Source organism: uncultured Gilvimarinus sp., from assembly GCF_963975215.1.
Taxonomy (GTDB): Bacteria; Pseudomonadota; Gammaproteobacteria; order Pseudomonadales; family Cellvibrionaceae; genus Gilvimarinus.
The window spans coordinates 57,672-103,973 of sequence record NZ_CAXBFW010000011.1; the positions used below are offsets into that span (position 1 = coordinate 57,672).

The 46,302-nt window shown below is 55.2% G+C and carries 33 protein-coding genes (1 of these 33 cut by a window edge); 13 read left to right on the forward strand and 20 right to left on the reverse strand.

Annotation, left to right across the window (positions count from 1 at the left end; genetic code table 11):
* From AAC019_RS09435 to AAC019_RS09445, 3 genes are all read right to left on the reverse strand, one after another.
* A protein-coding gene (locus AAC019_RS09435) for a glycosyl hydrolase family 18 protein (protein WP_339898527.1) crosses the window boundary here: on the reverse strand, nucleotides 1–741 show its beginning. It extends 921 nt beyond the left edge of the window; only the first 741 of its 1,662 coding nucleotides appear in the window; the start codon lies at nucleotides 739–741; its stop codon lies beyond the left edge, outside the window.
* A gap of 356 nt (nucleotides 742–1,097) precedes the next feature.
* The gene (locus tag AAC019_RS09440; protein WP_339898528.1) at nucleotides 1,098–4,712 is read right to left on the reverse strand and encodes a di-heme oxidoredictase family protein; all 3,615 of its coding nucleotides are present in this window, start codon (nucleotides 4,710–4,712) and stop codon (nucleotides 1,098–1,100) included.
* An 816-nt stretch (nucleotides 4,713–5,528) separates the two neighbouring features.
* Nucleotides 5,529–5,939 carry a hypothetical protein gene (locus AAC019_RS09445; RefSeq protein ID WP_339898529.1) on the reverse strand — a complete coding sequence of 137 codons (411 nt, stop codon included), beginning with the start codon at nucleotides 5,937–5,939 and terminating at the stop codon, nucleotides 5,529–5,531.
* On the opposite strand from AAC019_RS09445, the gene AAC019_RS09450 reads away from it, so the two are divergent.
* The 7 genes from AAC019_RS09450 (at nucleotide 5,938) to AAC019_RS09480 (ending at nucleotide 21,728) form a co-directional block, all read left to right on the forward strand.
* The gene (locus tag AAC019_RS09450; protein ID WP_339898530.1) at nucleotides 5,938–10,701 is read left to right on the forward strand and encodes a family 16 glycosylhydrolase; all 4,764 of its coding nucleotides are present in this window, start codon (nucleotides 5,938–5,940) and stop codon (nucleotides 10,699–10,701) included. The two genes, AAC019_RS09445 and AAC019_RS09450, sit on opposite strands and share 2 nt — an antisense overlap.
* Before the next feature lie 450 nt (nucleotides 10,702–11,151).
* Nucleotides 11,152–12,477, forward strand: a complete 1,326-nt coding sequence (locus AAC019_RS09455) for a 6-phosphofructokinase (RefSeq protein WP_339898531.1) — start codon at nucleotides 11,152–11,154, stop codon at nucleotides 12,475–12,477.
* Nucleotides 12,478–12,731: 254 nt separating this feature from the next.
* Complete coding sequence (locus tag AAC019_RS09460) at nucleotides 12,732–13,781, forward strand: class I fructose-bisphosphate aldolase (RefSeq protein ID WP_339898533.1); 1,050 nt, start codon at nucleotides 12,732–12,734, stop codon at nucleotides 13,779–13,781.
* A gap of 279 nt (nucleotides 13,782–14,060) precedes the next feature.
* Nucleotides 14,061–17,033 (forward strand): TonB-dependent receptor, encoded by a 2,973-nt coding sequence (locus tag AAC019_RS09465; protein WP_339898535.1) that lies wholly within the window; start codon nucleotides 14,061–14,063, stop codon nucleotides 17,031–17,033.
* A gap of 72 nt (nucleotides 17,034–17,105) precedes the next feature.
* On the forward strand, nucleotides 17,106–19,277 hold the full coding sequence (locus AAC019_RS09470; protein ID WP_339898536.1) for a hypothetical protein: 2,172 nt from the start codon (nucleotides 17,106–17,108) through the stop codon (nucleotides 19,275–19,277).
* 86 nt (nucleotides 19,278–19,363) lie between these two features.
* Nucleotides 19,364–20,518 carry a pectate lyase gene (locus AAC019_RS09475; RefSeq protein ID WP_339898538.1) on the forward strand — a complete coding sequence of 385 codons (1,155 nt, stop codon included), beginning with the start codon at nucleotides 19,364–19,366 and terminating at the stop codon, nucleotides 20,516–20,518.
* Nucleotides 20,519–21,161: 643 nt separating this feature from the next.
* Entirely contained in the window at nucleotides 21,162–21,728 is a 567-nt protein-coding gene (locus tag AAC019_RS09480; protein ID WP_339898539.1) for a porin family protein, read from the forward strand.
* Nucleotides 21,729–21,809: 81 nt separating this feature from the next.
* Here AAC019_RS09480 and AAC019_RS09485 read toward each other — a convergent pair whose 3' ends face one another.
* Nucleotides 21,810–22,316, reverse strand: coding sequence for a YgjV family protein (locus tag AAC019_RS09485; RefSeq protein WP_339898540.1), 507 nt, complete (start codon nucleotides 22,314–22,316; stop codon nucleotides 21,810–21,812).
* A gap of 75 nt (nucleotides 22,317–22,391) precedes the next feature.
* Nucleotides 22,392–23,330, reverse strand: a complete 939-nt coding sequence (locus AAC019_RS09490; RefSeq protein WP_339898541.1) for an HPP family protein — start codon at nucleotides 23,328–23,330, stop codon at nucleotides 22,392–22,394.
* A 244-nt stretch (nucleotides 23,331–23,574) separates the two neighbouring features.
* Here AAC019_RS09490 and AAC019_RS09495 point away from each other — a divergent pair, with 244 nt between their 5' ends.
* The 3 genes from AAC019_RS09495 (at nucleotide 23,575) to mgrA (ending at nucleotide 27,065) form a co-directional block, all read left to right on the forward strand.
* On the forward strand, nucleotides 23,575–24,828 hold the full coding sequence (locus tag AAC019_RS09495; RefSeq protein WP_339898542.1) for a hypothetical protein: 1,254 nt from the start codon (nucleotides 23,575–23,577) through the stop codon (nucleotides 24,826–24,828).
* 170 nt (nucleotides 24,829–24,998) lie between these two features.
* A complete protein-coding gene (gene cysK / locus AAC019_RS09500; RefSeq protein ID WP_339898543.1) occupies nucleotides 24,999–25,916 on the forward strand; it encodes a cysteine synthase A in 918 nt (305 codons plus the stop codon).
* A gap of 135 nt (nucleotides 25,917–26,051) precedes the next feature.
* Nucleotides 26,052–27,065 carry an L-glyceraldehyde 3-phosphate reductase gene (gene mgrA / locus AAC019_RS09505; protein WP_339898545.1) on the forward strand — a complete coding sequence of 338 codons (1,014 nt, stop codon included), beginning with the start codon at nucleotides 26,052–26,054 and terminating at the stop codon, nucleotides 27,063–27,065.
* A gap of 69 nt (nucleotides 27,066–27,134) precedes the next feature.
* Here mgrA and AAC019_RS09510 read toward each other — a convergent pair whose 3' ends face one another.
* Entirely contained in the window at nucleotides 27,135–29,075 is a 1,941-nt protein-coding gene (locus tag AAC019_RS09510; protein ID WP_339898546.1) for a hypothetical protein, read from the reverse strand.
* A 173-nt stretch (nucleotides 29,076–29,248) separates the two neighbouring features.
* Between AAC019_RS09510 and AAC019_RS09515 the strand changes: the two genes are divergently transcribed.
* Nucleotides 29,249–30,418, forward strand: a complete 1,170-nt coding sequence (locus tag AAC019_RS09515) for a glycoside hydrolase family 88 protein (protein WP_339898547.1) — start codon at nucleotides 29,249–29,251, stop codon at nucleotides 30,416–30,418.
* 40 nt (nucleotides 30,419–30,458) lie between these two features.
* Here the strand turns inward: AAC019_RS09515 and AAC019_RS09520 are convergent, their stop codons facing one another.
* From AAC019_RS09520 to AAC019_RS09555, 8 genes are all read right to left on the reverse strand, one after another.
* Complete coding sequence (locus AAC019_RS09520) at nucleotides 30,459–30,680, reverse strand: hypothetical protein (RefSeq protein ID WP_339898548.1); 222 nt, start codon at nucleotides 30,678–30,680, stop codon at nucleotides 30,459–30,461.
* Nucleotides 30,681–30,738: 58 nt separating this feature from the next.
* Nucleotides 30,739–31,362, reverse strand: coding sequence for an urease accessory protein UreG (gene ureG / locus AAC019_RS09525; RefSeq protein ID WP_339898571.1), 624 nt, complete (start codon nucleotides 31,360–31,362; stop codon nucleotides 30,739–30,741).
* A gap of 149 nt (nucleotides 31,363–31,511) precedes the next feature.
* Nucleotides 31,512–32,180 carry an urease accessory UreF family protein gene (locus AAC019_RS09530; RefSeq protein ID WP_339898550.1) on the reverse strand — a complete coding sequence of 223 codons (669 nt, stop codon included), beginning with the start codon at nucleotides 32,178–32,180 and terminating at the stop codon, nucleotides 31,512–31,514.
* Nucleotides 32,180–32,692 (reverse strand): urease accessory protein UreE, encoded by a 513-nt coding sequence (ureE, locus tag AAC019_RS09535; RefSeq protein WP_339898551.1) that lies wholly within the window; start codon nucleotides 32,690–32,692, stop codon nucleotides 32,180–32,182. The genes AAC019_RS09530 and ureE overlap by 1 nt, the downstream gene beginning before the upstream one ends.
* Nucleotides 32,693–32,702: 10 nt before the next feature.
* Entirely contained in the window at nucleotides 32,703–34,406 is a 1,704-nt protein-coding gene (gene ureC / locus AAC019_RS09540; RefSeq protein ID WP_339898552.1) for an urease subunit alpha, read from the reverse strand.
* Nucleotide 34,407: 1 nt separating this feature from the next.
* Nucleotides 34,408–34,713 carry an urease subunit beta gene (locus AAC019_RS09545; RefSeq protein ID WP_339898553.1) on the reverse strand — a complete coding sequence of 102 codons (306 nt, stop codon included), beginning with the start codon at nucleotides 34,711–34,713 and terminating at the stop codon, nucleotides 34,408–34,410.
* A gap of 8 nt (nucleotides 34,714–34,721) precedes the next feature.
* Nucleotides 34,722–35,024 carry an urease subunit gamma gene (gene ureA / locus AAC019_RS09550; RefSeq protein WP_041522751.1) on the reverse strand — a complete coding sequence of 101 codons (303 nt, stop codon included), beginning with the start codon at nucleotides 35,022–35,024 and terminating at the stop codon, nucleotides 34,722–34,724.
* Between the two features lie 78 nt (nucleotides 35,025–35,102).
* Nucleotides 35,103–36,026, reverse strand: coding sequence for an urease accessory protein UreD (locus AAC019_RS09555; protein ID WP_339898555.1), 924 nt, complete (start codon nucleotides 36,024–36,026; stop codon nucleotides 35,103–35,105).
* A 443-nt stretch (nucleotides 36,027–36,469) separates the two neighbouring features.
* Here AAC019_RS09555 and ppnN point away from each other — a divergent pair, with 443 nt between their 5' ends.
* Together ppnN and AAC019_RS09565 are read left to right on the forward strand one after the other, a co-directional pair.
* Complete coding sequence (gene ppnN / locus AAC019_RS09560; protein ID WP_339898557.1) at nucleotides 36,470–37,900, forward strand: nucleotide 5'-monophosphate nucleosidase PpnN; 1,431 nt, start codon at nucleotides 36,470–36,472, stop codon at nucleotides 37,898–37,900.
* 744 nt (nucleotides 37,901–38,644) lie between these two features.
* A complete protein-coding gene (locus AAC019_RS09565; RefSeq protein ID WP_339898559.1) occupies nucleotides 38,645–39,742 on the forward strand; it encodes a DUF481 domain-containing protein in 1,098 nt (365 codons plus the stop codon).
* Between the two features lie 61 nt (nucleotides 39,743–39,803).
* On the opposite strand, the gene AAC019_RS09570 is transcribed toward AAC019_RS09565, so the two are convergent.
* The 6 genes from AAC019_RS09570 to AAC019_RS09595 all read right to left on the reverse strand — a co-directional run bounded on the left by AAC019_RS09570 (nucleotide 39,804) and on the right by AAC019_RS09595 (nucleotide 46,188).
* Entirely contained in the window at nucleotides 39,804–41,144 is a 1,341-nt protein-coding gene (locus AAC019_RS09570) for a DUF2130 domain-containing protein (protein WP_339898561.1), read from the reverse strand.
* Between the two features lie 313 nt (nucleotides 41,145–41,457).
* On the reverse strand, nucleotides 41,458–42,963 hold the full coding sequence (locus AAC019_RS09575; RefSeq protein ID WP_339898563.1) for a sulfite reductase flavoprotein subunit alpha: 1,506 nt from the start codon (nucleotides 42,961–42,963) through the stop codon (nucleotides 41,458–41,460).
* 6 nt (nucleotides 42,964–42,969) lie between these two features.
* Nucleotides 42,970–43,791: a DUF4198 domain-containing protein gene (locus AAC019_RS09580; protein ID WP_339898564.1), complete on the reverse strand. Its 822-nt coding sequence runs from the start codon at nucleotides 43,789–43,791 to the stop codon at nucleotides 42,970–42,972.
* Nucleotides 43,792–43,808: 17 nt separating this feature from the next.
* Complete coding sequence (locus tag AAC019_RS09585; RefSeq protein ID WP_339898565.1) at nucleotides 43,809–44,315, reverse strand: DUF2271 domain-containing protein; 507 nt, start codon at nucleotides 44,313–44,315, stop codon at nucleotides 43,809–43,811.
* Nucleotides 44,316–44,340: 25 nt separating this feature from the next.
* Nucleotides 44,341–45,027, reverse strand: a complete 687-nt coding sequence (locus tag AAC019_RS09590) for a PepSY-associated TM helix domain-containing protein (protein WP_339898567.1) — start codon at nucleotides 45,025–45,027, stop codon at nucleotides 44,341–44,343.
* A gap of 315 nt (nucleotides 45,028–45,342) precedes the next feature.
* On the reverse strand, nucleotides 45,343–46,188 hold the full coding sequence (locus AAC019_RS09595; RefSeq protein WP_339898569.1) for an MOSC N-terminal beta barrel domain-containing protein: 846 nt from the start codon (nucleotides 46,186–46,188) through the stop codon (nucleotides 45,343–45,345).
* Nucleotides 46,189–46,302 lie beyond the last annotated feature (114 nt).

Here is a 46,302-nt window from a genome sequence, read left to right on the forward strand (position 1 = left end):
CGATACATCGGCAATGGGAATCACCCCGGAGCCGTTATCAAAGTTGTGCCAGTAACCGGAAATAATACGGTCGCTATTGCCCGCCGAACTGCTGGATGAGCTACTGGATGACGAGCTATTGGAGGAGCTAGAACTGCTTGAGGATGAACCAACATCACAGCTACCCGCCAACTGCCACGCATCCTGCCAATGAGCACCGGTGCCGGGCGCATAGGCCCACGCGGCATCAGATGAACACCAACCGGCTATTGTACAGCGGTATTCATTGCCCGCATTTTGCACTAACTGATTGACACTGTAGGTGGTGCCGGCCACGTACTGGGGCGAAGCGCAATCACCCGAGGCGGAACTGGACGAGCTGCTCACACTGGATGAACTGCTTGAACTTACCGAACTTAAGCTACTGGAGCTTGAGCTGCTTGAACTCGTCGAGCTTGAGCTGCCATCACACGCGCCCTGAGACGCCCACACATCCCACTGCCCGGAGTGGGTTAACGGATCGTCACCTTGCGTCCACCACTTTGCTTTAAACAAAGTCGCATCGCGCACCGCTGTTACATCGGCGGTATAAACAGAGCCAGCACTCCAGCTGGTCACATTGCTGCAATCGGCCGCGTGGGTTTGGGCCGGCAACAAAAAGGCGCTAAGCGCCGTGCCAACGAGCGTCCACTCCCGCAATCGAATAACCGCGGATAGATTTCTTTTAATATGAGCTGTTTTTTTAGTGTGTATAAACTGCATAGGTCATGCTCCAAAAAACGTTAATGGATGCATGTAAGTAATATCTATCAGGCTGCAGAGAATCTCTGCTGTCCCGTCCTTGGATTATTATTAAAATAACGTAAGCGACTCACATACTACGGGCATGGCCGCCATTTTATAAATATGATTAAGAAGTGCTCGCGCCGTTTTTATATAAAATGAACTTATAAGTGCTCAACCCTATGGGGTGTCATCACCGCGCAAGCGTAAGCGCTATAGGCATTGCAAACCAACCCCAAAACTTACCAAAAAAAAGCCCGGACAATCTATTTATCCGGGCTTTTCCAGTTTAAACGCTGGGTGCTCAATCACCCAGCTCTTGCGGATTTACGCCATTACAGCGAGCGCAAAAACGCTAACAGGTCGTTCTTTTGATTTTGTGAAAGTGACTCATAGGTTTGCTTAGAGGCTTCACCTTCACCACCGTGCCAGCGAATCGCCTCATCGATTGTGCGAGCACGGCCATCGTGCAAGTAGCTGTGTACAGGTGTACAGACTTGCTGACCCTGAGGAGCATTGGTGGTACCGCCAGTCACACAGGCGGCCAGACCCAGGCCCCAAAGAGGCGTGGTACGCCACTCGCTTCCGGTCGCGTCACCCTCGCCAAGATTATCGGCAAGGCCCGGACCCATATCGTGCAACAACAAGTCGGTGTAAGGCTGAATCGCCTGACTGCGCAGCTCTGCCAGTGGATGGAACTGGCTGGTCTGGTAAGACGGCGTATGACAATCGGCGCAGCCGATCGAGTCAAAGATGTTTTCACCATTGATCACAGCCGGGTCATTGTAATCACGCTGCGCACGTACACCCAAGAGTGAAACATACTTAACCACGTCATCCACATGCGAGTCGGCAAGTTCAGAGCCAGATGGCCCGCAGTTTGACTGCGCACTGCCACAATCCGGATTGGGGAATAGTGACGTCATCACGCCCATATCCGTATTAAAGGCGCCGGCGACTTGGTCTTTCACACTGACTTTAGCGGCCTTCCAACCAAAGCGGCCCAGACGTGTTTCACCGGTCGCAGGATCGGCAACCCGGTTAGCGCGGCCTGAGATACCGTCGCCGTTGGCGTCGTTAGGGTCTTCCTGCGCCAGTACATCCGACTCAGAAATCGCCTCAAGCAAGCCCATCCCCACCAGCTGCGGTGCAATACGGGCCGAGAATGTCTCGGGCGTTACACCGCTAAACTGGAAGTTAGGTGAGCGCAAACCGTTTTGCTCAGTCCAGGATGAAATGGACACCTGACCTTCACTGCCAGCACCACCGTTAGCTTCCGGCTGTAACACACGACCTAACTGCGGGTGCGGGTTACCGTTAACATCGCCCACTTTGAATACCCACTTGTCCAGATGCTCGCCCACCGGGTTCGCCGCGGCGCGACCATTGCGCTCGTGGCAACCGGTACAGCTTGAGTTGACAAACAGCGGACCAGAGCGGCCGATGGCCGGGCCAAAGGCGGGATTATCGATTGGGTTTTCATCGTGCAAACCATCGACAAACGAGCTGTGCAGCACCCGACGCCCCAACATAAACGGTTGCGCATTATCGTAACCAATGTTGGTAGCCATCTGTAAAAACAGATTGTCTGGCTCGTTCGAACTCATGGCGTGAACGGTGGTGTGACCACCTAACCAAGCCTTCTCGGGAATCTTAACCGAGTCCTTAATACCACCGGCAGGCGTTGCGCCGCCCACTTCCCAAGGCACTAAGCCCTCGCCCACGATGTACAAGTAGGTCGAACCATAGTAAGCCGATCGGCCGTTGGGTACGCTGTGATCGAGAAACTGACTCAGCTCAAACTCCATCTTATCGCCGATCTGAATCGCACGACCTTCACGACAGTTAAAGCTGCGCTCTTTGTAGTAGTGCGTGTCGTCAATCACCTCCATCGTGCCGTTATCGCAGAACTCAGCAACGGTGCCCACACCGCGATAGAACCAGCGGTTCTCGGCTTCGGTATCGTTAAGCTTAAACTGTGTAACCACATTCATCCGGATAGTGTCACCGCCTTTCGCCACGTAATCGACAATCTCGATGGCCGCCGTGCGATCCTCCCAGTAGTGGCTAAGATAGTGCTCGTACGCCTGAAAGTGATCTTCTTTGGCGTGACGATCGCGGCCGCGATCAGAAAAGCGCGTCACCAAAGCGTCGCCTCGATCAAACTGAATCACCGGCTCCAGTGCTGTGCCACTATTATACAAAGGCACTACCGGACCGCCCGGAGGCGTACTTGAGCTACTGGAAGAGCTGCTTGAATTTGAGCTTGAGCTGCTGGAACTGGAAGAGCTGCTCGAGCTAGACGACGAATTATTCGAGCCGCCTACGGTATAGTCGCGCCACGCTAGGCTCTGACCGGCACCGTTGGTAATCACCGTAAAGCTCACACTTACCACATCGCCACTGTTTAGCCCGGCGATATCATAGGTCCACTCACCGTTGGCCTCATTCATACGCACGTTGTTCTGTGCACTGCCGTTAACGGTGTAGTGAACGTCTACGGTATCACCGCCACTGACGGTGGCGCGCAAAGTTTGGCCATTAACCAATTCCAGACAGCCATTGTCGCAGTTGCCACTGGCGCTGGACGAGCTAGACGAGACCGAGCTGGAACTAGAACTTGCGCTCGGCTCCAGGTGAATCCAATCGAGGTTCATACCCGCGGCATTCACATCTAAACGTACGGTGTAGTTGCCCGCTTGCGCCACTGAAATAGCGCCCGGGGCTTGCTCTTGCCACGCTTGCCAACCACCGGTAGCCGGTACACTGCCACTGACGGCACCGCCGGCCAGCGATACACTGTAAGCACCGCCTCCTGTGTCAGACGCTACCCGGGTGCTAATGTCGTAGGTGCCAGCGGCCAGGCTGACGTTGTACTCAAGCCATTCACCCGGCTCCATCCAGCCAACGTTATAACCGGCGCCATTGGCTTCGATATCAACGTCATCGCTGCGGTACGCAGTGCCGTTGTTACCGGCCGAGGTATCAAAATAAGCGTCGTAATCTTCGGCCTCAAGGCGTACTGGTTTCGCACTGGCACCACCGCCTGCCGCCACACCAAACAATTCAAACTCCGACAACTGTAAAATCGAGCCCGAGTTATTGGTCATATCTAAGCGATAAAAGCGGTACGCCGTGCTGTTACTAAAACTAAAGTCACGGGTCTGGTAACGGTTGGGGAAGTCTTCATTAATGCGTGCATCAATGGCCGTCCAGTTGTTACCGTCGTTTGAACCCTGCAAAGTCCAGCTCGCTGGGTCACGCTCTGGGCTGTCATTGGCCGAGCTGATAGAGTAGCGGGTAACGACGTAAGAGTCCGCCACCTCGTACTGCAGCCATGCCGAATTGTTAAAGGTGAGGTACTTGGTATTTACATTATTATCCACCGCGTCGCCATGGCCCTCGCCGGCTGGCGAATCGGCGTGTTGCGAGCTGATGGTACCGCCGAGATTGGTCAGCTCCACTTCGCTGCCCTGTGAGGCCGGTGCGCCGTAAACTTCCATCTCCCATATAGAGTAGCCCCAGTTGTTACCAGCACTGCGGCTAATGCCGTGCATCCGCACATAGCGGTAGTTACCCGAGACAGGGACGGTATCGGTACGATCACCGAAGGTACCGCCCGAGCGGGTGGCGATGGTCGACCAGTTGTTGCCGTCGTTAGAGCCCTGAATTTCGTATTCGGCAGCGTTGGCCGCCTCCCAGTAAATAATCACTTCAGACAGCGCGAAGCTATCGCCCAGATCCAGGGTCAGTGACGATGGATCAACTTGTGCGGTAGAAGCCCAACGGGTATTACCGTCGCCGTCGATTGCCGCACTGGCGGGCAAATCCTGAGTTGTGGCGTTTGCAGTTGCCGAGCCAGATAGGTTGCTTACCTGAGCGTAGGCGCCGCTGCTGGCGGCTATGACCAGTGCCGCGAGGGCACCTCGAGAAAACGTTTTGGCTATCATGTAGCGCTCCTCATTATTAGCATTGTGTGAGGTTTGAGTAAATGTATCGCTGCACGGCTTCCATCGTCGATAATCAGTCCGACGCTCCTGTCGGTCGTTCAATCGATCTGCTGCAGTGCTGGAGCTGGGCGGCTCTCTAAGCGCAATACTCAGAGTCATGCATAGTTCCAGTGCTTGCACTGTATTCCTGCCCCATCAAGGTGTCTTCCCACTAACCACCCAACACCAATGTGACAAGTCACTCTTTCCCACATTTGGCCACAATAAATCGAGACCATCGCTCACAGCCCTTTAGTAGCAAGGGGTTTGGGTTTATGGGCAACTTTTTAAAAATGTGAAGTAAGTTTATTTTTAGTGCGAAAAGCTGTTTGGGAAAATGCGCCAACATTCAACTTAAGATGCCATAACCGGGTTAACCTCGACGCTTTAGCTCGCCCTCATGCGCCAATCATGAGCAGTGTAAAACGGTGCAGCCGCACCACCCTGCAGCCACACTACCGCGACTGCCTCAAACTAGTGCAACCAGTACCCCAACAAAGGCGATTCCGTCTCGCACAGCCCCTCGAAAAAGCTAATGAGGGGCTATAAGCGCGTCACTGTTTGTCTAGATTTAGAGTGACACAGGTCACGTTCACAGGCCCGAAAAAGTGGGACGACGCGCCGCCAACGCGCGCTACATGATAGGCCTGTCGACAAACCTACTCCGGCTTTATCGCCGGACAAGGGTATGCGCCATAACGATAAGAAATGCAGTAACAAGTCCTGACGAATGCGCCAGTTTATTGCGCCGGGCACATCAGCCGCGCGGAATAACCCTTAATAAAAAGTGATATAAAACGAGGCCATCATGATAAAAAACCTATACCTTCTCCCAACGGTGAGCGTTATGGCGCTTACCCTAAGCGCCTGCGGTGGCGGCTCTGGCGGAGGCGACACAAACACCTCCTCCAGCGTTGCCAGCTCGGTGAGCTCTTCTGTGTCGTCAGAAAACCCACCACCGTCAAGCTCATCCAGCTCAGAAGACAATTCAAGCGAATCCAGCTCGTCTGAGACTTCCAGCTCGATCAGCTCAAGCGAGTCGTCGCAAAGCTCGAGCGAGGCCAGCACTAGCTCCAGCAGCAGCGCTAACTCCTCTGTGTCAAGCTCTTCTAGTGTCGGCAACTCAAGCACACCCGCCTCAAGCGCCTCCTCGAGCTCAAGCTCAGCGGCCAGCGGCGACTGGACCATGGTGTGGAGCGATGAGTTTGAAGGCAGCAGCATCGACAGCAGCAAGTGGTCACACGAGGTTAACTGCTGGGGCGGTGGCAACAATGAACAACAGTGTTACACCGACCGCGCTGACAACAGCTACGTACAAGACGGCAAGCTGTTTATTGTCGCCCGCCAGGAGACTTTTAGTGGCCCGGCGGTAAATAACGAGGATCCGGGCTACAACCCCGCCGACACCTCGGCCACCATGCCCTACACCTCGGCCCGCTTGCGCACCCGCAATAAAGCCGAGTGGACCTATGGCCGCATGGAGATTAACGCCAAGTTGCCGCAAGGCGACGGCTTGTGGCCCGCCATCTGGATGCTGCCGACCGATTCGGCGTACGGCGGCTGGCCACTCAGTGGCGAGATCGACATTATGGAAGCCGTTAACCCCAATGCCGGTGGCGGCAATGAAACCCACGGCACTCTGCATTACGGTCAGGCGTGGCCCAACAATATAAACACCGGTAGCGCTTACACACCGCCTGCCAACGTATGGGAAGAGTTCCACACCTACGCCGTCGAGTGGGAGCAAGGCGAGATTCGCTGGTACGTCGACGACGTGCACTTTGCCACCCAAACCCAGGACGATTGGTTTACCTATTACTGGGGCGGCCAGGAGCAAGGCTTCCAGCTGGGCGCCGACGATGCACCATTCGATCAAAACTTTCATATGCTGCTGAACGTCGCGGTGGGCGGTAACTGGCCCGGCGCGCCCGATGGCTCAGCCACCTTCCCGCAAACCATGGAGGTGGATTACGTTCGCGTTTATGAGTGTTCCGCCGACCCGGCCACGGGTAAAGGCTGCGCCACCAAAGACCCGGCGGCTAAAGACGTCGCAGGTGCGGCGGCCCCTACCCCGGAGAGCTTTGCTTTGTACGACGGCGGTGCCGCCAGCTTTATGTTCAACACGATTGATGGCGAAATCACCAACACCCTGGTGCCGGGTTTTTACGATAACGGCACCGGCAATGTGATCAGTGATCCACAGGCGATGGACGGCCAGGGCAATACCGTATGGGACATTGAGTTTAATGGCCCGGGCAATGCCTTTTTATCGACCGGTGATATGGGCGCCTATCCCGAGGTAAACGACGGCGTAAAATTTACCAATGTCGCCGCCTACGGTGAGCTGCGCTTTAAGATGCTGGTGGAGGCCATCGACCCGGCCACCGAGTTGCATATTAAGCTCGACAGCGGCTGGCCCAACGTTAGCTTCCACACCATCGACACGCCCACTGTTGGCGAGTGGACGGAGGTGGCGGTTGCCGTTAACGAGCTTTCGCCCAACAACATCGAGACGGGCGAGGCCAACCTCGGCCAGCTAATCAACCCGTTTGTGATTGAAGCCTCGGGCGGTACCGCTCACGTGCAACTGGCGGATATTCGCCTCGGGTGTTTAAGCCCCTGCGGCATCGACCCGGTACTGGCGGCCGTTAGCGACACCTTAACCGGCGAGTTCGCGATATTTAAAAACGGCATGCCCGGACCCAACTGGGACTTTGGTGTTGGCACCTGGGATAACAACTCCGGCCATGTCACCGCCGAAGTCACCACTGACGCCGACCGAGGTGAGGTGCTGGAGGTTCTGTTCGGTAACAGCGGCAACAACGGTTTGGCCTTTATCCAGTCCACCACGCCTAAAAATGGTCGCGCTTTTGCGGAAGATGGCCAGCTGCGCTTTGACATTAAAGTGCTGGATTACGGCACTAACACCGGCGGCATTGTGGTAAAAGCCGAAAGCGGCCCCGGGGTTGGTACCGGCGATTACATTATCGACCGGGTGCCCACTGGCGTCTGGACAACCTTGACCATCGACATTGCCGATTTGCTATCAGCCCCCGGCAACAGCGGTTTTAATATCGATGCCTTTAACACGCCGTTTGTCATTTTACCGGCGTGGGACGATCAGGGCGGCGTTCATCTGCAAATCGATAACGTCGAGTGGATCAACGGCGGCGGCTCCAGCGAGCCTACCGTGGATGCCATTAGCAACGACTTTGATGTCTACGTCGACGGCGCGCCGGGAGCAACCCACGGCCTTAATATTGGCACCTGGGATAACGGCACCGGGCATATAACGGTTAACACCATAGCCGATGCCGACCGCGGCGATGTGCTGCAGCTCGACTACAGCGACAGTGGCAACAACGGCGTGGCCTTTTTGCACTTCACTGACCTGAAAAACCTCAGCGCCTTCGCAAGCGAAGGTCAACTGATGTTTGACCTCAAAGTGCTGGACGCTGGCACGCAAAACCCTGAGTTTATTGTTAAAGCCGAGAGCGGCGCCAATATGGGCTCGGGTGATTATCAAATCTCTACGCCTCTGGCCAATGTCTGGACCACCTACACCATCAACATTGCCGAGCTAATCGCTGCCGGCCCCCAAGCGGGCTTTACCCTCGACTCCATTAGCACGCCGTTTGTCTTCCTGCCTACCTGGGGAGCGCAAGCAGGTGTCAGTGTGCAGCTGGATAACGTGCGCTGGGTATTCGACGCCTTATCGGGCTCGTCCTCAAGCAGCTCATCCGACACCGGCGGTACCGGCTCTTCTAGCTCTAGCTCAAGTTCCAGCTCTGATCCCGGTACTGGCACCGGCAGCTCGTCCAGCACCGGCAGCGGTGGCGGTTCGGGTGCTGGCATTGATACCAGTGGCAGCGCACCTACAACGCTAGCCAGCGGCTGGGAGCTGGTGTGGAACGACGAGTTTAACGGCGCGAGCATCGACAGCGACCGCTGGGAGCACGAAGTTAACTGCTGGGGCGGCGGCAACAACGAAGCCCAGTGTTACACCGACAGCGCCAGCAATAGCTACGTCGACGATAGCCTGCTGCACATATCGGCCATCTACGAAGGCCCCGGCATGGTGTGTGGTCCATCATTAAATCAGGAAGACCCCGGCTACCCCGGCGCCAACACCTGTAAAGACTATTCATCGGCCCGCCTGCGCACCCGCGACAAAGCCGACTGGACCTATGGCCGCATGGAAATTCGCGCCCGGGTACCACAAGGCGTGGGCATCTGGCCCGCCATTTGGATGCTGCCGAGTGACACCAGCAAGTACGGCGGCTGGCCACACAGTGGTGAAATTGATATTTTTGAAGCCTTCCAGCCCGGCGTAGCGGGGCCCGCCCCCACTGGCACCGAAAACGAAATGCACGGCACTTTGCACTATGGCTATTCGTGGCCCTGGAACCAGTACAGTGGCGCGCCTTACGAGCCACCCACCAACATCTGGGATGACTTTTACACCTACACCGTAGAGTGGGAAGAAGGCGAGATCCGCTGGTATGTAGACGATGTTCTGTTTGCCCGCAACAGCGGCAACTGGTTTATCTACTACTGGGGCGGCCAGGAAGTTGGCTACCAGGTAGGCACCGAGGCGCAACCGTTCGATCAAGCGTTTCATATGATTCTGAACGTGGCCCTGGGCAATGGCTCGTACATTGACCTGCCAACCTTTAACGACACCCGCACCATGGAAGTCGATTACGTGCGCGTTTACGAGTGCGCCAACGACCCGGCAACCGGCCAGGGCTGTGAAACGCCAACCGCTGACGCGGGCGTAATACCGGAAGACATTACCGGCCATGTACCGCCACCGGATGTGCGCGATGAACTGGTGTTATACAACGGCGCCGAAGGTGGCATTCAGACCTTGAGCTTTGATGTGAACAGCACCGAGGTTCTCAACACGCTGCAACATCAAACCTATAACCCCGATGGGTCTCTCAGCTCCGACCCGGCCGCCACACCTATCGACAGCGGCACCAGCGGCGTGGTCTGGGATCTGCAGTTTAATAACGTAAGTCCTGGCGTGGCCTGGCTGCGCTCGGCCGATATGGGCAGCTACCCCGAAGTGCAAGATGGCTTTAACTTCGGCAGCGACCCACTGCACAACCGTCCGCGCAACCTGGGCGAGTTTAAGTTCGATATCTGGGTCGAATCGGCCGATGTGGGCGCCAAGCTGCAGGTCAAGCTGAACTCGGAGTACCCCAACCTCAGCTTCGACGAGGTAGAGCTTAGCGCCGATATGGTAGGCCAGTGGACGCCAGTCGCGGTACGCTTCTACTCGCTGCGGGCCAACCCCAACGAGTCCTGGGGGCCAACGGTAGACTACTCGTCTGTAATGCACCCCTTTGAAGTAGAGCTGGTGGGTGGCGCCTCGCATGTTCAGCTTAATAACGTGCGTATCGCCTGTCTGGAAAATTGCGACATCCAGCCCAAACTGGCACCGGTAACCGTGACGGAAGATATGGATGTCTTTGTCGGTGGATTGTCGGCCGACTGGGGCAACCCAGGGTTTGGCGTGTGGCAAGCCAATGGGCAGGTGATCAACCTGGATGCCACAATAACTGACCCCGACAAGGGCACCGTGCTGCAGGCAGAGTTCACCCAAAACAACATGGGTACTTTCTACATTCAGGACACTGCCGCCAAAGATCTAAGCGCTTTTGCCGGCGGCAACCTGGTGTTTGACCTCAAAGTGGTCAGCAACAATGCCGGCAATACCTCGGGCTTTTTGGTTAAAGTGGAAGGTGGCGCCTCCAGCAATGAAGTGCCGGTTGCCATGCCAGCGGACAACGATTGGCACACCGTCAGCGTGCCTTTTGCCGATTTGGCTAACGCCGGGCTCGACCTGGAAAAAGTGACGGTTCCTTTCTCGATGTGGCCAATATTTGGCGAGCAAGAAGTCACCTTTCAAATAGCCAACCTGCGCTGGGAGTTGGCAGACTAACCCGACGGTAACGAGCCCCGCTACCATACCGGGGGCTCTTAACTACCCAACTAAGGCCTGCAAACGCTGTTTGCAGGCCTTTTTTAACACCAGCTACGCGCTATCGACCACTCACCACCACTACCAGCATCCCCTTCGTTCATCACATGAGAGCTGGAAACCATCATTCAATGGCGCACTCCCTGCGAGGCCAAACAACACACTGGTATGACCAGTTGAAATAAAAGCGTTATTTGTACAAAGCCAATACATCATACAATTACCACAAAACCCACCGCTATTACTCGCCTCGTGCGCTAAGGCGCAACCACAATGACAGCGATGTCATTTCTGCCAGACCAAAAAATTACCAATTTATGGCCAAAAACACACAAAAGGCTTACCAATTTTATTGCCCGGTATGACCAATAAATGATTTAATGCTCCTTCACGAACTTGAGGAGCAGCGACATGGCAAATGCATTCTACGGTCAATCTGGTGGCGTTTCGGCGGTTATCAATGCGACGGCCGCCGGGATCATTGCCACCGCGCGGCAACACCCCACCGTATTTGAAAAGGTGTATGCCGGGCGCGACGGTATCCTCGGCGCGCTGCACGAAAACCTCGTCGACATCAGTGAAGAGTCGGCCGAGACACTGGAGCTGTTACTGCATACACCGGGCGGCGCGTTTGGCTCGTGCCGGCATAAACTGCAAAACCCCAATGTCACTCACGATGAATATCAGCGCTTAATCGAAGTGTTTCGCGCCCACGATATCCGTTACTTTTTTTACAACGGTGGCGGCGATTCGCAAGACACCACCCGCAAAATCGCTCAGGTCGCCGAGCTGATGGGGTACGACTTAACCTGCATCGGCGTTCCCAAAACCATCGATAACGACTTGCCCGTTACCGACAACAGCCCGGGCTTTGGCTCGGTGGCCAAGTACGTTGCCGTATCGGCACTCGAGGCCTCATTTGATATTGCCTCGATGCACAAAACCTCCACCAAAGTGTTTGTCATGGAGGTGATGGGGCGCCGTTCGGGCTGGATTGCCGCGGCCGCAGGCCTGGCCAAAGACGAGCGCGAACTGGGCCCGGATATTATTCTGGTGCCCGAGATCAGCTTCGAGCCCGACGCTTTTTTAGAGCGCGTTAAACAAACTGTGGCAAAAAAAGGCTTCTGTGTGGTGGTTACCGCCGAAGGTATTCGCGACGCCTCCGGCCAACTGCTGGCCTCGGCGGCCAACCAAGACCCATTTGGTCACACCCAATTTGGCGGAGTGGCGCCACTGCTGGTGGATTTTATAAAACAGCGCTTTAACTATAAATGCCACTGGAGTGTGTGCGACTACTTACAACGCGCCGCGCGGCATTTGGCCTCACAAACCGACGTCGAGCAATCTTACGCGGTGGGCAAGGCGGCCGTGGAATACGCAGTAGCCGGCCTGCAATCGGTAATGCCGGCCATTGTCCGCACGCAATCGGTGCCCTACCAGTGGGAGATCAAACCGGTGCATATCTCAGAGGTGGCCAGCGGCGAGAAAAACATGCCGCGACACTTTATGAGTAAAGACGGCTTTAGCGTCACGCAAGCGGGGCTGGATTACTTTGCGCCGCTGATTGCCGGCGAGGCCTACCCGCCCTATCGCAATGGTTTGCCCGATTACCGCAAATGCCGCAACCGCTTGGTGCCGCGCAAACTGCCAGAATATTTCGGCCGCAAAGACGGCGTAGAAGACCCAGTGTCCTGTCCGGTTAATTCACATGCTTTCAGAGCGCCGTTGGGGTGCTAGTACAAGGCGCGTGCCGCCGTCCATAGTGGTTCTATGGGCAAGGTGAGCAACGCCGTAATAGGGCCCCAACGACGATCCCGCAGGGCGTGCCCCACAAGGGCTCTGACTGTGTTGCGATTCTTGCCAAAGGCTACGGCCATTCACGGCGAACCGCGCCTTGCCAGAGCCCTTGTAGAACACGCTGAAATACTGCGAATTAACCAGACAGGACACTAGAGCCTGCTTAGAACTTACGACTGACAAAGGAAACTCTCATGACTGATATCGCGAGTTTGCTCGGCGATGAAGCCGACTCTCTGCTCAACCACAAAAGCCAAACCATCCCGGCCAACACGCTGATTACGCCCAGCCCGGATTACGTCAGCGCCACCTTCAGCGCCACCGACCGGCCCCCCCAGGTGCTGCGTAATTTTCAAAGCATCTTAAACGCCGGGCGCCTGGGCGGCACGGGCTATGTGTCTATTTTGCCCGTAGATCAGGGTATCGAGCACTCGGCGGCGGCCAGCTTTGCCCCTAACCCGGCTTACTTTGACCCGAAAAACATCGTCGAGCTGGCGCTTGAGGGTGGCTGCAACGCGGTCGCCTCAACCCTGGGGGTACTGGGCGCGGTATCGCGTCACTACGCCCATAAAATTCCGTTTGTGGTTAAGCTCAATCACAACGATGCACTCATCCACCCCACCGCTTACGACCAGCGGATGTTTGGCAGTGTACGCCAGGCGTACGACATGGGCGCAGCGGCCGTCGGGGCGACAGTTTACTTTGGCTCGGATACCTCGCGCCGCCAGCTTGAAGAGATTTCGGCCGCCTTTGCCGAGGCGCACAAACTGGGGATGGTCACCATTCTTTGGTGTTACCTGCGCAACAGTGCCTTTAAAACAGCCACCGACGATCACCATGTGTCGGCCGATTTATCAGGTCAGGCCAACTACCTGGGCGTGACCATTGAGGCCGACATCATCAAACAAAAAATGCCCGAAACCAACGGCGGCTTTAACGCGGTCAACGTGGGTAAAACTCATGAAAAAGTCTACAGCACCCTCACCTCCGATCACCCGATCGACCTGACACGCTATCAGGTGGCCAACTGTTATATGGGGCGAATTGGCCTGATCAACTCCGGCGGCGCCTCGGGCGCCAATGATTTATCACAAGCAGTACGCACCGCCGTGATTAACAAACGGGCCGGCGGTATGGGGCTAATCAGCGGGCGCAAGGCCTTTCAAAAGCCCTTTGCCGAAGGCGTACAGCTGCTCCATTCGATTCAGGATGTGTATTTAGACAAGAGCGTCGACCTGGCGTAGCCGCGGCAACTGCGCACCGCAACCGTTACGCCCACAAGGCGCCCCAACGGGCATTACCCGCCACACCCGGCGGTTACTGCCCGTTGCTTAACACGCCGCCACTACCCGTACGCTTATACCCATCACGGGCGCTCAATAGCCTTGGCGGCAGCAAGGTAAGACCAAAATCGTCAATGGTAAAACCAAATATTGAAAAAACGCGATTAATGTGCAAACATCAGCTATAAATTGGTATTACCAACCAAATTTCTAATAATCTATAAAAAACGGAGTACCCTCATGCCGAAGTACCGACTTCTCTCAGCGTTGATTGCCGTGGCATCCGCCGGCCAACTTCAGGCGCAGGAAACTGCCCCGCCAGAAGAAGCCCTCGACAGGGCCGCCATGGAAGAAATCGTGGTTCAAGGTGTTCGCCAGGCCGAGCTGAATGCCCGCGAGCGCGAGCGCGATAAAGACGCCTTTAGCTCGATTATCGCCACCGATGATGTCGGTAACTTTGCCGATCAGAACGTCGCTGAATCGCTGCAACGTTTGCCCGGTATTACCCTGCAAAAATCGGAAGGTGAAGGTAAGTTCGTCACCGTGCGCGGCCTTGGGCCCGGTTTTGTCACCGTCAGCATGAACGGTAATGAGCTGGCCTCGGCCGGAGAAGACAGCCGGGCGTTTGCTCTGGATGCCCTGCCCGCCGACATGCTCGGCTCAATTGAAGTGATTAAAGCCCTGACCCCGGACATGGACCTCAACTCCATCGGCGGCACCGTCAACGTCAACACGGTATCGGCGTTCGACCGCAAGGGCGACAGCGTTAAAATTAAGGCGCAGGGCAACTACCAATCCTACAAAGAAGACTTCAACCCCAAAGTCGCCATCAACGGTACACACTTATTTGCCGATGACACCATTGGCGTGGGCTACTCCGCCTCGTACGAAGATCGCTCCAGCGTTGTGTATCAGGTGCAGCACCACTCAGATTCGCTGCCGCGCTACATAAACCCCGATGTATCCACCCTGCCCGAAGAGTATGCTGGCGATCCGATGCTGATTCCGTTTCGCTACGAGGCGCGCCAGGAGGATGCCGAGCGCACCCGCACCTCGGGCTCGCTCGATTTAGGCTGGCGCCCAACCGAAAACGCCGAGTACTACGCGAAAGCCAGCTACACCAAGTACGACGATCTGGACATGGCCATGCGCGAATACTACCGCTTTGGTCAGGCGGGCTCGGGCGATATCGTCTACATCGATAACGACAGCGGCCTCTTTGGCTTGGTCGATACCGACCTACAGCAACAATTTTTTATCCAGGACGGCACCTCAGAAACTACCGCCTTCTCTATTGGTGGCGAAAATCGCTTTGCCAACGACTGGACACTGGATTACGACTTTGCTCACTCTGTTGGCGAGTGGACCAAGCCAGACGGCCGCCGGGTGCAGTTTCGCACCCGCGACTTACCCATGCTGGGGGTCGCAGGCCCAGGCTACATTCAGGGCCAGGTGGTATCCCCCGATGTACTTGAAGCACTCAGCGGCTCGAGCAGCCTGCCGCAATCGGGCGGTTACGGTGGTTTAAACGGCTACCAAGAGGGCGAGCGCCGGCAAACCAACTTGCTCTACGACAACATCTTTATTGAAGACAGCTTTCGCGAAGACACCATTGATCAGGTAAGCCTTAACCTGCAAAAAGACTTCGCCGACAGCGACTTTATTAATTACTTTAAAACCGGCTTTACTGTTAAGCAGCGCGACCGCTACCGCAACAAAGACCGCTGGAGTGTGATACCCGGCGACTACACCAATGGCTGTGACGGCGATGCCGAGTGTTTGCAGTTAGCCGGTGCCCGCCTGGGTGATTTTGCCACTTTCTCGCCCGCGCACCCGGATATTCAGCAAGACTTTATTACTTACGATGAAGCCGAGCGCCTGCTCGATATCACCACCCCCATTGCCAAATACACCGATCCGCTGCGCTCGGGTCAGGACAGCGTAAAAGACGACTACACGCTGACCGAAGACACCGCCGCCGCCTACTTTATGGGTGAGTTTCAGTTAACCGAAAAGTCCACCTTAATTGCCGGGGTGCGCTGGGAGAAAACCGACTTCACCTCCACCGGTAACCTGTCGATTCGCAACGACCGCTTTGAAGTGGCCAATGAATCGGCGGTACTGGATATTGCCGTCCCCATGGAGGGCGCCGACAGCGCTTATGACGATTTCTTTCCCAGCCTGCACTACCGCTACGAGCCCCGCGAGGACATTTTAGTAAGGGCGGCACTGTGGACCAGTTTTACCCGGCCATCGTTTAACGAAGCCCGCGCTTTTGCCGACTTCTCTGGCCGCATTGAAGTGTGTAACGATATCGAAGGCAGCGCCAATTACGGCGAGTGTAGCGACAGCCCCACCGATATTGGCGCGCAGTCACTGGACGATTTATCGGCTGAATCAAAAAACTTTTACGTCAGCCCCGATAACGTTATTAACCTGGGCAACCCAACCCTAACCGCCATGAAGTCGGTTAACTTTGACACCTCGATCACCTGGTACGCCAGCGACGATCTATACCTGCAAGCGGCGTTCTTTTACAAAGACATCTCCGATTTTATTGTCGATGTCAGTGGCGTATCCAGCTCGTTTGAAGACATGCCGGTACAAATTCCCGTCGATCAGGTGAGCGAGTTTTACTTTCCGCCGGGGCAGGTTTACAACGACGTAAACTTAACCACCAACGGCGACGAAGCCACCGTTTACGGGGTCGAACTGTCGTACTCGCAGTACTTTGAATCGGGCCTGTTTGTGCAAAGCAACATGACCTTAATCGACAGTACTGCCAACGTGGGCGACACCATTCGCGCCGATGAGATCCAGCTGCCCGATCAAGCCGACACCACGGTCAACTTTACCCTCGGCTGGGAGAACGACTTTGTCTCGCTGCGCTTAATCAGTAACTACCGCAGCAAAGTGCTCGAGCGTATCGGCTCGTGCTCGCAAGCGGATATCGACGCCGATGCCGCCCTTGGCCTACCGCAAAACTGTGCCACTTGGGCTGATATTTACGACGACGACACCTTTAGTCTGGATGCCAAGGCAACCTATCAGTTTAACGACGATATTCAGTTCTACTTTGATGCTATCAACTTAACCGAAGACAAGAGCTTTAAATATTTTGAGGGCAACGAGTACTCGCGCGGCAACATGATGTTTGAGTCAGAGGACTTTGGCACCTCGTTCCAAGTGGGCGTGAACTACCGCTTTATGTAATTACTACGTCAATAGTCATGGCGCCAGCAATGGCGCCCACCAAAGAATCTACAATAACGAAGGTATCTAACTATGAACACTAAGCTTATCAATACTAAGCTAACGCTTCTAAGCTCTCTGATTATCGCCGGTGGCTTACTCACCGGTTGCGGCAGCGAACCCGACTCCAGCGCCCCCGACATTATCATCAACATCGAAAACCCCGACTCAGGTGGCGGCGATGGTGGTGGCGACGGTGGAGATGGCGGTGACACTACCGAGATCAGCAATACCGACCTCCCCCTGATCGAAGATTTTGGCGCGAGTGATACCGCCGGCTTCTTTACCTCAGCTTATAAAGCGCTGGCAACCGACGCCGAAGATGGTGAAGATGGTTTTTACTACTCAATGGCCGGCGTTTTTATGGAAGACGGCACGGTTGATACCGAAGGCGGCAACTGGATTACCGCCGACCCCGATCAAAAAATCCGCTTGGGTGATGCGCGCTTTACCATCGCCCAAACAGTATCGTCACTGGCCGGCGATGTCGCCGACCCGCGCAAAGACTCCACCCCCGGCGATGGTATTGACGAGGGCTTAAGCTGGGGCGAGCTGGATTTAAGCCAGGATTACAAAGTCTCATTCTGTGTGGTTGCGGTACCCGATACCGCCAGCGCCAGTGACTTTCAAATTTATGTCGACAACAACACCACCAGTGAGGCCAGCTCCATTCACGGCGGTGGTAACGTCGGCTCGCGTATTTTTAACCAGCCGGTCAACACTTTAGTGCCAGGTGAGCGGGTTGAAATTAATATTCCTGGCGACACCACACTTGCTCCGGGCGGCACACTGGTGGCCTCTAAACCCGACCGTGTGGGCACTGAAAATTCATTTATCGCCATGCGTGTATCCAGCGGCGGCTGGGCGGTGTTTGACGATCTGTTAATCGAGTATCAAAGCGATGTCGGCAACAACCCGCAGCCCGACTGTGCCGCTAAAGAATCCAACTACACACTGGTAAACCCGGCTACTGGCGGCGATGACAACAACGCCCCCGAGCCCGAAGTAGAAGGCACACCGTTTGGCGGCCTGCCACTGACCGTCGATTTAGCAAGCGATGCCGACACTTTATTTGGCGAAGCCGACGGCGCTGACTTCTTGTCGATTTCAACCAACCGTGCCGATCCGTTTTACAAAGTCACCAGCGGCAGCAGCCGCATCACGGTCGAAAACAACGCACTCAGCATGAACAACGCGCGCTTCACCATTGGCGATACCGGCGTGCCAAGTGCCGAGGCCACCAACCCATCGGGCGATATCGATTTAACCGCGCCCTACCGTATCAGTATGATGATTACCGATTTTGCTAGCGCCGATGCGGCCGACCCGGGTAAATTCCAGATCTACATCGACAACAACACCACCAGCTCTGGCAATTCGGTTCACGGTGGCGATTCGAAAGTCATCGAACTCACCCCCGACGATATCGCCTCGCTGCCTTATGAGTTAGTGCTCGAGCCAGAGTTTGGTACGGCTAACTCCTTCTTGCAGCTGCGCGCCGATAGCCGGGTGGGCAACATCACCCTCGAAGACATCAAAATCGAGTACACCGATGGCGCCCCTGGGGCCGATGCCGAGTGGGTGCCCAGCACCTTAAATCTGGCCGGTGAATCGGATATTGCACCGGCCGGCGAGGTGACCGAAAACACCGCGTTCTCAGTCACGCTAAACGCCACGGGCGGCAATATGTCTTCGTCCAACCATAACTTCTTTTTTGCCAGCCAAAAAATCGAGATGAGCGACTTTATGTTTACCGCGCAAATCACCTCGGTAACCGGCGCCGACATCGCCACGGGTAACGCCTACCGCTTTGGCATTATGGCTACCGAGAATATGGACCCGGTCGCCGACTTTGCCGAGCTACCCGGCTGGGCCGATGCCGGTTTTTACGTCGATGGTGACCCGGCGGTGCTGATTGGCTCGCGCGCACAAATGAAGCCTAGTGGCAGCCGCTCGCGCTCGGATATCCCCGAGTTAGAAGTGGGTGATTATGTGCGTATCGAAATCTACGACGACGGCGACGACAAGCGGGTTAAACGCTACTACTCGAAAGACGGTATCGATTTTGTTCAAGCCAACAGCACCAGCGACTTTGCGGCCACACCTGAGAGTGATACCTGGTACGTCGGCCTGTACGCGGCACCGGGCGAGAACAACGTCACCGTTGAGTTCGACAACATCAGTATCGACCCGCTGGCCCCGTGAGTGATAGTCGCGGCGGCTAACACCGCCGCGACTTTTTAGCGCCAAAACGGCAAACGACGTAATGAAGTAACGCAGAGAGACATTCCATGAAAACAGTCACTTTTTCTAGTATTTTGGTGCTCACCGCTACCCTGAGCGCCTGTGGCGGTTCCAGCGGCCCGACTGGCAGTGATCCTACCTACCCCGAGAGTTCGTCATCGAGCAGCGAATCCAGCTCGAGTGTCTCGAGCGAGAGTTCGTCCACCGAGAGCTCCTCCAGTAGTTCGGTGGCCAATCACTGCGATGCCATGAACACCGTCGTGGGCTTTGCCAGCTTAGGCGATGGCACCACCGGCGGCGCCGGCGGTGAAACCGTCACAGTCACCACCGGTACCGAACTTAGCGCCGCGCTGTCGGGCAAAGGCAGCAATCCATTAACTATTTTTGTCGACGGCACCATCACCCCGGATAACTCCAACGTCGATAAATTTGATATCAAAGACATGTCCGACGTATCGATCATTGGTGTGGGCGATAACGCCATGCTCGATGGCATAGGTATTAAAGTGAATAAAGCGGACAACATTATTATCCGCAACCTCACCATTCGGTATGTCGATATCGGCGAGAAAGACGGTATTAGCCTCGAAGGGCCGGCCAGCAATATCTGGATCGATCACAACGAGATCTACAATACACTCGATAGCGACAAAGATTACTACGATGAGCTGGTTAGTGGTAAACGCGATGTGGACAATGTCACCATCTCGTACAACTACCTGCACGACAGCTGGAAGACATCCCTGTGGGGCAGCAGCGATGACGATAACAGCCACCGCCGCATTACCTTCTACGCTAACTTCTGGGAGAACGCCAGCTCGCGGATGCCGCTGTTCCGTTTTGGCGAGGCGCACATTTTAAACAACTACTACAAAGACGTTTCCTCTACCGCCGTTAACTCACGCATGGGCGCAAACATCCGGGTAGAAGGCACTGTATTTGAAAACGTGCAAAACCCCGTGGTGAGCTTTTACTCGGAAGAGGTGGGCTTTTGGGACTTAGCCGACAACGTTTACGACAACATTAGCTGGAGCAACCCGGCCGATGGCGACTTGATTGCCGGCCCGGGCACCGACCTGACCTCAACCGTTAGCTACACGCCAGAATACAGTTACACCGCCATGGCGGGCGCCGATACCAAAGCGCACGTAAGTACCTATGCCGGCAGCGGCAAAGTCGACGAGTGTTTGCCAACACCTTAACCCCGGATGCAGCTTGCGCGTAAGCACACTGCACCAGATCTCCTCTAGGCAACAGCTTTTTAGCTGATCCCTCTTCGGGCCCGTTGGGCCCGTTTTTTGTATCAGTCTGTAAGAGTTACAAGCAGCCATTCCCAAAGCTACATTGATTCTTCTTAAAAACCGCACACGGCCTAAGCTCAACACCGCTAAAAAACCATAAACCACTGATTTTAAACATTTTTTAAATTCTGGCACGCATCCCGCTATAGTCTAGACAACAGCAAACGAAGACAGCGACAGGAGCACAGCATGAACGTCAAACAACAGCGACTACCCAGCATCCGCTCCGATCGCGCTCGTTGCACCGAACCCTCGTTGGGCCACCTATAGGCCCCTTTTTATTCCCTTCGATGAGAGCCACGTCCGTGGCTTACATCACCCTCCCCCATTGGGCCGCATTGCGGCCCCTTTTTTTGTCTGATTATTTTACGTGTGGCTTTTATATCTGGCCTGTGGCGTATAAATTTTTATGTGGATAAAAAAACACACACGTTCGAAAAAAATGTTATTCGCCCGATCACTTTTACCGTCGCGTCGATAGACAGCTTTGCCAATTCGGGCTATGGTTTCACGGCGTAATATTATTAGCATAGGAGGCTAACGCATGAAAAAGTTACTTTGTACCCTGCTCGCAACCGGGGCCCTCAGCGCCGCCGCATTCAGCCACGCCGGCACCGAAAGCGGCCTTTACCTTGGCGGCTCTTTTGGTAACGCCGAGATAGATTACGATGAAAGTTTTCCCGAATTTGACGACATCAATTTTAAAGATGACGACACCGCCTATAAAGTTTTTGGCGGCTACAACTTTGGTGTATTACCACTGCTGGATTTAGCCGTAGAGGGTGGCTATATCGACTTCGGCACCCAGGAGCAATTTCTGAACGACGCTCTGGGCAACCAAAAAGTGGAAGTAACCGGCTGGACCGCCGCGGGTTTAGTGGGCGTAGATTTGGGTCCGGTAGGCCTGTTTGGCAAAGCCGGGGTTATCACGTGGGATGGCGATATCTCTAATTTTGAATTCGACACCTCAGAGTCGGGTACCGATGCCGCCTATGGCGTAGGTGCCAAAATTCAGTTGGGTTCTTTAGCCGTGCGTGCCGAGTACGAAATCTTTGAGCTGAATGACGCCGACATGACGTTCTACTCCATCGGCGGCGTGGTCACTTTCTAAGCGCAACATCCGTGCGCCAACAATAACTAATAATTGCGCCAAGAGGCCCGGAAATACTCCGGGCCTTTTTGTTTTTGGCCGTTAACGGTTGACCATTTTTTCTGTGCGATAGAGCTTAAGCATGGTTCGGCAATTTACGGTAATCAGCGTCGCCTCGAGCAGTGTGCCGCCTATCGAGCCGACATAAATATTATTTGCCAACCAAAAACAAGCCCCCACTAAAAACATCAGGCGCATACGCACACCCTGCAAACAAAATAGCGCATAAGTTCCTAAGCACGAGCCAACAACCGGTAGCATATCCTGCCACACATCCGTTAGGTAAAAGCCCCACACGCCGATCACCACAATAAATAGCCAGGCCACGATTCGCGATTTAGTGTGCAGTGACAAGCCGGTGCGGACTACCGAAAACGCCGAGCTGAGCAGTGCCGTCTTGGCCCCCAGCAGCGCAAAATGTATGCAGTTATTAGCCTGCATAGTAAACATAATAATTTTAAGGCGCCGGTCATCGCGCTGGTAAAAACAATAGATACCAAGGCAATAGCTAAGCAGCCCAAAAAACTGAGCCAAGGGATTTTCAAACATGGAGAGCCCGGGGGAATAAATAGGTGTGCTAAACGTTAATTTTACCACACTCTCAGGCCGCCCCGCCGGCCGTTATCAGCTGACCTTAACCCAGCGCTCGCCCTGCTTAACCACGCGAAACCTGGCCCAGCGGCGAAACTCGTCCACCCGGCACATACCGGTTTGCTCCTCCCGGGCACCGGCTACCGCCCGGTAAATAAGCCGCGCTCTGGGGTTATCGGTATCCTCTTGCGCCAAATCAAATACTTGCCGAACGCACCAGCGCTCACCGACTTCGCCGTTGCTGTAATAGTGGCCGCGCGTTAGGGTTAACGGCTGCTGATCGGCCGCGCGGGCGTGCTCCCAGGCGCGGTCAAACAGCTGAGCCAGCTCTTCAGAGCTAACATCCACGTAAGTATCCAGCGAGTGCATGGCCGCGGCAAAGTCCTCGTGTGAGAGTGCCAGGTGCGGTCGGCTGGGTTCACTTTTACGCAGTGTCATAAATGCCACCGGATAGCGCCGCCAGTGAAATAAATTATTAAACACCAAAGCCACCGCTATAATCGCCACTAGGTTAAGTGCCACCGGGGTAAGCAAATAACCATACCCCAAACTGTGCAGTGCAGGCCCCCCGATAACCGCCGCCAACGCCGTCGCCCCACCGGGTGGGTGAATACAACGCAAATAAGCCATAGCACCAATGGCTATACCCACAGCCACCCCCGCCGCTAAGAGCGAGTTCCCCAACCACAAATAACACGTCACCCCTACCAGCCCCGACACCAAATGGCCGCCTATTACCGGCCACGGCTGCGACAGGGTGCCGTGCGGCACCGCAAACAGGAGCACCGCCGAGGCCCCCATCGAGGCCACCATTAAGCCAGCTGCCATGCCATCCAGCGCCCAGTGGGATAAACCATACACCGCCGCAATACCCAGGCCACCGCCTAGCGCTGAAATCCACTTCTCGTGATGGCTGGTGGTATTGGATTCCACCCCCAACCACGCCAAACACACTTGCCACCAACTCTTCACTCTCGTTACCCTCGCCTGCCGAGCATTCGGTGTTAGCTCACACCAAATTTAGGTTACACTTTGTGCCTTGCTTTTAGCATGCACAAAAAAGGTGCAATCATAGTAACCTGTTACATTCACAGCAAGTGATATCCCAACCAGCCCACAAAAATAGCCTGCCACAGAGTCGAGGACTGAACCCACACCGACTCTGGCACTCAAAGCCGCAAGCAAGCCAATCATTAACCTCAGGAATAACGTTTTTATGCCAGCAGCGAGTCAACACCGCCTTTTACTTAACCCCTTAGCGCTAGTGAGCCTGGCGCTGGTATTTTTGACCGCGCCACTGGCGTATGGGGATAGCGACAAGGTTTACACCCTGGATTATCGCGTCGACCTTACTCACTCTGACGAGCACGCTCTGGTACGGGTTGAGCTTGGCGACGACAGCGGTGTGTCCGAGATAGATTTTAACCTCGACGAAGCGTTTCACAGCGAGGTGAAGGCCAATGGCGAGCTAGAGCTGGAAGACGGCCGTGCCCGCTGGCAGCCGCCGGCTAAAGATGCCTGGCTAAGCCTTGAGGTAAAAATCCCCCACAAGCGCGACAGTGGCGGCTTTGACGCGCTGCGCGAAGACGACTTTGCTATTTTTCGCGGTGACGACTTAATTCCGTCCGCCAGCGTGCGCGGCCGCAAAGGTGTTGAGAGTCGCGCCACTTTGCACTTTACCCTGCCCAACGGCTGGAACAGCGTCAACAGCGGATGGGAAAAAACCGCCGACGGCACCTTCAAAATCGACAATCCCGAGCGCCGCTTCGACCGCCCCACCGGCTGGTTTATAGCCGGCAAGTTAGGCACCCGCCGCGAGCGCCTGCCAGACACCCATATCGCCGTAAGCGGCCCCGCCGGCGAAGACCTTCGCCGTATGGACGTTCTGAGTTTTGTCATGCTTAACTGGGCCACCCTAAAAGAAGTCGTGGGCGAAACGCCGCCCAAAATTCTTATGGTGATGGCCGGCGACCCCATGTGGCGCGGTGGCCTTTCTGGCCCTAACTCTTTATTCGTCCACTCTGGGCGCCCCATGGTCAGCGAAAACGGCACCAGCACCTTACTGCACGAATTAATGCACACCCTAACCCGTATCAGCGGCGCCAAAGGTGACGACTGGATCGCCGAGGGTCTGGCCGAGTACTACTCCTATACCGTATTACACCGCGCCGGCGGTTTAACGGACGATCGCCTAGAGCGTGTAAAAAGCTGGCTGACCGACTGGAGTAAAGATATCAAGCAACTGCGCGGCGGCGCTTCCAGCGGCGAGCGCACTGCCCGCGCCGCCTTGCTGTTTGGCGAGCTAGACGCCGAAATACGCGAGCGTACCGACGATGATAAAAGCCTGGATAACGCCACCCGCGCCATGATGAAACTGGGCGAGGTAAGCCTTGCGCAATTGCGTGACATCGTCGAAGAGCTCACCGGCGAGCCCTCTAAGGTGCTGACCAGCGAGCTGCTGGAGGATTGAGCTTTCGCGGTACGTAGGCGGAGTGCCCTCAGACTTCCTGTGTCACGGCATTCGGCCTGCGTGCACTTATTCGCCGGGAGGGCGCGAGGCACCCACCCTGCCCAAACCCCGTGGTTTCTGTTAGATTATTGCCTCGGGTACCTCCGTCAACTTAATCAGGGAGCGCCACTATGAAAGTTAACAGTATTCTCGACACCATCGGCAACACCCCTCACGTTAAAATCAACAATCTATTTCGCTCCGACATCGAAGTCTGGATGAAAGTCGAGCGCTTTAACCCCGGCAGCAGCATTAAAGATCGCATCGCGCTGGCGATGATTGAAGAGGCCGAGCGAAAAGGCCTGCTTAAGCCCGATACCGTTATTATTGAGCCCACCAGTGGCAACACCGGTATTGGCCTTGCCATGGTCGCCGCGGCGCGCGGCTATCGTTTGATTTTGGCGATGCCAGAGTCTATGTCGATCGAGCGGCGCAAAATCATGAAGGCACTCGGTGCCGAGCTGGAGCTGACCCCCAAAGAGCTGGGCATGGGCGGCGCAATTGCCAAAGCCAAAGAGCTGCACGACGATTTCCCCAACAGCTGGATTCCGCAGCAATTCACCAACAAAGCTAACATCGAGGCGCACCGCAACACCACCGCTAAAGAGATTCTGGCCGACTTCCCCGAAGGGCTGGATTATTTAATTACCGGGGTGGGCACCGGCGGCCACATTACCGCCTGCTCGGAAGAGCTAAAAGCCGCCTTCCCCAAGCTACAAACCTTTGCTGTGGAGCCCGAAAAATCGCAAGTAATTGCCGGTAAAGAAAAAGGCCCGCACCGCTTACAAGGTATTGGCGCGGGCTTTGTACCCGACATTCTCAACACCGACAGCCTCGATGGCACCATCGCTGTCAGCGAAGAAGCCAGCTTTGAGATGGCCCGCGAATGCGCCCGTAAAGAGGCGATTTTTGTGGGCATCTCATCCGGTGCCAGTCTTGCGGCCATCAAGCAACGCGAGGCAGACTTTGCGCCCGGCAGCCGCATCTTAACCTTTAGCTACGACACCGGTGAGCGATATTTATCGATAGACGACTTATTTGGCGCCTAGACGGCCGATAATCTTCGTTAAGAATCGTCATGGCCGGCCGCTTGCGGCCGGCTTTTGCGTAGAATACAACCACTGGCCCCCCCCCATAATAAGCCAGATACCAAATAATTGAGACGGCTAACAAGAGACCACACAATGATTACCCACGAACCGAATCCGCGCTACGTTGCGTCACCCGATCGCTATCAATCTATGAGCTACCCGCGCTGTGGCAAAAGCGGTTTGCGCCTGCCTCAGTTGTCGCTGGGCCTGTGGCAAAACTTCGGCGCCGTCGACTCGCTGGCCAATGCCCGCTCGATGATTCATCGCGCGTTTGATTTGGGCATTAACCACTTCGATTTAGCCAACAACTACGGCCCCAACTTTGGTTCGGCCGAGTCTACTTTTGGTCAGGTAATGGCCGAGGGTTTATCCCACTACCGCGACGAGCTGATCATCTCCAGCAAAGCCGGTTACGACATGTGGCCCGGTCCCTACGGTATCGGCGGCTCACGCAAGTATTTGGTGGCCAGCTGCGACCAAAGCTTAAAGCGCTGCGGCGTCGAGTACTTTGATATTTTTTACTCGCACTGTTTTGATCCGGAAACGCCGCTGGAAGAAACCATGCAGGCGCTCGATTACATCGTCCGCTCGGGCCGCGCTTTGTATGCGGGCATCTCGAGCTACGACCCAGAGCAAACCCGCCAAGCGGCCGCTATTTTAAAAGATTTAGGCACCCCGCTGCTGATTCATCAGCCGCGCTACAACCTGTTTGATCGCTGGATTGAAGACGGTTTAACCGACGTACTGGATGATGAAGGCGTGGGCGCCATTGTGTTCTCACCACTGTCACAGGGTATGCTGACCAATAAATATTTAGGCGGCATCCCTAAAGACTCGCGCGCCGCACGTGGCGAGCAAATTTACTTGAGCGAGAACGATATTACCGAGAGCACCATCGCCAAAATTAAAGCGCTAAACGAGGTAGCCGAAGCCCGCGGCCAATCACTGGCGCAAATGGCGCTGGCCTGGGTGCTAAACAACAAAACCGTCACCAGTGCCATTATTGGTGCCAGCCGGGTCGAACAAATTGAAGACTCGGTAGCCGCACTTAAAAACACCGCGTTTAGTCATGCCGAACTGAAAAAAATCGATGACATTGTCGCCTAGATCGCACAAAAAAGGCGCTGAGAAATCAGCGCCTTTTTTGTGGTTTACCATTAGTATTCAAAGCACAGCTTAATACAAATATACCGCGCCACTGCCATCGGCGTTGCCGCTATCGGCCATCACCTCGGCATCCATGCCTACCGCCGAGCCATCTTCTTCCGGTGCGCCCACCGCAATAATGTCGCCGTTACCACTGATGCTCACCGCTTTGGCAAACTCGTCGCCGGCACCCGTGTTTTTGGCTTTGATGTAAATCTCTTCCTGCCAGCTGCCGTCTACATGGTTGTACAAATAAGCGGCCCCGGCCATCGGTGCGGCGTTGTTGGCATCGTTGGCAAAAAAGCCATTGCCGTTGCCGTCTTCAGCTGAATCGCCAATCAATACCCGGCTACCATCGCGGCTCATAGCCAGTGCGGCACCATATTGTGATCGGCCTGTTCCGCCTGACTCGCCGGAGCCAACTTGATCGAGCTGGGCAAAGGTGTGGCTCAAGCTCCACTCGTCGTCCTCCGCGGGCTCAAACAGATACACCTCTGGCTGCTCTAGTTGCTGTGCATTAACCAGTGCGCTTTCGTAGTCAACCCCCACCAACAGCTTGCGCGCATTACCGCTCAGCAATACCCGGTGGCCAAAGTGTTGCCCGACAAAAGTTTCAGGGGCCCGCAACTCATCCTGCAGCACCCAGGTTTCGTCCTGCTCATCCTCCGGTACGGTGAAGTGATACACACCTGCCACGCCCACGCCGGTGTCCTCATTGGCCTCCCCCTGAGCATTACGCGCACCAATCGCCAGATAGTTACCGGTGTTATCAAGGCTTATAGAGCTGGCCGGCTCAAAGCGCTGTTCTAGCGCCCATTCGTCGTCTTCATTAAGGCGGTACAACAGCGCCTGTCCGTCGTTGGTCATTGACCGCTGGGCAACAATCGCCAGGGTATCGCCGCTGGCATTTAATGCCAGATCGGCACCCAGACCAAATATCCGGGTGGCGTTTTCGCCTTGATCTGCGCCACTGATCTCGTGCGTCTCACCCCAGGCGCTGGATTCAAAGCGGTAAATATAAACCGCCCCCTCCTGGGAGTCGCTATTGCTGCTAGAGTTAGAGTTGGCACCCGGCGCACTAATGGCGATGGTGTTGCCATCACGGCTTAAGCTAATACGCTCGCCAAAGCGCGAGTTAGGGCGAATGTCGTCACGCTCAATGCTCGCCTCAAGCTCCCAACGGGTTTCTCCCAAACGGTAGATATACACCACACCACTGCACAACCCGCCGTTATCGGCGGTGCAATTTTCCGGGGCGCTGGCGGCCAGCGTTTCGCCATCGCCACTAAAGGCTAAGGCCGTACCCAAACGCAGGCTGGAATCGTCGGCCGGGCGTTTGACATAACCAATCGCCTGATTGATGCCACTGTCGGTAATAAGCAACTCGGAGTCTAAACAGCTCTCTTCGTTGCACGCCTCAAGCTTGTATTCCGCCTGCAGATTATCGTATAGGGTTTCTGTGCTTTGATAGCTCAACTCGTCGCCGGCAAGCTCCGGGCCGTGCTGGGTAAAACCTGACATGCCATCGATATTTTTATACAGGGTGTAACGCAGGGCATAGGTCACTTCGTTCCACTTTAAGCCAATGCTGCGGGCAACCGCGGTATTGCTAAATTGTAAATTAGCTTGCTCTTCGATGGGGCCTGTCTCAAAGGTTGCGTGAATATCGCAAGGCGCCTCGATATCGGCGGTTTTATAGCGGTTTTCTTCGATCACCGCGCCATCGCAACCGGTCATATTAAGCAACCGGTAACCCAGCTCTGGGTGCGCGGTAACATGCAACGAGGCGCCGCGCAGTACGTCAGATTCGGTAGGGGTGACAGTACCACCCTCTCCTGCGCTGGCGGTTACCCGAAAAGTTTCCATTCCCTCGTAACTATCGTCATTGCCACTGCCGCAACCCGCCGCCACAGCGACACTCAACCCCAGCAGTGTCCAGCGCACAGGCGCGGTAAAGACACGATACGTCATACAATCTCCCTACATTTATGTATTACTCTTGCACCAACCTATGGTGAGAATCGCCGCTGAGTATACCCAAGTTGCCCGCCTTACAGTAAACCCTGTACACAATTTAACAGGTTAAAAAGCAGACCTAAAACGGGTAATATGATGCTCTTACATTCATCAATAACAATAAAACCATGCCAACAATTACCTTAACAGCGCTACTGGCGAGCGTAATACTGACTCTGGGGTGCAGCCACACTCCGGCTGTTACCACAGATGATGTGCAAGCTCACGCCGACCGACTCGCCCGGTGGCAACTGGCCCATATGGATGATTTTAGTTACATCCGCACCTTTCGCGATCATACCGCGCAACCCGAGGGCTGGGTGCAAGCGGCATTTTATATTGGCTTAAATCGTTGGGATAACACAGGTGGCAACGGCCGCTACCGCGACGCCCTGCAACAAAAAGCGCAGTCTAATCGCTGGCAGCTGGGCCCCCTGTACTGGCACGCCGATGATCAAGCGATTGCGCAGGTATATTTAGCGCAGCTGGATAGCCACACCGCCGCGCATCAGGCGCAACAACTAGCGCCCACCCAAGCCGCCTTTGACAAAGTGCTGGCCTATAACGCCGACAACACGCTGGAGTTTATACGCGATACCACCGGCCAGGCCGAGGGAACATGCCAGCGGCGCTGGTGCTGGTCCGACGCGCTGTTTATGGCGCCACCAGCCTGGGCGGCGTTAAGCCGCATTACCCAGGATCCGCAATACCTGGAATACGCCTTGCGAGAGTTTTGGGCCACCACCGATTACCTGTTCGATACCACCAAGCACTTGTACTACCGCGACAGTCGCTTTTTTGAGCGCCGCAGTGAGTACGGCAACAAAATCTTTTGGAGCCGTGGCAACGGATGGGTGTTTGCCGGTTTACCATTATTAATTGAGCAACTGCCCGAGACGCACCCCGCACGGGCGACGTTAATCGCGCATTACCGCAAAATGGCCTACGCGTTTAAAGCGATACAAACCCAAGAAGGCTTGTGGGCGCCATCGCTGCTGGATCACAGCAATGACCCTTTGCCCGAAACCAGCGGCAGCGGCTTTGTGGTGTTTGGCTTGGCGTGGGGGGTTAATCGTGGGCTTTTACCATCGGCCGACTTCAACACGGCAATTGTCAGCGGCTGGCAGGCGATTGATAAACGCTTAACCCCAGAGGGTTGGCTTGGCTGGGTACAACAAGTGGGCTACGCGCCCGATAAAGTCCACGCCGACGACACCCAGTTGTACGGCAGTGGTGCCTACTTATTAGCCGCATCGGAGATGCTAGATTACGCGGGCGGTAAAGCGCCTGTTAAATAACTCTGTAGCAAGCCCGGCGCAAACCGGGCTTTTTATCGGGCTAATCGCGATCTTGCTGTTCGCGGCGCGCTCGCGAGCGTGCACGGCTTTTATGCGTCAGCACAAAATACACAGCCAACACGGCGCCTACCACCGCTAAGCTTATAACCGAAAAGTGCACATGCTCAGATGCCCCGCCGGCACCGTGCCCCGGATGCGCCAAGGCTAGCGGCACCAGTAATAGTGCGCTCAAAAAAGCGGTTACTTGGTTCAATAGTTTCATCGTACTCTCCAAACGTATCTAGCAGTCATTGTTAACAGTGATGTTTACGGTCATGCGGTTAAGCGCGGCGGGTTAACATGCCGGCGCTTTCGATAAAGGCAATCACCTCGGCCACACCCGATTCATCTTTTAAATTGGTAAACAAAAAAGGTTTATCGCCGCGCATTTTTTTCGCGTCGCGATCCATCACCCCAAGGTCGGCGCCCACCAATGGCGCCAAATCGGTTTTGTTAATAATTAATAAATCAGACTTGGTGATACCTGGCCCGCCCTTGCGCGGAATTTTATCCCCGGCAGAGACGTCAATCACATACAGCGTTAAATCCGACAGCTCAGGGCTAAAAGTCGCGGCTAAGTTGTCGCCGCCGCTTTCAATTAAAATCACATCCAACCCCGGGTGGCGATCTTGCAGCTCGGCCACGGCGGATAAATTCATCGAGGCGTCTTCACGAATCGCCGTGTGCGGGCAACCGCCGGTCTCGACCCCGATAATACGATCATCGGCCAACGCCTCGTGGCGCTGCAAGAACTCGGCGTCTTCGCGGGTGTAAATATCGTTGGTGATTACTGCGATGTTGTAGACATCTTTTAGGTGCGCACACAGGGTTTTGACCAAGGCGGTTTTTCCCGAGCCAACCGGGCCGCCGATACCTAAGCGTAGTGCTGGTTTGTTCATATGGATTTCTTCCTTCGTGTAACGATTAAGCTTTAATTCTAATGGTTCAGGTTGCAGTCAAAATTGTTCTGAGCAAGGCGAAAAATGTGAGTCTAAACGTGTAAACAATCATTTTTTAACGCAGCTCAGGGCGATTTTGGATGTGAGCTGAATCATTAAGATCGAAACAGACGCGTGTATTGTCGCTCGTGTAGGCACGAGGCCATCGCCAGGCCCGGCAAACTCAGGCCCAGCTCATCGTCGGTTAATGGTTTAGCCCGTTCGCACACGTCATCCACCGCTGGCATTAATGCCACCAGTAACTGCTGCGCGTGGGTTTGGCCTAACGGCACAATTTTAGTGGCGGCGGCCACTTGGTTCTCGAGCCAGCTCCAGACAAAACCCCGGGCCAGCTCATCAATATTTACATTCCACTTAACACCGGCTAATGCAAACAAAGTCACGTAGCTGGGCGAGCTGTTAAAGTGTGAGCGCGCCGCCTGCGGGATATCGAGGGACTCGAGCAAACGCCCGAGCGCTAATCCCAGTTGTTCATCTTCAAGCAACAACTCCTGGGTCTCCCGGCAAGCCAACACAAAGTCGTTCCAGTGGTTCACCTCGGTTAAATCATCGGCTTGCCAGGCGCTATACAACCGGCGCAACACGGGTACATCAAGCTGCCCCAAACTGTGAGTCATCACTTGTTCGATCCAGTCTTGCAGCGCCGACTCGCTACCCGCCCAGCCGCTGTCGATGGCGTACTCCAGCCCTTGCGAATACGCATAAGCGCCCACCGGCAGTGCCGGGCTTACCAAGTGCATTAAGTGCAACAGCGAGCCGGACATCAGTGGCTATGCTCCGCGCGATGATCGTGGCTATTAGAATGGGCGTGGGAATGACCGTGATCATGGGAGTGTGCATGGCCGTGACTTTTACCGTGATAGGCGCCGTTTTCGGGCTGAAACGGCTGCTGCTCAAAGTTAACCGCGAGGCCTAAACCCTCGACCATTAAATCTAATACATGATCGTGTTGGTAACGTAAAAAACCCGCACCGATTTGCAGCGGCATATGGCGATTACCTAAATGATAAGCCGCCCGTGTGAGCGCCAACGCATCGTCGCTGGTCACTTGGCTGACCGGCTCCAGCGCCGCGATAACACGAACTTGTTGGCCGTCGCTACACTGCAGCACCTCACCATCGAGCAATACGTGGCCGCGCTCGATAAACCACCCCAGCGGCTGACCGCAACGGGTGGTCGTGCGGTAGCGGCTTTTTTGCCGCTGCTCGAATGTGGCTTCTACTTCCAGCACAGCCCCGGGGGCTGCCTCTTGTTTAACGCTAAAGGCTTCTAACATAACAACTCACTTAAAACAGGCTGTAGCGCTGCGCCAACGGCAGCTCGCTGGCGGGCTCGCAGGTCAGTAACTGACCGTCGGCGCGCACTTCGTAGGTTTGTGGGTCGACTTCCATATGGGGCTGGTAGTCGTTTAGGCGCATATCGGCTTTGGTTACCGAGCGACAATTTTTAACGGCCACCAAGCGCCGCTCTAATTCAAACGAGCCGGCAATGCCTGCCTCTAACGCCGCCTGGCTAACAAAGCTAACGCTGGTGCCGGTACAAGCGCGCCCGTAAGCGCCAAACATGGGGCGGTAATGCACCGGCTGCGGTGTCGGGATAGACGCATTGGGGTCGCCCATAGGGGCGGCGGCAATGGCGCCGCCTTTAATAATTAACGCGGGCTTAATGCCAAAAAACGCCGGTTTCCACAGTACTAAGTCGGCCAGTTTGCCAACCTCAACCGAGCCCACCTCGTGGGCGATACCGTGTGCCACAGCGGGGTTAATGGTGTATTTGGCGATGTAGCGTTTTGCGCGCAAGTTATCGGCACTGCTGGTTTCGCCCGGCAGTGCGCCACGTTGCACGCGCATTTTATGCGCCGTCTGCCAGGTGCGACATATCACCTCACCGACGCGGCCCATGGCTTGCGAGTCCGAGCTGATCATCGAGAACGCGCCTAAGTCGTGCAAAATATCTTCGGCGGCGATGGTCTCTTTGCGAATACGCGAGTCGGCAAAGGCGACGTCTTCGGGGATATTCGGGTCAAGGTGGTGACACACCATCAGCATATCCAAGTGCTCGTCGATGGTATTTACCGTGTAGGGCCGGGTCGGGTTGGTGGACGACGGCAAGACGTTATCTAACCCGCAGGCTTTAATAATATCGGGGGCATGGCCGCCGCCGGCGCCTTCGGTGTGATAGGTGTGAATCGTGCGGCCGGCAAACGCGGCAATGGTGTCCTCCACAAAACCCGATTCATTCAGCGTGTCGGTATGAATCGCCACTTGCACGTCGTATTTTTCGGCCACGGTTAAGCAGTTATCAATACTGGCAGGCGTTGTGCCCCAATCTTCGTGCAGTTTTAATCCCAGTGCACCCGCCTCTAACTGCTCCTCCAGGGCAATCGGTAAACTAGCGTTGCCTTTACCGAGCAAACCGATGTTCATCGGAAAGCTTTCAACCGCTTGCAACATTTTACCAATGTGCCAGGGGCCGGGCGTACAGGTAGTCGCTTTAGTGCCCGTCGCCGGGCCGGTGCCGCCGCCAATCATGGTGGTAACACCACTCATCAGCGCCTCTTCGATTTGCTGCGGGCAAATAAAATGAATATGCGCATCAATACCGCCCGCGGTTAAAATCTGGCCCTCGCCGGCAATAATTTCGGTGCCGGGGCCAATGACGATATCCACCCCGGACTGCACATCCGGGTTACCGGCTTTACCAATGGCGCTAATGCGGCCATCGTTAATCGCGACATCGGCTTTCACCACGCCCCAGTAATCCAAAATTAACGCATTGGTGATTACCGTGTCGGGAGTATCAAAGCAGCTGGCTTGCGATTGGCCCATGCCATCGCGAATCACTTTACCGCCGCCAAACTTTACCTCTTCGCCGTAGCGGGTGTAGTCGCGCTCGACCTCGAGCCACAACTCGGTATCGCCCAAGCGAACTTTATCCCCGGTGGTGGGGCCGAACATATCGGCGTACGCGCGTCTGTCTATTGTCGCCATGTTATAGCTCCCCCATTACATCGCCACGAAACCCGTACACGGTACGAGCGCCTTCTAGTGCAACTAACTCCACCTCGCGCGTTTGACCAGGCTCAAAGCGCACGGCGGTGCCGGCGGCAATGTTTAAGCGAAACCCGCGGGCTTTATCTCGCTCAAAGTTAAGTGCGGCGTTAGTTTCGTAAAAATGATAATGCGAACCCACCTGTATGGGGCGATCGCCGCTGTTGGAAATACGTAATGTCACCGTCTCGCGGCCTGGGTTTAGCTCGATCTCGCCAGGCAAGATATCGTATTCTCCGGGAATCATAGCGCCTCCTAAACGATCGGGTTATGAACGGTGACAAGTTTGGTGCCGTCGGGGAAGGTCGCCTCGACTTGCACCTCGTGCACCATCTCGGGGATGCCGTCCATCACATCCTCGCGGCGCAAAATCTGGCGGCCATAATCCATTAACTCGGCGACGGTTTTGCCGTCGCGCGCGCCCTCCATAATCTCGGCACTAATAAACGCAACCGACTCCGGGTAGTTGAGCTTAACCCCGCGATTTTTGCGCCGCTCGGCGAGTAGCGCGGCGGTAAACAGCAGCAGTTTATCTTTGTCTCTGGGCGATAGTTCCACAACTCTCTCCTGTGAATGTGTCTGTTAGCGGCGCCGTAAACAGCGCAAGCTTACGATTTAAATGGTTGCAATATTAATTTAGGTATACCAAATGCGCGGCTCTACTGCCTCGCAACCAAGCATCACCGGGCGTAGCGCCTGCCAAATCGCCACAAAACCAAAGCGGCACTCGGCGGCACTGGCACCCAGGTAGCGGGCAATTAACAGCTGCTTTTTTTGCGTAATGCCCCACTTGGCCTCGGGCCAACGCTCGGCCAGGTTCTCGAGCAAGTTATCAATCTGGTCGCGACTTAAAGTGACGCTTGCCACCAAAGTGCCAAAGCTGCCGGCGCCTTGCAGGCCCCACATGGCTTCCATCATGGCATCGCCACCGCGCATCCGGTTGCGCTCGATCAACACCGGGCGATTATCGATGCGCACTTGCAGCGTTTGCTCGACAACGCCCTCGGTAAACACCTCGTTACTGGCCGGCCGCCCCAGGCAGACGATATCCCACAAACAAAAACGGGCATCGGCAGCCGCCTCAAGCTGGGTATTAAGCCGGGCGTTGGCGCCATTAAAAATAATCGTCTCTTGCGGCAGCCACTCGCAGACAGAATCTGGTTGTAGCACTAAACTCACTCGCTGGGTTTGCTCGGTCGCCGCATCGCTGTGGCGCAAGCCTTTAACGGTATAAATCTTACCCGCCGAGGGCGTGGTTAACAGGCCGTGAGCACCGGTAGCAGCCGCCACTGAGATACTAAGCTCGTCCCCCACCACCAGCCCCCCAGGCGGGTGCAATAGGTAAACATGGGCACAACCGGATGGCTCTGGGTAAAACACCCGCTGGATACGCAGCGGCCCCTGATGGCGGGCGCGCATCAAAGCGGTGCGCCCTGCCCGCTGGGCCAGCTCGATATCGATAGACGCGCGCCACTGGCGCGACACCTGAGGTAAAGGGTTTGCGTCATCCACGGGTAATTCTGGCGCAGATAACCCAGCGGCGCTGGTTGAATGGGGCACAGGTACTCTCTCTTTGGTGGCCAGTTAATGATGGCCTTTATCGTCTTATGGGTCGGGCTACTTACTATCCAAGGAACAGCCTATCCAGAGAACAGATCAAGATCTATGCCAACCAAAGTGCGCCCACAGGCCCCACGGGGCGGGGGCCAAAACGCCGAAACGCACCAAAATGACCCGCCAAATAAATCACCGTTACATTGCGCACCATTGTTGTGCGCGCAGATGGCGCACGGCATCACCAAACACGTAACGGCCACCCCAATACCAGGACCAAGGCACATGCACAAAGAGCTAAGCAAAATATAAAGCCCTCTCGGCCTGCAACACCCAACTCAACAAATCTGCGTTACACTTAAACGTACGATATACCCATTGTAGACAGAGGCGGTAAAGCCCGTCGCTGTAGTCACCGCCGCCTAGGCGCCAGGAAGGAACAAGACTCAATGCCCCACAATCAGCCATACCAACACGCCCATCACGAGGCAGGCCACTACGACACCACCGACGCAATTATTGCCCCCCACGAGCAACTCAATATTCTCTCTAAAACCGAGGCAGCCAAGCTGCTGGACGTAAGTCAGAGCGGGCTTTACAAGCTATTTCGCAGCTGCTCGCTGGCGGTGCTTAACTGCGGCAACTCGCTGGATGACGGTAAAGAGCTACTGGAGCGCTACCCCGACTTTGATATTAAAGTCATTCAGGAGGAGCGCGGTATTAAGCTCGATGTAAAAGGTGCCCCTGCCAGCGCGTTTGTGGATGGCAAAATGATTCGCGGGATTAGCGAGCATTTGTTTGCCGTATTGCGCGACGTGATATTTGCCAGTGGCGACAGCCGCCTGGCCGAAACCCAGCAGTCGATCAATAAAGGCGATGCGCTCTCGACCGAGGCCACCACCGACGCGGTATTTCATATGCTGCGCAACGCGCACATTATTCGCCCCAACATCGACCCTAACATTGTGGTCTGCTGGGGTGGTCACTCTATCAGCATGGGCGAGTACGACTACACCAAAAAGGTGGGCTACGAGATGGGCCTGCGCGGCCTGGATATTTGCACCGGCTGTGGCCCCGGCGCCATGAAAGGCCCCATGAAGGGCGCCACCATTGGCCATGCCAAGCAGCGCTTGGGTCAAGGCCGTTACATTGGCATCACCGAGCCGGGCATTATTGCCGCCGAGGCCCCCAACCCTATCGTAAACGAGCTGGCGATTATGCCGGATATCGAAAAGCGCCTGGAGGGTTTTGTTCGGGCAGGTCACGGGATTGTCGTGTTTCCGGGCGGCGCCGGTACCGCCGAAGAAATCCTTTATCTGTTGGGCATATTGCTGCACCCGGATAACGCTGAGCTGCCCTTTCCACTGGTGTTTACCGGGCCGGCCTCTAGCGCGGCGTACTTTCAGCAAATCGATGAGTTTATCGCCAGCACCCTTGGCGCCGAGGCGCAGGCGCGCTATCAGATCATCATCGATAACCCCGAGGCCGTGGCACGCACTATGCTCGATGGCGTCACCGAAGTACGGGCCTTTCGCAAAAGCACAGACGATGCCTACTACTTTAACTGGCAGCTAAAAATTGCGCCGATGTTTCAGCAGCCTTTTGCCCCCACCCACGCCAACATGAGCGCTCTGGCTTTGCACAAAAACCAAGAGCCCCACACGCTAGCGGCCAATTTGCGCCGGGCTTTTTCCGGCATTGTGGCCGGCAACGTAAAAGACGAGGGCATCCGCGCCATTGAAAAGCACGGCTTGTTCGAAATTTGCGGTGAAGCCGCCATTATGCAACCTGTGGATGACCTGTTGCAGGCGTTTCAGCATCAGGGCCGCATGAAATTACCCGGCAGCACCTATAAGCCCTGCTACCGCATAATGCGTTAACCGGTAACAAAAATGTCACACTAATAACACCAATATGCAACGAACGAATCACATCCTGTGTACGACATATCTCACAAAAACTAACGTTAATGGCGACTATCTCGACATAAGCGTTTTAGGGATACTACGCTTACAGGGACGTTACACGGACGACTAAGGGGCCAGGAAGGTTCACAGGATGTACCCAACCACAGGATGTGGTTGCGCTATTTGCGCCAAGAACGGAATCCTGCAGGATGCAGGTTTAAGGAAAGACAGGGACACATCACAGGATGTGAGATTAGCGGGATGCTAAACAAGGATTTTATTACACGGATGTCGTGCCATGGACGGGCCAGGGAAGAACAAAACAACAACAGGTAAGACGACAGGGAAACGTCAATCGGCACGGAGCCAAACACTAAGAATTCCACGACAGGGGTTTGAAGGACGCATCGGCAGGACGCCAGAGGGGACAATCAATACGCAAAGAGTCAACACGCAAAGGATGTACCCACGTCTACACGGATGAATAAAGACATTAATCGCACAAGGGGTCCACGCAAAGTGGGCCTTTTTTTTATCCGCTGTTTTATCACCCTGTAAAAATACGCTTGCGCAATACCACGGCCGCTATCACGTTCACACCAACAGGCCAGGCATTAGTGTTCCCCCATCAGATCTTCTATAATTATTGCGCTAACGCTACGCCTTAAACAGGCAACAGCTATCCAATATTGGACACGTTACCTCAAGGACTTTCTAGTGATCACCACAACCCGACCACTCCGTTTTTTAGGCTTGGTGCCTATTGCATTTTTTTGCGCCACCGCCAGCGCGGCGTCTGCCGCAGAGCGGCCAGACTCTGATACGGTAACCATTGAGATCAACGCCCCCTGGGATTGGGTAAAACTCACCTCGGGTGAATGGCTAAAAGGTAAGATCACCGCGCTGGAAAAAGACTCCCTAAGTTTTGACAGTGACGAGCTTGGCGACCAAGACATCGACTGGGACTCGGTGGAGGCCATTCATAGCCACACGCCACTCAATGTGCTGCTTAACAGCCAACAGCTTTATTCCGGCACCCTTGAAACCGTGGATGGCAAGCTGATAATTGGCAGCCAGGGGCCCATTGAGTTTAGTGACGCATTGCGTATTGCCAGCACCAGTAAACGCGAGCTCGACCGCTGGAGCGGCAAAGTGGGCGCTGGCGCCAACTACCGCACCGGCAACACCAACCAAAAAGACTTTACCGCCAACGTCGACTTGCTGCGCCGCACGGCACGCTCCAGTATCCGCCTAAGCTATATCGCCGATGTATTTTACGACGACGGCGAAGAAACCAGTAACGAACACCGCGCCAATGGTAGCTGGTATATCCGTCGCTCTGAAAACTGGTTTTGGCAGCCCGTGCAGTTTGAATACTACAGCGCGCCGCTGCAAAATATCGCAAGCCAGTGGACCGGCGGTATGGGTGCAGGTGTTTATATTTTTGATACCGACGACATTAGCTGGACCGCGTCGGCAGGCCCGGGCTATATGTACACCCGCTACGAAGAAACCCCCGAGGGGCAAAGCCGCACCGTCGACTCGGGTGCGTTTTATCTATCCACCCAGTACGATCAATCACTGACCGACTACATGGACGTGAGTGCCAGCTACCAACTGACCGCATCCAATAAAGACTCGGGCAAATACAAGCACCACGGGGTGATTAGCTTATACATTGATCTAACCGGCTCGCTCGACTTAAGCATGAGCGCCTACTGGGACCGGGTTAAATATCCCCAGGCCGACAGCGATGGCGTGCTGCCCGAGCAAGACGATTTTCGTTACACCGTAGGCGTAAGCTACGAGTTTTAATGCTAGTGTACGCCACTGCATTGGCAGTGGCGTACAGCCATCCGACTACCCGAGCATACCTTTATTCAGGGTCCCGCCCGTCTGTACTCTTAAGCTCATCAAACATTGCCGCCATCGTCGGATTACGTTTCGTCAGTTTTTTAACGCTTAAGTCATCGGCTTTATTATTGGCCAGACGCAGATTGTTTTCCGAGCCCAACAGCGCGTTCTTGGTTTTTTGCAAATGATCGATAGTTTTATCGATTTCATCGATAGCGGTTTTAAACTTTTTAGAAGCCAGCTCGTAATTGCGCGCAAATCCCGTTTTAAAGGCATCGAGATCACTCTCAAAATTTGTGATATCAATATTTTGCGACTTTACTAACGCCAGCTCGGCTTTGTACTTGAGCGAGTTTTGCGCGGCGTTACGCAACAGGGTAATAATCGGGATAAAAAACTGCGGCCGAATAACATACATTTTCGGGTAGCGGTGAGATACATCGACGATCCCCGTGTTATACAGCTCGCTGTCCGGCTCCAATAGCGACACCAGTACAGCGTACTCGCAGCCTTTCTCATTACGATCTTTATCCAACTCTTTTAAAAAGTCTTCGTTTTTCTTTTTAGTGGCGGTTTCATCGCTCTCGTTTTTCATCTCAAACATGATCGAGACGGTTTCGGTAGCCGCTTCACCCGTGCCCTCTGCCACGCTATAGTCGCGAAAGATATAATCGCCTTTACTGCCGCTGCGGGCATCGTTGTCTTTCTCGAAGTAAGCGTGCGCAAAGGCGGTCGCGCGAATCCGGTTAAACTCTGTCTCGCAGTGTTGCTCCAGAGTTTCGCCCACCATTTTGGTCGACAACCGGGCCTTCATATCACGCAGGCGCTCTATCTCGCCCTCGCGGTCTTTGATTTGTGCCTCGTAGCGATCTTTTAGTGCAGTGGCCTCCAGTTGTTTCTCCCACTGCGCGCGCTCAAGCTCACTTTTTAAGCTTAGCAATTGGGTATCTTTGGCCGCCGTCGCCTGCTGCAGTTCATTTAATCGCTTTGCCTCGGCCAGCTCGGCCGCCGCCTGTTTGTCGTGAGCTGCTTGCTTAAGCTCGTTTGCCAAGGTATCGCGCTCTTTTTCGAGCGCCGTTAACGCTTCCATCACGGCCAGCTTTTGAGCGTCTTCGCCGGCGGCTAATTTAGCCTGTAATTCTTTTATCTCGGCATCTTTGGCGGCGGAGGCCTTATCGAGCTCGCGGGTCACTTTGCTGGTGGCAAGTTCCACCGCGTTTTGTTTGTCTTGCTCCGCTAGCTCCAGGCGCTCATGCAACTGCTTTTCAAACTCATGATCGCGAACCTGCTTTAAAATATCCGCGTAGCCGGCCTCATCGACTTTAAAGGCTTTTTTACAGTGGGGGCAGTTAATTTCATGCATAGGTTTTATCCTTGTGACTGATCAGGTGCGATAAAACAGCGTGGGTAACAGCGGCCTAGAGTTAAACTTTGCTATTGCGTAACCCTACGCTCAGCAGCGGTAACCCGACGGCTTTGTGGGCACTTGGGCGATGAAACGGATTCTCTCACGCCCAGCGGATTGCCTCAATTGGCCGTAACCCGGGGCGTATATAAACCGGGCACCGTGCGGGAGATTAAAACTAACAGAAGTGGTTACAAAGGACGCCGGCTTTACTGCGTAGACTTTACTGCGTAGAAAACAACCAAGCTTAACCAATAAGGGGGCAACGGCGTTAATACACATCGCGCCGGTAGCGCCCTGCCGCCTGCAGCTCATCCAGTGCCGGCTCACCCAACAGCTCGAGCAGTGCATCGTGAACGCCCTGCCCCATGCCAACGCGGCTGCCACACACATAAATACAGGCGTTGCGCTCAAGCCAGCGTTTTAGCAAATCGCCCCGGCGCAAAAGCCGCTGCTGCACATACTCTGAGTGCTCGCCTGAGCGTGAGTAAACACAGTCCAGCTCGTGGATAACACCCTTTACCTGCAACTGCGCCAGTTCGTCCGCAAACGGGCGATCGGTGTCGGGGTCGCGCTCACCATACAGCACCCAGCAGGCCTCACCGCCGGTATTGTCCCGGTGCTGCCAGTGAGCCCTAAGCCCGGCTACGCCCGAGCCATTGCCAATTAAAATCAGCGGTTGATCGGCCGGGGGCGTATGAAACTCCTGATTATCTCTGATGGCCAACTCCAGCTCGCCGCCCAGTTCGGCGCGCTCGGTCAGCCAACCCGAGGCTAACCCCAACTCGCCGGTGCTGTTGCGCTGCTGGCGCACCACCAGCTGCAAGGTATTCGGGGTATAGGCATTAGCGATGGTGTACTGCCGTGGCGCCTCTTCCGGTAAGGTTTTAAGCCATTGCCCGGCCGGTATAGCGGCGGGTTTTTCGGGTAGCGGCCACTGACGAGAGGCCAGCCAACGCCAGGCCGGAATCGCCTGGCCGTTAAGCTCAAGCGTTGCATCCTCGGTTAGCCCAAGCGCCGCTAACTGCTGCTTGCACAACTCGGCATCGTGCAGCGGGTAAACCTCGGCGATATCACCGGCGCTGTAGTTAATCGCATCAGTCGTGTTTAACATCAGGCTGTACAGAGGCGCACCGGGGCTGGCACTGTTTAAGCATTGGCGCCGATGCAACGTTGCCCGGTACCGATCGGGCACGACGCTGTCTTCGGCGGTGTCGACATCAAAGTCGCCACCGAGCGTTTTTATCAGCGCCTGTAGCTGTGTTAATGCCTCTTGCTCGGGCTTACTGGCATCCAGCTCTATGCAACCGGCCAACGCACGCGCGTCGCACCGCTGCAGCGCCGAGTACACACGCCGCCCAAACGCACAAAAGCCGGAGTAATAGGAATCGCCCAAAGCGACAACCGCAAATTGCGTGTCGGTAAGCGATAACTCGGGAGCTTGTCTGATGAACTTTTTCTCGAATAAAGCGCCATTGTCCGGCGCCTCGCCCTCGCCATACGTACTGGCCACAACAAGCAGGGTTTTACTCTTTTGCAGCTCGCTTGGCGTAAGTTGGTTTAACCCACACAGCGACGCTCTGCCGGCAAAAGCTTCACAGGCTTTTGTCGCCAGGGCATGGGCGCGGCCGCTCTGGCTGGCGTAAGCCACCACCACATCGGCTTGCGTTACAGCGCCCCCGGCCGTAACCCGGCGCCGGCTAAAACAAAACCAGCAAAACGCGCCATAAAAAAGCGCCAGCAAAAGTGCCAGCGCTATACGTTCCAGCTCGCTCATGGGTAATTACAGCGGCAACACTTCCAACGTCGCGATGTACTTACCACTGCGCGTAGTGGCGGGCGCTTTGGCTTTGTCGTCTTCGTACTCGGCCTCTAACCAGTAGCGGCCCGCTTGTGGCCAATCAACCTTTACTTTGCCCGCCTCGTCGGTGGTCAATGCTATTTCCTCCTGCGAGTCGCGATAGCGCATACCCTCGGGGATAATCACCACGTTCACGCCTTCAATCGCCTCGCCATCCATAAAAAAGGTCAGCTCTACCGGCTCGCCGGTAAACAAATCGTTGGGGTGTACCGAGGATTTCATCTCCAGGCCTTTATTGCTCAGCGCCAACACGGTATCGGTAGGGTTACCGGCAGTGATAAAGGTTTCTAGCTTGGTGGACGAGTAGCCGACTTTAAGATCCTTGGCGTCTTGTGGGACTTTCTTTTCAAAGTCACCGGGCTCGGGCTTTTCGCCCCGGCCGGGCCAACGCTTGCGCTCGCCATCGGCGGTTTCCCAGCTCGCGTGCAAGCCACTGCTGTCCATCAGCACTTTATAAGTGCCCTGCTCGGTTAGGTTAATATCAAATGTAGTGCGGTGCTTACCTTCGCCCACATTTAACATCTCGCCTTCGCTGCCGTCGGGCTTAACCACACTTAGGTAATGTGCTTTTAGTGGGAAGTGGTTAAAGTAAAAAATGTCGTTGGATACCGCCGCATCCAGTGTGACCCACGGGTCGTCCCCGGATAACACGGTCGCCGCCGGCAACACCCAATAGCGGTGAGCTTCGGCCGCCATTGGCAGCGCCAATGCCAACATTAATGCTAAAGACTTCTTAAATTTCATAACCAACTCCTGTGGTGTTAAGGGTTAAAGCTGACCGTAAGCTTACCCAGCTCGGTCTCGCCCTGTGCAGTTAACGTTTGTGATTTTTCTACCGGCCAATTGAAATCGACGTTGAGCAACTCGCGGCCACCCACCTCGCGTGAGGCCTCGACGTACAGTTGATACTCACCTGGCTCAAGTTGCTCGGCCACGTGCGTTAAATCAACCTCGTAAGCGCCGGGTTTGCGAGTGGCACCGGTGACGCCGTCGATGGGCACCTCTAGCGAGCGGCCACTGCGGCGCCACCACAGGCGCATATCTTTTAGCCATTTTTCGCCTTCGCCATCGTCGTCGATCTGATACCACACGGCGCCATTGGTCACCGCTTTGCTGTCTTTGTGTTGTACCCAAATGGCAACATAGGGCCGGTGGTATTCGGCCACATTCATGTCGGGTATCTCTAGGTTTACCGACACATCGGCCGCCGCTAACGGCCCGCACAGGCCCAGCAAACCGGCGGGAAGAACTCGCTTAAACAATGTCATAGAAGGTTTATGTCCTTATTGGCATTTAGTGAACAAACAAAATAATAATGATGAGCGGTACCACTACCCCTAAGGCCACCGCGGGCCAAGTAGCCGGCCGAGTTTTTTGCAAACGGCACAACAGCCACAGGCCGGTAACCGAAAAAATCACACAGGCCACGGCAAATACATCAATAAACCAGCTCCAGGCGACACCGGTGTTACGGCCTTTGTGCAGATCGTTTAAATAGGCGACCGCGCCGCGAGTGGTTTTTTCGTAGATAACCTCGCCGCTTTGCAGGTCGATGCTCATCCAGGCATCGCCCCCGGGTCTGGGCAGTGCCAGGTAAATTTCATCGTCGTACCACTCCGCCTCGATACCCGCCGCCACGTTCACACCTACCGTGCGGCGCAGCGCACGGCGCAGCGCTTTGGGTAAAGCCCCCACCTCAGAGCCGGGCACGGTTAACGCTGCCAGTACCGTCTCGTCTAGCTGGCCCTGTTTCTCAACAATGGATTTTTGCGCGGGAATTTGATGGGCGTGGTTAAGCGTGATGCCGGTAACGGCAAACAACAACATACCTACCAAGCACACAGCCGAACTGATCCAGTGCCACTGCCTTAACGATCCGAACCCCACACTTCCCCACCTTGTAATAGCCCCGCCGATGCCTTTTGCGAGCGCATAACCAGACGTTAAACCAGCGCCGGGCGAGATAATGCCCGAACACACTTTCGATAATGATTCTCATTTTAGGGGCGGCGCGACTATTGTGCAATAGCTGAAGTGCGACTTTGGCTGGCGGCAAGTGGGGTTAACCGACAAGCAACCGGTAAAAACAGGAGCAAACGCAGCGTGAGATCAATACGCCCGGCGGGGAAAGCCATTAGCGGGCTTTAACATAAATAGCCATTAGCGGGATTTAAAGTAAATAGCAATAAGTAGGATGTAACGCACCAGACTGCGCGCCTGGCCGCACCAAAACCAGGTATTAAATAGCGGCCAGAGTGCGGCCTACCGGTCTCTGGCAATGGCTAATGGCGAGGCTTAATCAAGCAACACCACCTCGTCACCAACACTGATGGTGCCATTTTGCTGAATATCGCCGTAGACGCCAAGGTTTTGCTCGGCCTCGCGCACAATCGTACGCAAAATGCTCTTATCGTCGGGAAGCTCGCTCTGGCGCCTTACCACCGCACCACAACGCGGTGCGGCGCCGTTACAGGCCACAACAACATTGCCTAGCTTAAGCGTGCGGTTGATCCACCCCTGCTCGACCAGCCCCTGCAACGCAGGTTCGGTATTAATAACGATGTTGGGCCGAAACCGCTCCACATTCCAATCCGAGCCGGGGTTGTGCACTTGCATCTGGTGAAGGCTGGCGGTGGTCAGTAAATGCAAAGGCGACACGAGAAAAAAGGTGCCGAGCACCGAGACGTACTCTTGCATAGCGGGGGGCAAATTATCTAAATCCGGCAGCGGCTCACCGGGTTCGCGCTCGAAGGTGGCTTTAAGTTCATCGAGCCATGTGTGGTCATCTTGCTTGTGGCGCCGGTAAAAATCGGCGTCAGCGGCCGGGCGCAGTGACTGTAGGACGCTGGCGTGCCCCAGCAGCTGCGATATCCGCTCGTTGGTTTTTTCGGCACGGCTTGGCAACAGCTCACCATCGGGAAACCGAATCGCCACCCCGCCGCTGGCTAAACTTTGCGCCCGGCACTGCAACAGCTGCGGGCGAAACTTACAGCTTTGGATCTCTTGCCGCTTTACATCCTGCACCGCCCACAGCCGGTCCCCTTCAAGGCCCTTGGCATCGAGCCAGCACGAGCGCAGTAACTCGCCGGCCATCCCCTTTACCGGGTAGCGCCAAATAGACTGTATCGTGCCGACTTTCATAGGCGCCTCTGTGTGGTGTTATTGCACCACAGTAGCCGCGCTTAGCGCTAAGGTCTATACGTTGAGACTGTAGAAAAACTCCAAAAAATAGGCGTTTTTTGCTAAAATAAGGCA

Excerpts from the sequence above, each read along its gene's own strand:
- AAC019_RS09440 (WP_339898528.1), bottom strand. The coding sequence starts at position 4,712 with ATGATAGCCAAAACGTTTTCTCGAGGTGCCCTCGCGGCACTGGTCATA.
- AAC019_RS09450 (WP_339898530.1), top strand. The coding sequence starts at position 5,938 with ATGGTGTGGAGCGATGAGTTTGAAGGCAGCAGCATCGACAGCAGCAAG.
- AAC019_RS09445 (WP_339898529.1), bottom strand. The coding sequence starts at position 5,939 with ATGGTCCAGTCGCCGCTGGCCGCTGAGCTTGAGCTCGAGGAGGCGCTT.
- AAC019_RS09455 (WP_339898531.1), top strand. The coding sequence starts at position 11,152 with ATGGCAAATGCATTCTACGGTCAATCTGGTGGCGTTTCGGCGGTTATC.
- AAC019_RS09460 (WP_339898533.1), top strand. The coding sequence starts at position 12,732 with ATGACTGATATCGCGAGTTTGCTCGGCGATGAAGCCGACTCTCTGCTC.
- AAC019_RS09465 (WP_339898535.1), top strand. The coding sequence starts at position 14,061 with ATGCCGAAGTACCGACTTCTCTCAGCGTTGATTGCCGTGGCATCCGCC.
- AAC019_RS09470 (WP_339898536.1), top strand. The coding sequence starts at position 17,106 with ATGAACACTAAGCTTATCAATACTAAGCTAACGCTTCTAAGCTCTCTG.
- AAC019_RS09475 (WP_339898538.1), top strand. The coding sequence starts at position 19,364 with ATGAAAACAGTCACTTTTTCTAGTATTTTGGTGCTCACCGCTACCCTG.
- AAC019_RS09480 (WP_339898539.1), top strand. The coding sequence starts at position 21,162 with ATGAAAAAGTTACTTTGTACCCTGCTCGCAACCGGGGCCCTCAGCGCC.
- AAC019_RS09485 (WP_339898540.1), bottom strand. The coding sequence starts at position 22,316 with ATGTTTGAAAATCCCTTGGCTCAGTTTTTTGGGCTGCTTAGCTATTGC.
- AAC019_RS09495 (WP_339898542.1), top strand. The coding sequence starts at position 23,575 with ATGCCAGCAGCGAGTCAACACCGCCTTTTACTTAACCCCTTAGCGCTA.
- cysK (WP_339898543.1), top strand. The coding sequence starts at position 24,999 with ATGAAAGTTAACAGTATTCTCGACACCATCGGCAACACCCCTCACGTT.
- mgrA (WP_339898545.1), top strand. The coding sequence starts at position 26,052 with ATGATTACCCACGAACCGAATCCGCGCTACGTTGCGTCACCCGATCGC.
- AAC019_RS09510 (WP_339898546.1), bottom strand. The coding sequence starts at position 29,075 with ATGACGTATCGTGTCTTTACCGCGCCTGTGCGCTGGACACTGCTGGGG.
- AAC019_RS09515 (WP_339898547.1), top strand. The coding sequence starts at position 29,249 with ATGCCAACAATTACCTTAACAGCGCTACTGGCGAGCGTAATACTGACT.
- AAC019_RS09520 (WP_339898548.1), bottom strand. The coding sequence starts at position 30,680 with ATGAAACTATTGAACCAAGTAACCGCTTTTTTGAGCGCACTATTACTG.
- AAC019_RS09530 (WP_339898550.1), bottom strand. The coding sequence starts at position 32,180 with ATGTCCGGCTCGCTGTTGCACTTAATGCACTTGGTAAGCCCGGCACTG.
- ureE (WP_339898551.1), bottom strand. The coding sequence starts at position 32,692 with ATGTTAGAAGCCTTTAGCGTTAAACAAGAGGCAGCCCCCGGGGCTGTG.
- ureC (WP_339898552.1), bottom strand. The coding sequence starts at position 34,406 with ATGGCGACAATAGACAGACGCGCGTACGCCGATATGTTCGGCCCCACC.
- AAC019_RS09545 (WP_339898553.1), bottom strand. The coding sequence starts at position 34,713 with ATGATTCCCGGAGAATACGATATCTTGCCTGGCGAGATCGAGCTAAAC.
- ppnN (WP_339898557.1), top strand. The coding sequence starts at position 36,470 with ATGCCCCACAATCAGCCATACCAACACGCCCATCACGAGGCAGGCCAC.
- AAC019_RS09570 (WP_339898561.1), bottom strand. The coding sequence starts at position 41,144 with ATGCATGAAATTAACTGCCCCCACTGTAAAAAAGCCTTTAAAGTCGAT.
- AAC019_RS09575 (WP_339898563.1), bottom strand. The coding sequence starts at position 42,963 with ATGAGCGAGCTGGAACGTATAGCGCTGGCACTTTTGCTGGCGCTTTTT.
- AAC019_RS09580 (WP_339898564.1), bottom strand. The coding sequence starts at position 43,791 with ATGAAATTTAAGAAGTCTTTAGCATTAATGTTGGCATTGGCGCTGCCA.
- AAC019_RS09585 (WP_339898565.1), bottom strand. The coding sequence starts at position 44,315 with ATGACATTGTTTAAGCGAGTTCTTCCCGCCGGTTTGCTGGGCCTGTGC.
- AAC019_RS09595 (WP_339898569.1), bottom strand. The coding sequence starts at position 46,188 with ATGAAAGTCGGCACGATACAGTCTATTTGGCGCTACCCGGTAAAGGGG.